General features: G+C 71.3%; 50 protein-coding genes. 13 read left to right on the top strand and 37 right to left on the bottom strand.

Translation table 11 applies throughout. The annotated features are described in order from the left end of the window. Nucleotides 1-152: 152 nt before the first annotated feature. Genes AB0D29_RS35555 through AB0D29_RS35545 form a run of 3 tightly spaced genes read right to left on the bottom strand, consistent with a single transcriptional unit; the run spans nt 153 to nt 2,938 of the window. Nucleotides 153-893 carry an SseB family protein gene (locus AB0D29_RS35555; RefSeq protein ID WP_362859950.1) on the bottom strand — a complete coding sequence of 247 codons (741 nt, stop codon included), beginning with the start codon at nt 891-893 and terminating at the stop codon, nt 153-155. Nucleotides 894-914: 21 nt separating this feature from the next. Beyond that, a complete protein-coding gene (mycP, locus tag AB0D29_RS35550) occupies nt 915-2,138 on the bottom strand; it encodes a type VII secretion-associated serine protease mycosin (protein WP_362859948.1) in 1,224 nt (407 codons plus the stop codon). Further along, a complete protein-coding gene (locus AB0D29_RS35545; protein ID WP_362859946.1) occupies nt 2,135-2,938 on the bottom strand; it encodes a hypothetical protein in 804 nt (267 codons plus the stop codon). The genes mycP and AB0D29_RS35545 overlap by 4 nt, the downstream gene beginning before the upstream one ends. 143 nt (nt 2,939-3,081) lie before the next feature. On the opposite strand from AB0D29_RS35545, the gene AB0D29_RS35540 reads away from it, so the two are divergent. Next, nucleotides 3,082-4,284 (top strand): amino acid deaminase/aldolase, encoded by a 1,203-nt coding sequence (locus AB0D29_RS35540; protein ID WP_362859944.1) that lies wholly within the window; start codon nt 3,082-3,084, stop codon nt 4,282-4,284. Nucleotides 4,285-4,314: 30 nt separating this feature from the next. Here AB0D29_RS35540 and AB0D29_RS35535 read toward each other — a convergent pair whose 3' ends face one another. The 4 genes from AB0D29_RS35535 to AB0D29_RS35520 all read right to left on the bottom strand — a co-directional run bounded on the left by AB0D29_RS35535 (nt 4,315) and on the right by AB0D29_RS35520 (nt 9,286). Next, on the bottom strand, nt 4,315-5,598 hold the full coding sequence (locus AB0D29_RS35535) for a haloacid dehalogenase-like hydrolase (RefSeq protein ID WP_362859942.1): 1,284 nt from the start codon (nt 5,596-5,598) through the stop codon (nt 4,315-4,317). A gap of 100 nt (nt 5,599-5,698) precedes the next feature. After that, the gene (locus AB0D29_RS35530) at nt 5,699-6,493 is read right to left on the bottom strand and encodes a 3-oxoacyl-ACP reductase (protein ID WP_362811616.1); all 795 of its coding nucleotides are present in this window, start codon (nt 6,491-6,493) and stop codon (nt 5,699-5,701) included. Nucleotides 6,494-6,498: 5 nt separating this feature from the next. Next, nucleotides 6,499-7,845: an aldehyde dehydrogenase family protein gene (locus AB0D29_RS35525; RefSeq protein ID WP_362859941.1), complete on the bottom strand. Its 1,347-nt coding sequence runs from the start codon at nt 7,843-7,845 to the stop codon at nt 6,499-6,501. A 76-nt stretch (nt 7,846-7,921) separates the two neighbouring features. Continuing rightward, nucleotides 7,922-9,286, bottom strand: coding sequence for a glutamine synthetase family protein (locus AB0D29_RS35520; RefSeq protein WP_362859939.1), 1,365 nt, complete (start codon nt 9,284-9,286; stop codon nt 7,922-7,924). 77 nt (nt 9,287-9,363) lie between these two features. Here AB0D29_RS35520 and AB0D29_RS35515 point away from each other — a divergent pair, with 77 nt between their 5' ends. The 3 genes from AB0D29_RS35515 to AB0D29_RS35505 all read left to right on the top strand — a co-directional run bounded on the left by AB0D29_RS35515 (nt 9,364) and on the right by AB0D29_RS35505 (nt 12,470). Then, nucleotides 9,364-10,110: an FCD domain-containing protein gene (locus AB0D29_RS35515; protein WP_351302858.1), complete on the top strand. Its 747-nt coding sequence runs from the start codon at nt 9,364-9,366 to the stop codon at nt 10,108-10,110. A 125-nt stretch (nt 10,111-10,235) separates the two neighbouring features. Then, the gene (eat, locus tag AB0D29_RS35510) at nt 10,236-11,717 is read left to right on the top strand and encodes an ethanolamine permease (RefSeq protein WP_362859938.1); all 1,482 of its coding nucleotides are present in this window, start codon (nt 10,236-10,238) and stop codon (nt 11,715-11,717) included. Nucleotides 11,718-11,762: 45 nt separating this feature from the next. Next, the gene (locus AB0D29_RS35505) at nt 11,763-12,470 is read left to right on the top strand and encodes a gamma-glutamyl-gamma-aminobutyrate hydrolase family protein (protein WP_362859936.1); all 708 of its coding nucleotides are present in this window, start codon (nt 11,763-11,765) and stop codon (nt 12,468-12,470) included. A gap of 336 nt (nt 12,471-12,806) precedes the next feature. Here the strand turns inward: AB0D29_RS35505 and AB0D29_RS35500 are convergent, their stop codons facing one another. Further along, nucleotides 12,807-13,730: a LysR family transcriptional regulator gene (locus tag AB0D29_RS35500; protein ID WP_362859935.1), complete on the bottom strand. Its 924-nt coding sequence runs from the start codon at nt 13,728-13,730 to the stop codon at nt 12,807-12,809. A 70-nt stretch (nt 13,731-13,800) separates the two neighbouring features. Between AB0D29_RS35500 and AB0D29_RS35495 the strand changes: the two genes are divergently transcribed. Next, complete coding sequence (locus tag AB0D29_RS35495; protein ID WP_362859933.1) at nt 13,801-14,919, top strand: TDT family transporter; 1,119 nt, start codon at nt 13,801-13,803, stop codon at nt 14,917-14,919. A gap of 4 nt (nt 14,920-14,923) precedes the next feature. Here AB0D29_RS35495 and AB0D29_RS35490 read toward each other — a convergent pair whose 3' ends face one another. The 3 genes from AB0D29_RS35490 to AB0D29_RS35480 are packed head-to-tail and all read right to left on the bottom strand — an operon-like array spanning nt 14,924 to nt 16,855. Further along, nucleotides 14,924-15,562, bottom strand: a complete 639-nt coding sequence (locus AB0D29_RS35490; protein WP_362859931.1) for a signal protein — start codon at nt 15,560-15,562, stop codon at nt 14,924-14,926. A 23-nt stretch (nt 15,563-15,585) separates the two neighbouring features. Beyond that, nucleotides 15,586-16,302 (bottom strand): helical backbone metal receptor, encoded by a 717-nt coding sequence (locus tag AB0D29_RS35485; RefSeq protein WP_362859929.1) that lies wholly within the window; start codon nt 16,300-16,302, stop codon nt 15,586-15,588. A gap of 4 nt (nt 16,303-16,306) precedes the next feature. Continuing rightward, nucleotides 16,307-16,855, bottom strand: coding sequence for an XRE family transcriptional regulator (locus AB0D29_RS35480; RefSeq protein WP_351295765.1), 549 nt, complete (start codon nt 16,853-16,855; stop codon nt 16,307-16,309). A 274-nt stretch (nt 16,856-17,129) separates the two neighbouring features. Between AB0D29_RS35480 and AB0D29_RS35475 the strand changes: the two genes are divergently transcribed. The 4 genes from AB0D29_RS35475 (at nt 17,130) to AB0D29_RS35460 (ending at nt 21,714) form a co-directional block, all read left to right on the top strand. Further along, complete coding sequence (locus AB0D29_RS35475) at nt 17,130-18,035, top strand: 5'-3' exonuclease (RefSeq protein WP_362859955.1); 906 nt, start codon at nt 17,130-17,132, stop codon at nt 18,033-18,035. Between the two features lie 49 nt (nt 18,036-18,084). Further along, on the top strand, nt 18,085-18,924 hold the full coding sequence (locus AB0D29_RS35470) for a siderophore-interacting protein (RefSeq protein ID WP_362859927.1): 840 nt from the start codon (nt 18,085-18,087) through the stop codon (nt 18,922-18,924). Between the two features lie 260 nt (nt 18,925-19,184). Further along, the gene (locus AB0D29_RS35465) at nt 19,185-20,720 is read left to right on the top strand and encodes a serine hydrolase (RefSeq protein ID WP_362859926.1); all 1,536 of its coding nucleotides are present in this window, start codon (nt 19,185-19,187) and stop codon (nt 20,718-20,720) included. A gap of 19 nt (nt 20,721-20,739) precedes the next feature. Next, complete coding sequence (locus tag AB0D29_RS35460) at nt 20,740-21,714, top strand: pseudouridine synthase (protein ID WP_362859924.1); 975 nt, start codon at nt 20,740-20,742, stop codon at nt 21,712-21,714. Here the strand turns inward: AB0D29_RS35460 and AB0D29_RS35455 are convergent. The 13 genes from AB0D29_RS35455 to AB0D29_RS35395 form a co-directional block, all read right to left on the bottom strand. Continuing rightward, nucleotides 21,711-22,370, bottom strand: a complete 660-nt coding sequence (locus AB0D29_RS35455; RefSeq protein WP_362859922.1) for a helix-turn-helix domain-containing protein — start codon at nt 22,368-22,370, stop codon at nt 21,711-21,713. The genes AB0D29_RS35460 and AB0D29_RS35455 overlap by 4 nt on opposite strands. 90 nt (nt 22,371-22,460) lie before the next feature. Then, on the bottom strand, nt 22,461-25,301 hold the full coding sequence (locus AB0D29_RS35450) for a DEAD/DEAH box helicase (protein ID WP_362859921.1): 2,841 nt from the start codon (nt 25,299-25,301) through the stop codon (nt 22,461-22,463). A gap of 46 nt (nt 25,302-25,347) precedes the next feature. Then, a complete protein-coding gene (locus AB0D29_RS35445) occupies nt 25,348-26,235 on the bottom strand; it encodes a diacylglycerol kinase (RefSeq protein WP_362859919.1) in 888 nt (295 codons plus the stop codon). A 17-nt stretch (nt 26,236-26,252) separates the two neighbouring features. After that, nucleotides 26,253-27,209 carry a twin-arginine translocase subunit TatC gene (tatC, locus tag AB0D29_RS35440; protein WP_362859917.1) on the bottom strand — a complete coding sequence of 319 codons (957 nt, stop codon included), beginning with the start codon at nt 27,207-27,209 and terminating at the stop codon, nt 26,253-26,255. Between the two features lie 47 nt (nt 27,210-27,256). Next, a complete protein-coding gene (gene tatA, locus AB0D29_RS35435) occupies nt 27,257-27,550 on the bottom strand; it encodes a Sec-independent protein translocase subunit TatA (protein ID WP_362859915.1) in 294 nt (97 codons plus the stop codon). A 168-nt stretch (nt 27,551-27,718) separates the two neighbouring features. Next, on the bottom strand, nt 27,719-27,919 hold the full coding sequence (locus AB0D29_RS35430; protein WP_327413008.1) for a hypothetical protein: 201 nt from the start codon (nt 27,917-27,919) through the stop codon (nt 27,719-27,721). 26 nt (nt 27,920-27,945) lie between these two features. Beyond that, complete coding sequence (locus AB0D29_RS35425) at nt 27,946-28,173, bottom strand: hypothetical protein (protein ID WP_327413009.1); 228 nt, start codon at nt 28,171-28,173, stop codon at nt 27,946-27,948. Nucleotides 28,174-28,187: 14 nt separating this feature from the next. Next, on the bottom strand, nt 28,188-29,156 hold the full coding sequence (locus tag AB0D29_RS35420; RefSeq protein ID WP_362859913.1) for a WYL domain-containing protein: 969 nt from the start codon (nt 29,154-29,156) through the stop codon (nt 28,188-28,190). 97 nt (nt 29,157-29,253) lie between these two features. Continuing rightward, nucleotides 29,254-30,210, bottom strand: a complete 957-nt coding sequence (locus AB0D29_RS35415; RefSeq protein WP_351295711.1) for a WYL domain-containing protein — start codon at nt 30,208-30,210, stop codon at nt 29,254-29,256. 120 nt (nt 30,211-30,330) lie between these two features. After that, nucleotides 30,331-30,723, bottom strand: coding sequence for an FKBP-type peptidyl-prolyl cis-trans isomerase (locus AB0D29_RS35410; protein ID WP_030722817.1), 393 nt, complete (start codon nt 30,721-30,723; stop codon nt 30,331-30,333). Between the two features lie 28 nt (nt 30,724-30,751). Then, nucleotides 30,752-31,693 (bottom strand): FKBP-type peptidyl-prolyl cis-trans isomerase, encoded by a 942-nt coding sequence (locus AB0D29_RS35405; RefSeq protein WP_362859911.1) that lies wholly within the window; start codon nt 31,691-31,693, stop codon nt 30,752-30,754. A gap of 115 nt (nt 31,694-31,808) precedes the next feature. Beyond that, nucleotides 31,809-33,170: a Pup--protein ligase gene (gene pafA / locus AB0D29_RS35400; protein WP_030016332.1), complete on the bottom strand. Its 1,362-nt coding sequence runs from the start codon at nt 33,168-33,170 to the stop codon at nt 31,809-31,811. Between the two features lie 136 nt (nt 33,171-33,306). Continuing rightward, entirely contained in the window at nt 33,307-34,560 is a 1,254-nt protein-coding gene (locus tag AB0D29_RS35395; protein ID WP_362859909.1) for an MFS transporter, read from the bottom strand. Between the two features lie 146 nt (nt 34,561-34,706). Between AB0D29_RS35395 and AB0D29_RS35390 the strand changes: the two genes are divergently transcribed. Next, nucleotides 34,707-35,705, top strand: coding sequence for a LacI family DNA-binding transcriptional regulator (locus tag AB0D29_RS35390; protein WP_362859907.1), 999 nt, complete (start codon nt 34,707-34,709; stop codon nt 35,703-35,705). A 73-nt stretch (nt 35,706-35,778) separates the two neighbouring features. Here AB0D29_RS35390 and prcA read toward each other — a convergent pair whose 3' ends face one another. From prcA to arc, 6 genes are all read right to left on the bottom strand, one after another. Continuing rightward, complete coding sequence (gene prcA / locus AB0D29_RS35385) at nt 35,779-36,543, bottom strand: proteasome subunit alpha (protein ID WP_362859905.1); 765 nt, start codon at nt 36,541-36,543, stop codon at nt 35,779-35,781. 46 nt (nt 36,544-36,589) lie between these two features. Then, complete coding sequence (prcB, locus tag AB0D29_RS35380) at nt 36,590-37,429, bottom strand: proteasome subunit beta (RefSeq protein ID WP_319730030.1); 840 nt, start codon at nt 37,427-37,429, stop codon at nt 36,590-36,592. After that, nucleotides 37,381-37,980 carry an endonuclease VII domain-containing protein gene (locus AB0D29_RS35375; protein ID WP_362859903.1) on the bottom strand — a complete coding sequence of 200 codons (600 nt, stop codon included), beginning with the start codon at nt 37,978-37,980 and terminating at the stop codon, nt 37,381-37,383. Before AB0D29_RS35375 ends, prcB begins: the two co-directional genes overlap by 49 nt. A 37-nt stretch (nt 37,981-38,017) precedes the next feature. Further along, a complete protein-coding gene (locus tag AB0D29_RS35370) occupies nt 38,018-38,230 on the bottom strand; it encodes a ubiquitin-like protein Pup (RefSeq protein ID WP_030233608.1) in 213 nt (70 codons plus the stop codon). 184 nt (nt 38,231-38,414) lie between these two features. After that, nucleotides 38,415-39,926 (bottom strand): depupylase/deamidase Dop, encoded by a 1,512-nt coding sequence (gene dop, locus AB0D29_RS35365; protein WP_362859901.1) that lies wholly within the window; start codon nt 39,924-39,926, stop codon nt 38,415-38,417. A gap of 262 nt (nt 39,927-40,188) precedes the next feature. Beyond that, on the bottom strand, nt 40,189-41,955 hold the full coding sequence (gene arc, locus AB0D29_RS35360; RefSeq protein ID WP_319730019.1) for a proteasome ATPase: 1,767 nt from the start codon (nt 41,953-41,955) through the stop codon (nt 40,189-40,191). 264 nt (nt 41,956-42,219) lie between these two features. Between arc and AB0D29_RS35355 the strand changes: the two genes are divergently transcribed. Beyond that, nucleotides 42,220-42,540 (top strand): ferredoxin, encoded by a 321-nt coding sequence (locus tag AB0D29_RS35355; RefSeq protein ID WP_030722847.1) that lies wholly within the window; start codon nt 42,220-42,222, stop codon nt 42,538-42,540. 4 nt (nt 42,541-42,544) lie between these two features. On the opposite strand, the gene AB0D29_RS35350 is transcribed toward AB0D29_RS35355, so the two are convergent. From AB0D29_RS35350 to AB0D29_RS35340, 3 genes are all read right to left on the bottom strand, one after another. Beyond that, nucleotides 42,545-43,087: a hypothetical protein gene (locus AB0D29_RS35350; RefSeq protein WP_362859954.1), complete on the bottom strand. Its 543-nt coding sequence runs from the start codon at nt 43,085-43,087 to the stop codon at nt 42,545-42,547. 293 nt (nt 43,088-43,380) lie between these two features. Next, complete coding sequence (locus AB0D29_RS35345; RefSeq protein ID WP_053785960.1) at nt 43,381-44,277, bottom strand: tRNA (adenine-N1)-methyltransferase; 897 nt, start codon at nt 44,275-44,277, stop codon at nt 43,381-43,383. 18 nt (nt 44,278-44,295) lie between these two features. Then, the gene (locus AB0D29_RS35340; protein WP_362859952.1) at nt 44,296-45,429 is read right to left on the bottom strand and encodes a site-2 protease family protein; all 1,134 of its coding nucleotides are present in this window, start codon (nt 45,427-45,429) and stop codon (nt 44,296-44,298) included. Nucleotides 45,430-45,663: 234 nt separating this feature from the next. On the opposite strand from AB0D29_RS35340, the gene AB0D29_RS35335 reads away from it, so the two are divergent. Continuing rightward, nucleotides 45,664-46,557: a PD-(D/E)XK nuclease family protein gene (locus AB0D29_RS35335; protein WP_362859899.1), complete on the top strand. Its 894-nt coding sequence runs from the start codon at nt 45,664-45,666 to the stop codon at nt 46,555-46,557. Between the two features lie 64 nt (nt 46,558-46,621). Next, nucleotides 46,622-47,293, top strand: coding sequence for a response regulator transcription factor (locus AB0D29_RS35330; RefSeq protein ID WP_030722859.1), 672 nt, complete (start codon nt 46,622-46,624; stop codon nt 47,291-47,293). A 74-nt stretch (nt 47,294-47,367) separates the two neighbouring features. On the opposite strand, the gene AB0D29_RS35325 is transcribed toward AB0D29_RS35330, so the two are convergent. The 4 genes from AB0D29_RS35325 to AB0D29_RS35310 form a co-directional block, all read right to left on the bottom strand. Beyond that, entirely contained in the window at nt 47,368-48,951 is a 1,584-nt protein-coding gene (locus tag AB0D29_RS35325; RefSeq protein ID WP_362859898.1) for an ABC transporter substrate-binding protein, read from the bottom strand. Nucleotides 48,952-49,021: 70 nt separating this feature from the next. Continuing rightward, nucleotides 49,022-50,626: an ABC transporter substrate-binding protein gene (locus tag AB0D29_RS35320; protein ID WP_362859896.1), complete on the bottom strand. Its 1,605-nt coding sequence runs from the start codon at nt 50,624-50,626 to the stop codon at nt 49,022-49,024. 571 nt (nt 50,627-51,197) lie between these two features. Further along, a complete protein-coding gene (locus AB0D29_RS35315) occupies nt 51,198-51,899 on the bottom strand; it encodes an HAD family phosphatase (RefSeq protein WP_362859894.1) in 702 nt (233 codons plus the stop codon). 111 nt (nt 51,900-52,010) lie between these two features. After that, on the bottom strand, nt 52,011-53,039 hold a 1,029-nt coding region (locus AB0D29_RS35310; RefSeq protein ID WP_362859892.1), incomplete at its 5' end, for a vitamin B12 dependent-methionine synthase activation domain-containing protein.

Below are 53,039 nucleotides of genomic sequence, written 5' to 3'. Positions count from 1 at the left end.
ACGTGCCGCAGGAGCCGCCGCAGCGTCGGGGAGAGCGAGAGCAGCGCGCACAGCAGGCCGAGCGCTCCGAAGAACGCGCCGAACCCGTCGGGCACGGGGGCTTCCCGTGTGACCCGCCTCTCCTCTTCTCTTCTCTTCGTCCTCTTCTCCGCTCAGCGGGTGAACAGCGCCTCGCCCGGCGGGACCGGCGCGTCCGGCGGCAGCAGCGCCAGGTCCAGCCCCCGCACCAGCCGGGCCCGCAAGGTGGCGTCCGCCGCCAGGGCCTCGGCGACGCGGCGGGCCGCGGCGGGCGCCTGAGCCCCGCCGGCCAGCACGATCGCGAGGGTGCCGTCGGCGTCCGCGCCGCCCGGGCCGAGGTGGGCGCGGAGCACGGCCGGTTCCGCGGACACTGCGGCCCGTACGGCCTCCCGTACGGCGGGATCGGCCAGCGGGCCCGCGTCCGTACGGCCTTCGGCGAGGGCCAGCAGCGCGGGGCCGGTCAGCTGGTAGGTGACGGGCCCGGCCAGGTCCAGGACCACGGTGTCGGCCTTCTCGTGCGCGGCTGCGGCCAGGGCCTGGTGCAGGGGGACCGCCACCGGGCGGGCGGCCGGGTCCCAGAGCGCGAGGGAGGCGGTCGAGGTGAAGGCGGGCAGGGCCCGCCGGTCGCCGGCCCGGAGCGTCGGGACGGCCATGTCGCTGGTCTTCTCGCGCTTCAGGCCCGTCTCCGGGTCGGTCTCCACCTCGCCGAGGACGGCGACGACGGGGACCAGCAGCCGGGCCCCCTTGAGGGCGGCCAGCACCTCGGGCTCCTTGGCCCGGTCCTGGGACCAGGCGGCCAGGGCCGCGGTCAGCCGGGGATCGGCCGAGCCGTCGTCGTCGGAGAAGCCCGGGTCGGGAATGTTCTTGTTCGCCATGTTCGCCACAGTTACCCGACCCTACTGTGCCGGGTGCGGAGGTCCCGTGAGGGGCCCGCGGTCGCGGCCCCGGGTGCCCCGCCGCGGGCGCCGGCCCAGTACGGCGGCCAGGACGAGCAGCACCGCTCCCGCGACCGCCGCCGCGGGGGCGCCGAACCGGGCGCTCCGCTCGGGCGGGCGGACCGGCTCGGGGCCGGGGCCGAAGTACGTGCGCCTGGCTGCGGCGGGTGCGGGCACCGGGGCCTCGGCCTGCATCGACTCGGCGGCCTGGAGGGCGGCGACGGGATCCACCGTCCCGTGGCCGCGGGCGTCGTCGCGGTCGCCGGGCGGGGAGTCGGAGGCGGTGTCCTCCAGCAGCTTCTTGATCTGGGCCGGGGCGAGGTCCGGGTGCTCGGCCTTGATCAGGGCCGCGGCGCCGGAGACGAAGGCCGCGGCGGCGCTGGTGCCCCAGCCCTCGTAGTACGAGCGGTCGGGGTCGGCGATGACCACGTCGACGCCGGGGGCGCTGACGGTGGCGTACCAGTTGCGGGTGGAGAACTTGGCCTTCTTGCCGCGGCGGTCGACGGCGGTGACGGCGATCACCCCGGGGTAGGCGGCCGGGTAGGACACGCGGTCGCCCGTCTCACCGCCGTTGCCCGCGGAGGCGACGACGACCACGCCCTTGGCGAGCGCGTACTGGACGGCCTCGTCCTCGCCCGCCTCGTGGTGGGCGGAGTCGCTGTCGTCGCCGAGGGACAGGTTGATCACGTCGGCGCCGTGGTCGGTGGCCCAGCGGATGCCGTCCGCGAGGGCTCCGCCCTTGCTGTCGCGGGCCTTGCCGCGACCCGGGTCGCCCTCTTCGAGAATCACCCGGACCGGCAGGATCCGCGCCTGCGGGGCGATCCCGAGGACGCCCTGGCCGCGGCTGGGGCCGTGGCCGTGCCCGGCGATGATGCTCGCCATGGCGGTGCCGTGGCGGGCCCACGCCCGGTCGCCGCGGCCGGCGCCCATGCCGATGAGGTCGGTGCCTTCGAGGACCTGACCCGCGAGGTCGGGGTGGGAGTCGTCGACCCCGGTGTCGAGGACGGCGACGGTCACCCCGTCGCCCCGGGTGGTGCCCCAGGCCTCCTCGGCGCGGAGCGCGAGCAGGCCCCACTGACGGTCGCGGATGGTGTCGGCGGCGGCCGGGAAGGCGGTGGCGGCCGTGAGGAGGGCGGCGGCGGTCAGGGCTGCGGCGGCCCGCCCGAGCACCCGTCGCGGGGTCATCGGCCGGCCTTCGGCGCGGGCGTGACGGGCGGCGCGGCGAGCAGCGCCACGCCGTCCCCGATGCGGGCGGCGACGGCCTTGGCCTCGTGTCCGAGGCCCGCCTGGGCGGCGGCTCCGGTGGCGTCCTTCTTCATCAGGTCCTCGGCGGGGCGGGGCGCGTCCAGCGGGCGGCCGTCGGCGAAGGCGGAGACGGCGTAGACCACGACGGGGGCCTCGTCGCGTACGGACGCGGTCCAGGCGGCGCGCTGCCCGTCGGTGAACCCGTACGCGGGCGGGGCGGTGATCCGGCCGGTGAGGGCGCTCATCTCGGGGGCGGCGGCCGGGGTGAAGACCAGGCCGACGGTGATCAGCGAGCTGCGGGTGGCGTCGGTGTAGGTGGCGCGGAGCACGCGGGTGCAGCCGGTGGTGGCCAACAGGCCCTGCCAGTCGGCGGCCAGGGCGGACGCGCAGTCGGCGTCGGGTGCGAGCGCGACGCGGGTCCAGGTCCGGTCGGAGCCGCCGGGGCCGGCCGCGGGGCCGGCCAGGACGGGCGGGAGCAGGGTGTCCACGGGCGCGGCCCGCCACAGCGACTCGGCCTTGCGGTAGGCGGCGTCGGCGGGCAACGGGCGGTTCGCGGCGCGGTGTTCGGCCCAGGTGGTGACGGCGGCTCCGCCGACGAGGCCGCCCCCGAGGAGGAGGCAGAGCGCGGTGGCGAGGACGCGTCCGGGGTGGCGGCGCGGCGGGGCGTGTGCGGCGTGGGGCGGCGGGGACCACGGATCGGGCTCGCCCGGAATCGTGGTCCGCGGTGTCGTCGTGGTCATCCGGCGGCTCCGCCCCCCGTTCCGTACGGCTGCCTGCCCGTACTCTACGGGGTCCCCGGCGGGGCTCTGCGGGGCCGGTGTCCCCGCCTCCGGCGGCCGCCGACCCCTACCCACCGGTAGAGACCTCTGGCAAGCTGCCGCCCATGAACTCCCCCGCCGCCGACCGCGCCCGGTACGACCGGGCGACCGCGCACCTGGACGCGCCGCTGGCCATCGTGGACCTCGACGCCTTCGACGCCAACGCCGACGACCTCGTGCGCCGGGCCGGCGGGAAGCCGGTCCGGGTCGCCAGCAAGTCGGTCCGGTGCCGTGCGCTGCTCGAACGCGTGCTGGCCCGGCCCGGGTTCGCCGGGATCATGTCGTACACCCTGGCCGAGTCGCTGTGGCTGGCCCGGTCCGGGTTCGAGGACGTGCTCCTCGCGTATCCCTCCGCCGACCGGGCCGGCTTCGCCGAGCTGGCGAACGACGCCAAGCTGGCCGGCGCCGTCACGGTGATGGTCGACGATCCCGCGCAGCTGGAGCTGATCGACGGGGCCCGCGACGGGGGCGCGGAGGAGATCCGCGTCTGTCTGGAACTGGACACCGCCCTGCGGCTGTTCGGCGGCCGGGTCCGGGTCGGGGCCCTCCGGTCCCCGCTGCGCGAGCCGGCGCAGCTGGCCGAGCTGGCCCGTACGGTCTCCGCCCGGCCGGGGTTCCGGGTGGTGGGCCTGATGGCGTACGAGGGCCACGTCGCCGGGGTCGGGGACGCGCTGGCCGGCCGGCCGCTGCGCTCCCGGGTCATCCGGGTGATGCAGGGCGCGGCCCGCAGGGAGCTCGCGGCGCGGCGGGCCGAGGTGGTGCGGGCCGTGCGGGCCGTCGTACCGGACCTGGAGTTCGTCAACGGCGGCGGGACCGGCAGTGTGCAGCAGACGGCCGCCGAGGACGCGGTGACGGAGGTGGCGGCCGGGTCCGGGCTGTACGTGCCGCGGCTGTTCGACAACTACACCTCCTTCAGCGGGCGTCCGGCGGCGCTGTTCGCGCAGCCGGTGGTGCGCAGGCCCGGTGTGGGCGTGGTGACGGTCCTCGGGGGCGGCTACCCGGCCTCGGGGGCGGCCGGCGCCGACCGGCTGCCGGTTCCGTACCTGCCGCAGGGGCTGCGCTACGACCCCCAGGAGGGGGCGGGCGAGGTGCAGACCCCGCTGCTGGGCGGCCCGGCCGACGATCTGCTGATCGGCGACCGGGTCTGGTTCCGGCACGCGAAGGCGGGCGAGCTGTGCGAGCGCTTCGACACGCTGCACCTGATAGAGGGTGACCGGGTGACGGCCACCGCCCCGACCTACCGGGGCGAGGGCCGCACCTTCCTCTAGGCCGTGTCCGGGATCTCTTGCGGATCCCGGCTAGCGGGCCGGGTCGTGGAACACCGAGTCCGTCTGGTCGGGGATGACGCTGGTGTCGCCGCGCAGGACCGGTCCCTTGGTGCCGTCGTGGTCGACGTAGCCCGTCGTCGCGCACGGGTAGGGGCCGGTCTTCTGCTGCTTGGGCTCGATGAACATGGGGTTGACGATCCAGCGGCCGTCGCTGTTGTCGTACGCCCGGCACATCAGCTCGTTCTTGTTGCGGTTCACGACGAGCCGCAGGGCGGTGGCGTCGCGCAGGAAGGAGATGTCGGTGTCGGAGTCGCCGGCGGCGAACACCTGGCGGCGGGCGGCGGGCTGGACCTTCTCGGCGGCCGCGCCGCGCACCCCGAAGACCTCCTTGTTGATCCAGCAGCGCTTGCCGTCGATGTAGGTGGTCATCGTGTCGGCGCCGTCCCGGACGGATCCGCAGCCCTGCAGGTGGGAGGTGAGCCTCCCGCCGTGGGTGGTGGTGTTGCGGATGCCGATGACGTGGTCCGCGTCGATGCCGACGCCCTTGGCCCACACCTCGACGACCGGCTGGGGCGAGGCCGAGCTGATCCAGACGTCGAAGCCGGACTTCCGCAGCGCGGCGATCAGGTCCTTCTGCTGCTCGTAGTAGCGCACCCAGCCGGTGGCGGTGCCGCTGCCGACCTGCTGCACGGCGCCGACGGGCGCGGCGAGGTTCTCGGCGCGGGCGGCGGCGGCGAAGCCGCGGATCTCGGGGGCGGTCCAGCCCTGCATGAGCTGGGGCAGCCAGGAGTACGAGGGTTCGGTGGTGCGGCGGTCCCAGCCGGCGAAGGCGGGGGCGCCGGCGCGGGTCGCGGCGGTCCCGTAGACGGCGTTGATCTCGTCCGCGCAGCCGGCTCCGCCGGGGGTCCCGGTGGGCAGCGGGGCGCCGGGGCGGGCGAGGGCGTCGCAGGCGCCGGCGAGGGCGGTGGCGGCGGCCGGGGTGAGGAAGCGGCTGGTGGCGGCCCAGTCGGCGGGGCGGCGGATCTTTCCGTTGCGCAGCAGCCAGAACATGGTGGCGTCGCCGACGTCGTTCTTGACGACGGTGTTGTCCCAGTCGAAGACGGCGACGGGTTTGGCGCGGTCCGGCCGGTACGGGTTGCAGTTTCCGTACTGGTCGATGAGTTCCTGGAGCCGGGCCTGGTTGTCGCCGTACCAGCCGGAGCCGACCGTCGCCCGGCGGCAGTGGCTCTGGTCCGCCTCGGCGGGCGGGGCCAGCAGGAGTCCGGAGCCGGCGGCCGCGATGAGGGCGAGGGTGGCGGTTCTGTTGCTGCGCATGCTGCTCCTCGGGGTTCGGGCACGGATGCGGGCACGGCACGGCCGGGCGCCTCTCGGCGCCCGGCCGGCACGGAAACGGGGTGGGGGCTACGGGTGGGGCCTACAGCGGGGTGACGTACGCGCCGGAGATCCCGCCGTCGACGAGGAAGTCGGTGGCGTTGATGAAGGAGGAGTCGTCGCTGGCGAGGAAGGCCACGGCGGCGGCGATCTCGGTGGGCTCGGCGAAGCGGCCCAGCGGGATGTGCACGAGGCGGCGGGCGGCGCGCTCGGGGTCCTTGGCGAACAGCTCCTGGAGCAGCGGGGTGTTGACCGGCCCCGGGCACAGGGCGTTGACGCGGATGCCCTCGCGGGCGAACTGCACGCCGAGCTCGCGGGACATGGCCAGGACGCCGCCCTTGGAGGCGGTGTAGGAGATCTGGGAGGTCGCGGCGCCCATGATCGCCACGAAGGAGGCGGTGTTGATGATCGAGCCGCGGCCCTGGCGCTGCATGTAGGGCAGGGCGGCCTTGCAGCACAGGTAGACGGAGGTGAGGTTGACGTCCTGGACGCGCCGCCAGGCGTCGAGCTCGGTGGTGAGGATGGAGTCGTCGTCCGGGGGCGAGATGCCCGCGTTGTTGAAGGCGATGTCGACGGAGCCGTAGGTGTCGAAGGCCGTCTTGAACAGGGCGTCGACCTGCTCCTTGTCGGTGACGTCGACCTTCACGTAGGTCCCGCCGACCTCCTCGGCGGCTGCCTTGCCGGCCGTCTCGTCGATGTCGCCGCAGACGATGTTGGCGCCCTCGGACGCGAGGCGCCGGGCGGTGGCGAGGCCGATGCCGCTGCCGGCTCCGGTGATGACGGCGGTACGGCCGACCAGGCGGCGGCAGACGATCTCTTCAGGGGTCTGGCTGGTCATGTTCTTCAGGCCTCCGTGCTGATGAAGACGTTCTTGGTCTCGGTGAAAGCGGTGAGGGCGTCGGGGCCGAGCTCGCGGCCGAGGCCGGACTGCTTGTAGCCGCCGAAGGGGGTCCAGTAGCGGACGCTGCTGTGGGAGTTGACGGACAGGTTGCCGGCGGCGACGGCGCGCGAGACGCGCAGGGCGCGGCCGATGTCGCGGGTCCAGAGGGAGCCGGAGAGTCCGTACTCGGTCGCGTTGGCCAGGCGTACGGCGTCCTCCTCGTCCTCGAAGGGCAGGACGACGGCGACCGGTCCGAAGACCTCCTCGGTGGCCACGGGGGCGGTGGGGGCGACGTCCGTGACGAGGGTCGGCGGGTACCAGAAGCCGGGGCCCTCGGGGGCGGTGCCGCGGATCGCGGTGAGGTCGTCGGTGACGAAGGACCGTACGCGCTCCAGCTGGGTCCGCGAGATCAGCGGGCCCATCTGCGTCTTCTCGTCGAGCGGGTCGCCGACGGCCACCGCGGCGATGCCGGGGGCGACGAGCTCCAGGAAGCGGTCGTAGACGGAGCGCTGTACGAGGATGCGGGTACGGGCGCAGCAGTCCTGGCCGGTGTTGTCGAGGAAGGACATCGGCGCGGCGGCCGCGGCGGCCTCCAGGTCCGCGTCGGCGAAGACGATGTTGGGGCTCTTGCCGCCGAGTTCGAGGGTGACGCGCTTCACCCGGTCGGCGCACTTGGCCATGATCTGCTTGCCGACGCGGGTGGAGCCGGTGAAGACGATCTTCGCGACGCCGGGGTGTTCGACGAGGGCGTCGCCCGCGACCGCCCCGTGGCCGGGGAGCACCTGGAAGAGGTGTTCGGGGATCCCGGCTTCGAGGGCGAGTTCGGCGAGGCGCAGCGCGGTCAGCGGGGTGGTCTCGGCGGGCTTGAGGATGACGGCGTTTCCGGCGGCGAGGGCCGGGGCCAGGCCCCAGGCGGCGATCGGCATGGGGAAGTTCCAGGGGGCGATCACGCCGATGACGCCGAGGGGTTCGAGGAAGGTGACGTCGATGCCGCCGGCGACGGGGATCTGGCGGCCGGAGAGCCGCTCCACTCCCCCGGCGGCGAATTCGAGGAGGTCGCGTACGTTGCCGGCTTCCCAGCGGGCGTTGCCGATGGTGTGGCCGGCTTCGCGGACCTCCAGCTGCGCCAGTTCCTCGATGTGGCCGTCGACGACCGCGGCGAAGCGGCGCAGCAGCCGGGCCCGGTCGGCGGGGGCGGCGGCCGCCCACGCGCGCTGGGCCGCGGCGGCCCGGGCGACGGCGGCATCGACATCGTCCCGTGTGGCGGCCGGGACGATGGCGACGGTTTCCTCGGTGGCCGGATTCAGCACTCGCAGATTGAGTGGGGCCAGCTCATCGGACACGTGTTGCCTCACAGACTTTCGGTGGTTCGGTGGCGTGCGGTGACTACAGGCGTTCGAAGGAGCGGCGCAGCTCCCAGTCGGTGACCGCGGAGTCGTACGCGTCGAGTTCCACGCGGGCCATGTTCCGGTAGTGGGCGACCACTTCGGGGCCGAAGGCGGCCTTGGCGATCTCGCTGTTCTCCCAGAGCTCGGCGGCCTCACGCAGGGTGGCGGGCACGTGCGCGTAGTCGGCGGTGTAGGCGTTGCCGCCGCACGCCTCGGGCAGCTCCAGCTTGTTCTCGATGCCGTAGAGCCCGGCCGCGACGAGGCCGGAGACGGCGAGGTACGGGTTGACGTCGCCACCGGGGAGGCGGTTCTCGAAGCGCATCGAGCGGCCGTGGCCGACCACTCGGAGCGCGCAGGTCCGGTTGTCCACGCCCCAGGCGACGGCGGTCGGCGCGAAGGATCCCGGCCGGAAACGCTTGTACGAGTTGATGTTGGGGGCGTAGAGAAGGGAGAAGTCGCGCAGCGCGGCCAGCTGGCCGGCCAGGAAGTGCCGCATCACCGGTGACATTCCGCCTGGTCCGTCCCCGGCCATCGCGTTGCGTCCGTCGGCATCAGCGAGCGAGAGGTGGATGTGACAGGAGTTGCCCTCGCGCTCGTCGAACTTCGCCATGAAGGTCAGCGAGACGCCTTCCTGGGAAGCGATCTCCTTCGCCCCGGTCTTGTAGACGGAGTGCTGGTCGCAGGTGGTCAGCGCCTCGTCGTAGCGGAAGGCGATCTCGTGCTGGCCGAGGTTGCACTCCCCCTTGGCCGACTCCACGATCAGGCCCGCGGCCTGCATCTCGTTGCGGATGCGGCGCAGCAGGGGTTCGATGCGGCCGGTTCCGAGGACGGAGTAGTCGATGTTGTACTGGTTGGCGGGGGTCAGACCGCGGTAGCCCGTGTTCCAGGCCTGCTCGTAGGTGTCCTGGAAGACCATGAACTCCAGCTCGGTGCCGACCATCGCGGTGAACCCGTGCTCGGCGAGGCGCTCCAGCTGGCGGCGCAGGATCTGCCGGGGCGCGGCGACGACGGGCGAGCCGTCGTTCCAGGCGAGGTCGGCGAGGAGGAAGGCGCTGCCCGGGTTCCAGGGGATGCGGCGCAGGGTGGCGAGGTCGGGGTGCATGGCGAAGTCGCCGTAGCCCCGGTCCCAGGAGGACATCTCGTATCCGTCGACGGTGTTCATGTCCGTGTCGACGGCGAGGAGGTAGTTGCAGCCCTCGGTGCCGTGCTCGAGGACCTCGTCGAGGAAGAACTGTGCGGCGAACCGCTTGCCCTGGAGCCGCCCCTGCATGTCGGGGAAGGCCAGGACCACTGTGTCGATCTCGCCGCTGGCGACGAGGGAGCGGAGCTCCTCGGGCGCGAGCGGCGGCGTGCGGTCTACCACTGGAATCTCTCCTTCGGTGAGCCGAGTGCGCCTAAGGTATTGAATAGAACCATTGCTTGGGAAGGGGCGGAGCCGAGATGACCGATACGGCGAGTGAAGGCGACGCGATCGCGCGGCTGAATCCCGTGCTGCGGCAGGTGCGGGCGGGCAACGGGTTCGAGGAGGCGCTGGAGCAGATCCTCCAGGTGGTCCGGCTGGGCCTGGTGCCGGGCGGCGAACGGCTGCCGCCCGAGCGCGAACTGGCGGAACGGATGGGGATCAGCCGGGTCACCCTGCGCGAGGTGCTGAAGGTACTGCAGGACCAGGGCCTGGTGGAGGCCCGGCGCGGGCGGTACGGCGGAACGTTCGTGCTGCCCCGCCCGGACACCCCGGCGGGCGGCGCCGAGGAGGAGCTGCGCCGGCGCGTCGCGGGGGTGGACATCGAGGACGCGCTGCGCTTCCGCGAGGTGCTGGAGGTGGGGGCGGCCGGGCTGTGCGCTTCCCAGGGGCTGACCGAGGAGGGCGCCGAACGGCTGCTCGCAGCGCTGGCGGCCACGCACGACGCCCCGCTCGCCGACTACCGCCGCCAGGACACGCTCTTCCACCTGACCTTGTGCGAGCTCGCCGGATCCGCCACCCTCACGGCCCAGTACGCGGCCGTCCGGGCCACCGTCAACGACCTGCTGGACTGCATCCCGCTGCTCGTGCGCAACCTGGAGCACTCGCAGCAGCAGCACACCGCACTGGTGGAATCGGTACTGGCGCGGGACGCGGCCGGGGCGCGCGAGACCATGCGCGAGCACTGCTGCGGCACGGCGGCGCTGCTGCGGGGCTTCCTGGCCTGAACTCAAGCGGAACGAGGGGGCCGGGAGGGTTTCGTAACTTCTGTTTAACGCAGAGGTCTTGCGCTCTCCACTCCACAAGAGCAAAGGTACGCCCCACAACCATTGCCCTGAGGCAGGAGCGCACGATGGCCGACGACATCGAGGCACGGCTGGCAGCCGTACCCGCACCCACCAAGACCGCCGAGGGCGGCGACCCAGGCGCGGACGACTACCTGGAGCGCCGCACACTGCGCCGCGGCAGCGCCGGCTGGCTGCTCCTGACCGGGCTCGGCGTCGCCTACGTCGTCTCCGGCGACTTCTCCGGCTGGAACGTCGGGCTCGACAAGGGCGGCTTCGGCGGCCTCGCCATCGCCACCGTCCTCATGGGCGCGATGTACGCCTGCCTGGTCTTCTCCCTCGCGGAGCTGTCCACCATCCTGCCGACCGCGGGCGGCGGCTACGGTTTCGCCCGCCGCGCACTGGGCCCCTGGGGCGGCTTCCTCACCGGAACCGCCATCCTCATCGAGTACATCCTGGCCCCGGCCGCGATCGTCATCTTCATCGGCGACTACGTCGAATCCCTCGGCCTCTTCGGCCTCACCTCCAGCTGGCCGGTCTACCTCGGCTGCTTCGTGGTCTTCATCGGCGTCCACCTCTGGGGCGTGGGCGAGGCGCTCCGCTTCAGCCTCGTCGTGACCGCGATCGCCGTCGCCGCGCTGCTCATCTTCGCCGTGGGCGCCTTCACCGAGTTCAGCGCCGACGGCCTCAACGACATCCCGGTGGACGCGAGCGCCTTCGGCTCGAACTCCTGGCTGCCGCTGGGCGTCCTCGGCATCTGGGCCGCGTTCCCCTTCGGGATGTGGTTCTTCCTCGGTGTGGAAGGCGTACCGCTGGCGGCCGAGGAGGCGAAGGACCCGGTCCGCTCCATGCCGAAGGCGCTCGCCATCTCCATGGGCATCCTCGCCCTGCTCGCGCTGATCACCTTCTTCGCCGCGACCGGCGCCCAGGGCGCCGACGCCGTCAAGGCGGCCGGCAACCCGCTGGTCGTCGCCCTGGAGGGGGACGACGGCCCGACCGCGCTCAGCCGCTTCGTGAACTACGCCGGTCTGGCCGGTCTGGTCGCCTCCTTCTTCTCCCTCATCTACGCGGGCTCGCGCCAGCTCTTCGCGCTCTCGCGGGCCGGCTACCTGCCCCGCTTCCTCTCGCTCACCTCGAAGCGCAAGGCCCCGTACCTCGGCCTCGTCATCCCCGGCGCGATCGGCTTCGCGCTGGCCGCCGCCACCGGGAACGGCGCGCGCATGCTGAACATCGCGGTGTTCGGCGCGACCATCTCCTACGCCCTGATGGCCCTCTCGCACATCGTGCTGCGCCGCCGGGAGCCGGACCTGGAGCGCCCGTACCGCACCCCGGGCGGCATCCTGACCTCCTCGGTGGCCTTCGTACTCGCCCTGTCGGCCCTGGTCGCCACCTTCCTGGTGGACAAGGACGCGGCATTCATCGCCCTGGCCGTGTACGCCGTCGCCCTCGCCTACTTCGCCTTCTACAGTCGGCACCACCTCGTGGCCTCGGCCCCCGAGGAGGAGTTCGCGGCTCTGGCGGAAGCCGAGGCGGAACTGAGCCGTGACTGAAACCCTGTTCCTGCCCTGCCCTACCGCCTGCTGGAGGTAACGAACGTGCCCAGGCCGCTCATCGGCATCACCACCTACGTCGAGGAATCCACCCGCTACGGGGTGTGGGACCTCCCGACGTCCCTCGTACCGACCGGGTACTACGAACTCGTCCAGGCGGCGGGCGGCGCGGCCGTGCTGCTCCCGCCGGACGAACCCGGGTCGGCGGCGGAGGTGCTGAGCCGGGTGGACGGTCTGGTGGTCGCGGGCGGCCCGGACGTGGACCCGGTCCACTACGGCGCCGCGCGCGACCCCCGTACGGGTGCCCCGGCGACGGTCCGCGACCAGTGGGAACTGGCCCTGATCGCCGCCGCGCTCGACTCCGGCACGCCCCTGCTCGGCATCTGCCGGGGCATGCAGGCGCTGAACGTGGCCCTGGGCGGCACGCTGATCCAGCACATCGGCGGCCACGTCGACGCACCCGGCGGCACGTCCTGGCACCCGGTCCGCCCGGTCCCGGGCACCCGGTACGCGGCGCTGGTCCCCGAGGAGGCGCAGGTCCCGACCTACCACCACCAGGCCGTGGACCGCCTCGGCCGCGGCCTGGTCGTCTCGGCCCACGCGCTGGACGGCACGGTGGAGGCGATCGAGGCCCCCGACGCCGACCGCTGGATCCTGGGCGTCCAGTGGCACCCGGAACGGGACAAGGACACCAGGGTGATGTCGTCCCTGATCGAAGCAGCCACGTCCCGCGTGGCGGTCCCGGTGGGGTAACCAACTTGAGGCGCGGGGCCCGGGTCAGGGCCCCGACCTTTCAGCCCCGCCGACCTTTGAGCTTCAGCCCCGCGGCGTTTGCTCTTTCAGCCCCGCCGGCGATTGATCTTTCAGCCTCGCCGGCGTTTGAGGCGCGGGGCCCGGGGCGGAGCCCCGATCTTCAGCCCCGCCGGCGTTTGAGGCGCGGGGCCTGGGGCGGAGCCCCGATCTTCAGCCCCGCCGGCGTTTGAGGCGCGGGGCCTGGGGCGGAGCCCCGGACCCTTGAGCCCCGCCGGCGATTGAGGCGCGGGGCCCGGGTCAGGGCCCCGGCAGCGGCGCCGCACCCGGCGGGCCCGGCTAGGGCAGGCGGCGGGTCAGCGACAGCAAGTCGCGCGCCGGGCCCGCCGGCCGGGAGCCGGCGGGCCAAACCGCCCGCAGGGCCCGCCCCAGCCCCGCACCCGACACCGGCACCTCCACCAGCCTCCGCGCCGCCAGCTCGTCCCCCACCGCCAGCTCCGACAGGACGCACGGCCCCGCACCGCTCAGCGCCGCCGCCTTCACCGCGGTGGTCGAGGCCAGTTCCAGCAGCGGCACCGCCAGCCCCCCGCACCCGGCCAGCGCCGCGTCCAGTACCTGCCGCGTCCCCGACCCCCGCTCCCGCAGGATCAGCGGCATCGCGGCCAGTTCCGCCGCCTCGACCCCCCGCGTGCGCCGCGCCCACGCGTGCCCCGGCGCCACCGCCACCACCAGCCGGTCCTGCGCGATCACCGCCGAGTCCAGTCCCTCCGGCACCGTCAGCCCCTCCACGAAACCGAGGTCGGCCTCGTGCGTGAGGACCCGTTCGGCGACGACCGCCGAGTTCCCGGCGTGCAGGGACACCGCCGTGTCGGGCCGTTCCCCGCGCAGCGCGATCAGCCACCCCGGCAGCAGGTACTCCGCGATCGTCATGCTGGCGGCCACCCGCAGCCGCGAGTCCCGCCGCCCCCGCAGCGCCTGCGCCCCCGCGTCGAAGGCCTCCGCCGCCTCCACCACCCGCCGGGCCCAGTCCGTGACGAGCGCGCCCTCGGCCGTCAGCGTCGACCCCCGCGGCGAACGGTCCACCAGGGCCACGCCGAGCCGCGTCTCCATCGCCCGGATCCGGCTGCTCGCCGCGGGCTGGGTGATGCCCAGCCGCCGGGCGGCGGCGCTCAGGCTGCCGACCCGCGCGACCGCGAGCAGCAGTTCCAGCGCGCCCAGGTCCGGCACCCGGTGCGCCAGCGGAACCCACTCCTCATTACCCATAACATCAGTTTATGACCTCATAGAGGGATGGCCTCTGCCACCCTCCCCGCCCCGGCGCGAGGCTGGACCCATGGCCACCACCCTCGTGCGACCCCGCACCCACATCACCCCCGCAGTCCGGGCCCACAAGGCCCCCGCGCTGCGGCACCTCGGCCCCAACTGGTACGCCTCCGTCATGGGCACGGCGATCATCGCCAACGCCGGCGCGACGCTCCCGTACCAGCTGCCCGGCCAGCGCGTGGCCTGCCAGCTCGTCTGGGCGCTGTCCGCCGCCGTCCTCGCCGTCCTGCTCACCGCCCGCGCCGGCCACTGGATCCACCACCGCGACCAGGCCCGCGCCCACCTCCTCGACCCGGCCGTCGCCCCCTTCTACGGCTGTCTGTCGATGGCGCTGCTGGCCGTCGGCGGCGGCACCCTCATCGTCGGCAAGGACCTCATCGGGACCGGCGCGGCCGTGGCCGTGGACGCCGTCCTCTTCACCGCCGGCACCGCGATCGGCCTGGTCATGGCCGTGGTCGTGCCCTACCTGATGGTGGTGCGCCACAAGGTCGAGCCCCGCCAGGCCACCCCCGTCTGGCTGCTCCCCCTGGTCGCCCCGATGGTCTCCGCGGCCCTCGGCCCCCTGCTGGTCCCCCACCTGCCCGCCGGCCAGCCCCGCGAGGCCCTGCTGCTCGCCTGCTACGCCATGTTCGGCATCAGTCTGCTCGCCACCCTGCTGATGCTCCCCCTGATCTTCGGCCGGCTGATCGTCGGCGGGCCCCTCCCCCTGGCCCTGACGCCCACGCTCTTCCTGGTCCTCGGCCCCCTCGGCCAGTCCACCACCGCCGTGAACCAGCTCGCCGACGTCGCCCACCAGTCGATCGGCGCCCCCTACGCCGGAGCACTGAGCGCCTTCGCGGTCGTCTACGGGGTCCCCGTGATGGGATTCGCGCTGCTGTGGCTGGCCCTCGCCGCGGCCATGCTCGTCCGCGCCGCCCGGGACGGCATGGGCTTCGCCATGACCTGGTGGGCCCTGACCTTCCCCATCGGCACCTGCGTCACCGGCGCCACCGGCCTGGCCCACCACACGGGCCTGACCGCCTTCGCCTGGCTCGCCACCGCGCTCTTCCTCGCCCTGGTGACCGCCTGGCTGGCGGCTTCCGCCCACACCCTGCGCGGCTTGTTCACCGGCCGCCTCCTCGCCGGCTAGCCGGCTAGCCGACCTGGAGGTCGTACCCCACGGAGAGCGCGAACGAGCCGGAGGAGCCCTCGATCCGCAGGGTGTGGGGACCGGGCGACAGCGGGTCGATCTGTACCCACAGGCCGCAGGCCAGTCCGCCTGAGGTGCCCGCCCCGCCCGTCACCGGATTCCCCTCCACGCCCGTCAGCCGGATCGCGGAGCCCTCGTACCGCTCCGCCGTCAGCGGCCTGCCGTCCAGCACCGCGGCGCCCTTCGCCCCCTTCATCCAGCTCGCGCAGCCGGATGCGTCGCCGACCAGGTTGACCAGGGGAAAGGCCACCGGCCGCCCCGCGGGCACCGAGCAGGTGCGCTGCAGCTCCTCGCCGAAGCTCCCGGCAAGGAACCAGACGTCGCCGGGCTGGTTCGCGGCGCAGAACGTACCGTCCCGGTCCTGCACGGGATTGGAGCGCTCGGGGCTGGAGGCGGCCCAGTTCCACCACCGGCCCTGGAGTTCGGCGCCACCGAGCCGCCCGGCCGCCACCGGGGCGGACGGGGCCGCAGACGACGGCTCGGCCGCGGACGGGGCGGCCGACGGGGACGACGCGGGGGCGGTGCAGGCGGCCGCGAGCAGGGCCGCTCCGGCGGCCAGGACAAACGATCTTCCGGTACGCATCCCGGCAGGATACGAAGGCCCCGTCAGCGCGCCGCGCGCAGGGCTTCGGCCAGGACCGCCGGGGCCTCGGCCAGCGAGGGTCCGTACCAGGTCAGGTGCCGGCCGTCGACGAGGGCGGCCGGCAGTCCGGGGAAGGCCTCCGGGCCGTCCTCGGCGGTGAAGCGGTACGGCTCGTCCGGGAGCACCACCAGATCGCAGCCGGCCGCCGCCAGCTCCTCCACCGGAACCCGCGGATACCGCTCCGGGTTCCCGGCGTACACGTTGCGGACGCCCAGCCGCGCCAGCAGGTCCCCCGCGAAGGTGTCCCGGCCCAGCACCATCCACGGCCGCCGCCAGATCGGCACGAACGCGGTGAGCTCTCCGAGCGGCTCCGCCCGGGCCCACGCACGCTCCGCGTCCGCCAGCCACCCCGGTCTCGTCAGCCCCAGCGCCCCCACCAGCACCCGGTCCAGCTCCCGCACCGCCTGCGGGAGGTCCCGTACCTCGGTGACCAGCACCTCCAGCCCGGCCGCCCGCAGGGCCGCGAGGTCCGGGGCCCGGTTCTCCTCCTCGTTGGCGATGACCAGGTCGGGGCGCAGCTCCGCGATCCTCCGGACGTCGGGGTTCTTCGTCCCCCCGATCCGCACCGCGTCACCGAGGTCGGCGGGGTGCGTGCACCAGTCCGTGACCCCGGCCAGCAGACCGGGCGCGCTCACCGCCACCGCCTCCGTCAGCGAGGGCACCAGCGAGACGACGCGCACCGGCTCAGTGCTCCGGCGAGGGCGGCTCGGAGGTGGCGTGGATGTGCTCGCCCACCGCGACCACCAGGAGCCGGGTGTCCTCGGTGACGGCCCGCCAGCGGTGGCGCACGCCGCCCGACAGGAACAGCGCGTCCCCGCTCTCCAGCCGGTACGCCCGCCCCTCCGCCTCCACCTGGCAGGCGCCCTCGACCACGTACATCAGTTCGTCGTTGCGGTGCTGGTACTCGCGGCCGGCGTCCTGGTCCCCGGTGAACTCCAGCGCGTGCAGCTGGTGGTGCCCGCGCACGAGGGGCCGTACGCCCTGCACCGGGCCCAGCCCGGACTCGTCGCCGGCCCGTACGAGGTCGACCGTGCGCGCGGTGTCGGAGGCGGCCAGCAGTTCGACGGCCGTGGTCTCCAGCGCGTCCGCGACCCGCTCCAGGGACCGCATGCTGGGCCGGGCCCGCTCGTTCTCTATCTGGCTCAGGAAGGGCACCGACAGGCCGCTGCGCGCCGACACGGCGGCCAGCGTGAGGTGCAGCGCGCGGCGCCGCTTGCGCACGGCGACTCCCACCCGCAGCGGCTCCTTGCCGTCCTTGTCCTTGCTCTTCTCGTCCCTGTCGGTCAGCTTGTCGCTCAGTCCGTCCGTACCGTCCGTACCGTCGGTGCCGTCCCTGTCGTTCATGTCGGGGCTGCCCTCCCCATGTCCGTCGCACATCGGTGTGCTGTAAGCACCTTACGCAGCAACCGCCCCCGGTTTCGCGTGCACGGCTCTTCCCGTACCCGACCGCTCACGGTCCGTGCCGAGGCGTTGCGGCATCATCGTGTCCGTGACGACACGACGCCTGATGCTCCTGGACACCGCCTCCCTCTACTACCGCGCCTACTTCGGCGTGCCGGACTCCGTGAAGGCCCCCGACGGCACCCCGGTCAACGCGGTGCGCGGGCTGCTCGACTTCATCGGCCGGCTCGTGCAGGACCACCGGCCGGACGATCTGGTGGCGTGCATGGACGCCGACTGGCGGCCGCACTGGCGGGTGGAGCTGATCCCCTCCTACAAGGCCCACCGGGTCGCCGAGGAGACCGAGAGCGGACCGGACGTCGAGGAGACCCCGGACACCCTCGCCCCCCAGGTCCCGATCATCGAGGCGGCGCTGGACGCCTTCGGCATCGCCCGGGTGGGCGTGGCCGGATACGAGGCGGACGACGTGATCGGCACGCTGACGGCCCGCGCCGGCGGCCCGGTGGACATCGTCACCGGCGACCGCGACCTCTACCAGCTGGTGGACGACGCCCGCCAGCGCCGGGTCCTCTACCCCCTCAAGGGCGTCGGCACCCTCCAGGTGACCGACGAGGCCTGGCTGCGCGAGAAGTACGGGGTCGACGGCCCCGGCTACGCCGACCTGGCACTGCTGCGCGGGGACCCGAGCGACGGCCTGCCCGGCGTCCCCGGCATCGGCGAGAAGACGGCCGCCAAGCTCCTCGACGCGTACGGCAGCCTGGCCGGGATCATCGCGGCGGTCGACGACCCGAAGTCGAAGCTGACCCCCACTCAGCGCAAGCGGCTCGACGAGTCCCGACCGTATCTGGCGGTGGCCCCGAAGGTGGTGCAGGTGGCCTCGGACGTGCCGCTGCCGCAGTTCGATCCGGCCCTTCCGACGACCCCAGCGCAGCCCGAACTGGTCGACGCGCTAGCCCATCGGTGGGGTCTCGGTGGAGCAGTCTCCCGCCTGAGCAGCGCACTGCTCCGCTGAGGTGCTAACTTAGGTAAGGCTAAGTTTCAGGGGAGTCAGGGGAGACACCGTGGCAGAAGGACGCGCCCGCACCGTCGGCACCGCCGTCGTCGTACGCACCGAGCGGCTCTCGCCGCACATGGTGCGGCTCGTGCTGGGCGGTGAGGGCCTGGCCGAATTCGGCGCGGGCGAGCACACCGACCACTACATCAAGATCCTGTTTCCCCCGACAGGCGTCGTCTATCCCGATCCCTGGGACCTGGAGGAGATCCGCGCGCACTTCCCGCGGGCGCAGTGGCCGCGCCAGCGCGCGTACACCGTACGGAACTGGGACCCGGCGCACCTGGAGCTGACCCTCGACTTCGTCGTCCACGGCGACGAGGGCGTGGCCGGTCCCTGGGCGGCGCGGGTGCAGCCGGGCGAGCGCGTGCGCTTCCTCGGCCCCGGCGGCGCCTACGCCCCGGACCCGACGGCCTCCTGGCACCTCCTGGTCGGCGACGAGAGCGCGCTGCCGGCCATCGCCGCGGCGATGGAGCGGATGCCGGTGGGCGCCCGGGTCCACGCCCTCGTGGAGATCGAGGGCCCGGAGGACGAGCTGAAGGTCGCCACCCCGGACGGCGTCGTCCCGGTCTGGCTCCACCGCGCCGGCCGCCCGATCGGCGAGGCCCTGGTGGAGGCGGTCACCGCCCTGGAGTTCCCCTCCACGGACGTCCACGCCTTCGTCCACGGCGAGGCCGGCTTCGTCAAGGACCTCCGCCGCCACCTCCGCCTCGAACGCGGCATCCCCCGCGAACGCCTCTCGATCTCGGGCTACTGGCGCCTGGGCGAAACGGACGAGGGCTGGCGCGCCATCAAGCGCGACTGGAACGCCACGATCGAAGCCGAACAGGACCACGCCGCAGCGGCGTAACCTTCCTGCCGCAGCTCCGCCCCACGGTTCCAGCCCCGCCGCACCATTCCAGCCCCGCCGGCGTTTGAGGCGCGGGGTCCGGGGCGGAGCCCCGGCAGCGGCGCCGCACCGCTCCAGCCCCGCCGCACCCATTCCAGCCCTGCCGGCGTTTGAGGCGCGGGGCCTGGGGCGGAGCCCCAGCAGCGGCGCCGCACCCGCCCCAGGCGGGAGCCAATCGGCCACCCCGCGCGCACGCACCCGTCCGGCAGGACAATGGCCCCATGCGCACGCTCGCCGCACTAGGGGCAGCCGCCGCCGCAACCCTCCTCACCGCCGCGGCAGCAACCACCGCGCCCAGCCCCCCGCCCCCACCCCGCCCCCTGATCAGCGACGACGCGGTCGACAAGGCCGTCGCCCGCCTCGACCAGACCGTCGCGGACATGATGCGCCGCACCGGCGTCCCCGGCGTCTCCGTGGTCGTCGTCCACGACGACAAGGTCGTCCACATCAAGGGCTACGGGCTCCGCAGGACGGGCGAGAGCGCCAAGGTCGGCCCCGACACCGTCTTCCAGCTCGCCTCGGTGTCCAAGCCCGTCTCCTCCACGATCGTGGCCGGCGCCCTCACCGACCCCGCCGAGTGGGACCGCCGCACCACCCTCCCCGGCTTCTCCCTCAAGGACCCCTGGGTCACCGACCACGTCACCGCCGCCGACCTGTTCTCCCACCGCAGCGGCCTCCCCGACCACGCCGGCGACCTCCTCGAAGACCTCGGCTACGACCAGGCGTACATCCTCGACCACCTGCGCCTCGAACCCCTCTCCCCGTTCCGCGCGAGCTACGCCTACACCAACTTCGGGCTCACCGCGGCCGCCGAGGCCGTCGCCCGCGCCAAGGGCAGCAGCTGGCAGAAGCTGAGCGCCGACACTCTCTTCAAGCCCGCCGGCATGACCCGTACGAGCACCGAGTTCTCCGACTTCATCAACGCCCCCGACCACGCCTCCACCCACGTCAAGAACGCCGACGGCACCTGGAGCCCCCGCTTCGTCCGCGATCCCGACGCCCAGTCCCCGGCCGGCGGGATCAGCTCCACCGCCACCGACATGGCCCGCTGGCTGCGGCTGCAACTGGCCGGCGGCACCCTCGACGGAAAGCGGATCATCCCCGCCGACACCCTCGCCCGGACCCACCTGCCCGAGATCGTGTCCCAGCCGACCAACGCCGTCGGCACCACCGGCTTCTACGGGCTCGGCTGGAACGTCAGCTACGACAGCGCCGGCCGCCTGCGCCTGAGCCACTCCGGCGGCTTCGAACTCGGAGCCAACACCAACGTCACCATGCTCCCGCTGGAGAAGCTCGGCATCGTCGTCCTGACCAACGGCGCCCCGGTCGGCCTGCCCGATGCCATCGCCCTGGACTTCTTCGACTACGCCGAGCACGGCAAGGTCTCCACCGACTGGCTCCCGCTGGCGGCCTCCGCCTACGCCGCGGCCCTCGCGCCCCCGGGCGCGCCGACCACCGACTACGCCCACCCGCCCACCGGTGCGAAGCCCGCCCGGGACAGCGCCGCGTACACCGGCACCTACGACAACCCCTACTACGGCAAGGCCACGGTGACCGCCGACGACAACGGCGCGCTCACCCTCGCCCTCGGCCCCAAGCCCCTGCGCTTCCCGCTCACCCACTACGACGGCGACACCTTCAGCTTCGTGACCGCGGGCGAGAACGCGGTCGGCCGCACCGGGGTGTTCTTCGCCGACGGCACGCTCCGCGTCGAGTACCTCGACGCCGAGCACCTGGGCACCTTCACGCAGCAGTAGCCGCATAGCCTGTCCCCCGATGAGACGCAGAGCCCAGGCACCCCCCTCGCCCCTCCCCCAGCGGGCCGGCATCGACCCGGTCCGGCTGCGGCTGCCGCCCGACCCGGACGGGAACTGGCCGGACCTCGGCGGCTACCTCACCGACCGCTACGCCGGGACCCGCGGCGCCGATTCCATCGCGCGCCTGCTGTCCGCCGGCCGGGTGCTCGGCCCCGGCGGGCGGGTCCTGCACGCCCGGGACCCGTACGAGCCGGGCGGGTACCTGTGGTTCCACCGGGACATGGAGCCCGAGCCCGCGGTGCCCTTCGCGGTCCGCGTCGTCCACCGGGACCCGCACCTGCTGGTCGTGGACAAGCCGCACTTCCTGGCGACCACCCCGCGCGGCAGCCACATCACCGAGACCGCCCTGGCCCGGCTCCGCGAGGAGCTGGACCTGCCCGCGCTCAGCCCGGCGCACCGTCTGGACCGGCTGACGGCCGGCCTGGTGATGTTCAGCGTCCGGCCCGAGGACCGCGGTGCGTACCAGCTCCTCTTCCAGCGGCGCGAGGTCCACAAGGAGTACGAGGCCCTGGCGGTCCACGACCCGGCGCTCGCCCTGCCGCGCACGGTCCGCAGCCGGATCGAGAAGGCCCGCGGGGTGATCGCGGCGACCGAGGTGCCGGGCGCCGAGCCCAATGCCGAGAGCCTGATCGAACTGACCGGCACCCGGGGGGAGCTGGGCCGCTACCGGCTGACCCCGCGCACCGGACGCACCCATCAGCTGCGCGTGCACATGAACGGCCTGGGCCTGCCCATCCTGGGGGATCCGGTGTACCCGGAGGTGACCGATCCGGCCCCGGACGACTACCGCCGGCCCCTGCAGCTGCTGGCCCGGGTCCTGGAGTTCACCGATCCGGTCACCGGGGCCGACCACCGCTTCGAGAGCGGCCGCACCCTCCAGGCCTGGGACGACCGTGCGGCCTGGGAGGCCGGCTCCCGGGAGGAGACCCCCTAGACCTCGGGAAGGCGGACCCCCGCGATCCGCAGCGCCGCGTCGGCGGTGGCCTCCGCGAAGGCCGTCACCGGCCGCGCCGGATCGGCCCGGTGGATCAGCATGACGCCCTCGATGAGGCCGAAGACCAGGTCGTTGCGGAGCGTCAGCCCCGCCCCGTCCCCGGCCAGTTCGGCGCCGGCGCAGGTCCCGCCGAGCAACAACCGGTAGGCGTCCTTGAGTTCCGCGCGCATCCGGCGGAACTGCGCGAAGCGCGCGCCGCCCACCTCGGGCAGCAGGTAGAGCGCTCCCAGGTTGTACGGGCCCCCGCACAGCAGGAGGACGTCGGAGCGGCACAGCTCCCACAGCCGGCGCGCGGCGGGCCGGCCGGCTTCGGCGAGCAGCCTACGGGCCAGGACCAGGGAGGGCGCGACGGTGGACTCCAGCAGTTCGGCGAGGAGTTCCTCCTTGCCGCCGAAGTAGTGGTACATCGTGGCCTGGCGCATTCCGGCGCGCCCGGCGACCGCCCGCGTGGTGGTCGCCGCGTACCCCTGGACGGTGAACAACTCGGCCGCCGCGCAGAGGAGTTCCTCGCGCGGCGGCCGGCCGCTCTCCGGTCTCAGCCGGTCGGCGCGTGGCCGACCGACCCGTCTCGGGCCCTCGTCTGCTCCCCCACTCATGGATCGATCGTCGCACAGGGCACCACGAAACGATCATGGCAAGAGATCAGATCAGGCCGCCCCCGCTCTCGGAGGAAGCCCCAAATCCGCCTAGCCGACCGAGCTGTAGGCCACTACTCCTCGCAGCAGCGCGTCCACGGCCTTGCGGGCGTTGCGCGCCACCGTGCTCCCGCTCTCGCCGGAGGCCGAGGGGGCCGCCGCCGCGATCTGTCCGAGCACGTCGATGACCTGCTTGCACCAGCGCACGAAGTCACCGGCGGGCATCTCCGCCTCGCGCAGCACCTCGTCCAGGCTCTTGTCGGAGGCCCACTGGTACGCCGCCCACGCGAAGCCGAGGTCCGGCTCGCGCTGGCCCACGCCCTCCGCCTGGTTGATGCGGTGCTCCTCCTCCAGCGCGTCGAGCCGGCCCCAGATGCGGACCATCTCGCCCAGCGCCTCCTTCGCCGCGCCGCCCGGCACCTTCGGCGCGACCGCGTCGTCGGACTGCCGCGCCTCGAAGACCAGCGCCGAGACGCAGGCCGCCAGTTCGGCCGGGCTCAGGCCCTCCCACACCTTGGCCCGCAGGCACTCGGAGGCCAGCAGGTCGAGCTCCCCGTACAGCCGGGCGAGCCGCTTGCCGTGCACGGTGACCTCGTCCTCGCGCAGGTAGTCCAGCTCGGTCAGCAGCGCGTGGATGCGGTCGAAGGTGCGGGCGATGGTGTTCGTCCGGCCCTCGATCCGCCGCTCCAGCTGCTGGGTGTCCCGCTTGAGCCGGTGGTAGCGCTCCGCCCAGCGGGCGTGGTCCTCGCGCTCGTCGCAGCCGTGGCAGGGGTGCGCCCGCAGCTCGGACCGCAGCCGGGCGATCTCGCGGTCGTCGGCCGCGGCGGCCCGGCCGCGCGCACGCCGCTCCGGCGTGATGTGCCCGGCCTTGCTCCGCAGCTGCGAGGCCAGGTCCCGGCGGGACTGCGGCGAACGCGCGTTGAAGGTCTTGGGGATCCGCATCCGGTCGAGGGCCTCCACCGGGACCGGGAAGTCGATCGCGGCGAGCCGCTTGACCTGCCGTTCGGCGGTGAGCACCAGCGGGCGCGGGCCCTCGGCGTACTCGTACCCGCGGTGCCCGTGGACCCGCCCGGCCGGCACGCCCGGGTCCAGGACCAGCGCGAGCCCGGCGAACTTGCCCGTCGGCACGTGGATGATGTCGCCCGGCTTGAGCTTCTCCAGCGAACTGGCCGCCTGCACCCGGCGCTGAGCGGCGCCCTGCTTGGCCAGCTCCGTCTCACGGTCCTTCAGGTCGCGGCGCAGCTGCGCGTACTCCTCGAAGTTCCCCAGGTGGCAGGTCATGCCCTCCTGGTAGCCCTCCAGGCCCTCCTCGTTGCGCTGCACCTGCCGGGAGATCCCGACGACCGAGCGGTCGGCCTGGAACTGCGCGAAGGAGGTCTCCAGCAGCTCGCGCGAGCGGTGCCGCCCGAACTGGCTGACCAGGTTCACGGCCATGTTGTACGAGGGCTTGAAGCTGGAACGCAGCGGATACGTACGGGTACCCGCGAGGCCGGCGAGGCCCGCCGGGTCCATGCCGCGCTGCCACAGCACCACCGCGTGGCCCTCGACGTCGATGCCGCGCCGCCCGGCCCGGCCGGTCAGCTGCGTGTACTCGCCGGGGGTGATGTCGGCGTGCTGCTCGCCGTTCCACTTGACCAGCTTCTCCAGGATCACCGTGCGCGCGGGCATGTTGATGCCCAGCGCCAGGGTCTCGGTGGCGAAGACGGCCTTGACCAGGCCGCGTACGAACAGCTCCTCCACGACCTCCTTGAAGGTGGGCAGCATGCCCGCGTGGTGCGCGGCGATGCCCCGCTCCAGGCCTTCGAGCCACTCGTAGTACCCGAGGACGTGGAGGTCCTCGGTGGGGATGGAGGCGGTGCGCGCCTCGACGATCTCGCGGACCCTGAGCCGCGCGGACTCGTCGTTGAGCCGCAGGCCCGCGTACAGGCACTGCTGGACCGCGGCCTCGCATCCGGCCCGGCTGAAGATGAAGTTGATGGCGGGCAGCAGCCCGTCGCCGTCGAGCCGGGCGATGACCTCGGGGCGGGAGGGGGTCCAGATCCGGCCGCGGGAGCGCCGTTCGCGCTCGCGGTCGGCCTCGCGGACCATCTTGCCGCGCCGCCGGTCCTTCGGGTTGTAGGTGCGGCTGTTCTCCTCGCGCGCCATGCGCAGCAGGTCGGGGTTGACCTCCCGGCGCGCGGAGCCGCGGCCGCCGTGGTCGGACTCCTCCTCGAAGAGGTCGTAGATCTTGCGGCCGGCCATGACGTGCTGCCACAGCGGGACGGGCCGCTCCTCGGAGACGATCACCTCGGTGTCCCCGCGGACGGTGTCCAGCCAGTCGCCGAACTCCTCGGCGTTCGACACGGTGGCCGACAGGGACACCAGGGTCACCGACTCGGGGAGGTGGATGATCACTTCCTCCCAGACGGCCCCGCGGAACCGGTCGGAGAGGTAGTGGACCTCGTCCATCACGACGTAGCCGAGACCGCGCAGCGACTGGGAGCCCGCGTACAGCATGTTGCGGAGCACCTCGGTGGTCATCACGACCACCGGCGCCTCGGAGTTGACGCTGTTGTCGCCCGTCAGCAGGCCCACCTTGTCGGCGCCGTAGCGCTTGACGAGGTCGGCGTACTTCTGGTTCGACAGCGCCTTGATCGGCGTCGTGTAGAAGCACTTGCGGCCCTGCTGGAGGGCCAGGTGCACGGCGAACTCGCCGACGATGGTCTTGCCCGAGCCTGTCGGGGCGGCGACGAGGACGCCCTTGCCCGCCTCCAGGGCCTTGCAGGCCTCGATCTGGTACGGATCCAGATCGAAGTCGTACATCTCGCGGAAGGGGGCCAGGGCAGAGGCCTCTTCGGCGGCGCGGATCCGGGCAGCGGCGTACCGCTCGGCGGGGGAGAGTTCTTCGGTCATCTTGCTGTCGAGCCTACCCGCCACCTCTGACAACAGTCGCGATCATTTAAGTGAGCAGGCGGACCGCTCCGGGGACGCACTCCGCGGTCACCGGCAGCGCCCCGAGCGGCTCGCCGTCCGCGTACGCGGTCAGGCCCGGCGCCTCCAGGGTGATCTTCCGTGCGCGGTGGACGCTCACCTTCGGGTGGCTCAGGTGCCTGCCCTTGTAGACCTGGGGAAAGACCGTGAGCAGCGTGGCCCGGCCGCAGTCGCCGACCACCGTCACGTCGAAGAGCCCGTCGTCGGGGACGGCGTCCGCGCAGATCCGCATGCCGCCGCCGTAGGAGGAGCCGTTGCCGACGGCCACCAGCGTCGCCTCGGTCTCGATCACCGGGCCGTCGTCGAGGGTGATCCGGTACGGGAACGGCCGGAAGGCGGCCAGCTCCGCGATCATCGCCAGGTCGTACTTGAAGCGGCCGACCGGCAGCCGCATCCGGTTGCCCCGGTCGTTGACCCGCGAGTCGAAACCGGAGCACAGCACGGTCCCGAACCAGCCGGCGCCCACCCGCCCCAGGTCGATCTCGCGGATCCGGCTCTCCTTGAGCGCCTCGGCGGCCGTCCGCCCCGCCCGCGCGGGCTCCCGTACGGGCAGTCCCATGGCCCGCGCGAAGTCGTTCCCGGTGCCCGCCGCGACCACCCCGAGCGGCACCCGGGTCCCCGCCAGCGCCTGCAGCGCCAGGGAGACCATTCCGTCGCCGCCCACCGCGATCACCGCACCGGTTCCCTCGCGGACGGCGGCGGTCAGCCGGGCCAGCGCGTCCTCGGCGTCGGTGCCCACCACCGTCCGTACGGAGAAGCCGGCCGCCCGCAACGCGGAAGCGGCCGGCTGCGCGGCGTGCGCGCCCCGGCCGCGGCCCGCGGTGGGATTGACGAAGAGGGTGATCTCAGAGCTCACCCGTCGGAATGTACCTGTCAGGTGGCGTCGTCGTAACCGTTGATCCGCTGGCGTCCGCCGTCGGCCTGGCCGGGCAGCGCGGCGGGGGCGGGCACCGACTCCAGCTCGCCGATGGGCGCCGGGGTCAGGTCCAGCTCGGAGGCCTCGTCGTCGCTCAGACCCGCGTCGGGGTCGTTGCGCCGGCGCCTGCGGTCGTTGAGGAGACAGACCCCGAGGGCCAGGAAGTACAGGGCCACGATGGGCAGGGCCAGCGCGAGCATGGTCGGCGGGTCACCCGTGGGGGTGGCGAAGGCGGCGAAGATCGTGATGCCGAGGACCATGCCCCGCCACCAGCCGCCGAGCCGCTTGCCGGTGAGCACACCGGTGAAGTTCAGGAGGATCAGCAGGAGCGGCAGCTCGAAGGCCAGACCGAACACGATCACCATGCGGGCGACCAGGTCGAGGTAGTCGTCGACCGGCAGCAGGTTGCGCGCGTGGTCGGGCGTGAACTCCAGCATGATCGTCGCGGTCTGCGGGAGGATCTTGTACGCGAGCACCGCGCCGGTCATGAAGAGGGGCGCTCCGACGGCGACGAAGCTCCGCGCGTACTTCTTCTCGTGGCTGTGCAGGCCCGGCGCGGCGAACGCCCACAGCTGGTACAGCCACACCGGCGCGGACAGCACCACACCGGCCATGAGCGAGACCTTCAGGGCGATCGAGAACGCCGAGATGAGACCGTTCACGGTCATGTCGGCGCAGGGGTGGCCGTTGCGCTGGGTCACCACGCCGTTCTTGCAGCCGACGGAATCCAGCATCGGCTTCAACAGGAAGTTGATGATGTCCCTGTAGAAGAACGCCGCGATAACGGTGATCACCAGGATCGCGATGACCGACTTCAGCAGCCGGTTTCGCAGCTCACGCAGGTGCTCGACAAGAGGCATCCGCCCTTCGGCGTCCTTGTCCGCTTTCCCCTGCTTGCGGGCAGACTTGAGCAACCCACGTCCCTTGTCTCGTTGCAGATGACTGGCGCTTACGGCGTGCGTCAGCCCTGGGCGGCGCGGTTCGTCTCGCTGACCGGGCGGGAGCTGGTGACGTCACCGGGCGCGGCCTGGATGGTGCGCGGGGCGACGGGCTGCTGCGCGGACTGGTCCGCGGCGGTGGTCGCGGTGGCCGCGTCCTCGGCCTCGCCCTCCTTCTTCATGGCCTTGGCCTCGCTCTTGAGGATGCGGGCCGACTTGCCGAGGGAGCGAGCCATGTCAGGAAGCTTCTTGGCGCCGAACAGCAGGATGATCACGCCAACGATGACGAGGATTTCCCAACCCCTGAGGTTGCCCATAGAAATCTTCCTTTTCTCCGAGGTTCACAGCGCACCGGTACGGGCGCCTGGGACTTTCTCTACCGAGGATCGTAACCCCAGGGGGTTAACGCCCGGCAATCCCCCGGCGTACCCCGTCTTGCGTCCTGGCCGGATGTCAATCCCCCGGTCACACGCCCGTCTCATTCGCTACGGTCGCACGTCCCGGCCCGCCCTGGCCAGGTCCGCGGCCGCCCGCTCCAGATCGCCCGAGGCATCGGTGATCCGGCGGCTGGCCTGCGCGACCTGCACGGAGAGCCTGCGCACCTCCGCGTAGACCCGCACCGCCAGCACGGCGAGCACGGCGACTCCGAGGAAGCCCAGGGCAATTGCGAACATCGGCCACAGCATGGGCCGAGCCTAGGCCACCGCCCGCCTCAGATGCTGCGCAGGGTGCTCACGCCGCCGCCCGTCAACAGCTCCACGATGCGCTCACCGGCAGGTTTGCGCACGGAGGCACCGCATTCGGGACACGTGAAGGAGTAGAAGGTGGCCCGCCGGCTGCCCCCGATGGCCAGCCGCAGGGCTCCCGCGTCCAGCTCGAAGCGGGCCCGGCAGTCGGGGCAGGAGGCCTTGAAGGCGACGGGCCCGGACGTTGGCGACATCGGCCGCGCTCCCCTCAGAGCTGTTCCCCGTACCCCGCGAGTGCTTCTCGAGCGGCGCTCCGCGCGCTCTCCGCCAGCTCTGCGGGGGCGACGATCCGCCCCTCGCGCCCGAGCCGCAGCGCGAGCCGGCGCAGCGAAGCCGGATCCGGACTGCGCAGCGTGATCCGCAGGCCTCCGTCGGCCAGCTCCTCCGCGCTGTCGTGCGGGTAGTACTCGGCGACCCAGCGCCCGCCCGGACCCACCTCGACGACGACCTCCGGGTCCTCGGCGGCCGGCTGGACCAGGCCCTCGGACAGATCGCGCGGCTCGATCGCCGGCGGCTCGGCCCGCTCGTCCAGCAGCCGGATCTCCGCGACCCGGTCGAGGCGGAAGGTGCGCCGGGCCTCGGAGAGGTGGCACCACCCCTCCATGTACGTGTGCCCCACCGCGAACAGCCGGATCGGGTCGACCTTGCGCTCGGTGAGCTCGTCCCGCGCGGGCGAGTAGTAGCGCAGCCACAGCCGGCGGCGCTCCGCGATGGCCCGGTCGACGTCCGCGAAGACCCCGCCCTCCGATTCGAAGGTCACCGACAGCCGGGAGCTGGCCCCGGCCGCCTCGCCCGCGGCCGCCTCCAGCTTGGCGGTGGCCCGCAGCAGGGCCTCCCGGTCGCTCTCCCGCAGCCCGGGCAGGGTCGCCACCGCGCGCGCGGCGACCAGCAGCGCGGTCGCCTCGTCGGCGGCCAGCCGCAGCGGCTCGGCGGTGGACTCCCCCGAGGCGTCGGGGTTGCGCCACCAGATGCGCTCCCCGTCGGTGTCGATGTCGAGCAGGTCCCCGCCGCGGAAGCTGGTCCCGCACATGGGCAGCACGTCGAGGTCCGAGATCAGCTCGTCCTCGGTGATCCCGAAGGCGCGGGCGACGTCGGCGACGTGCGCCCCCGGGCGCTCGCGCAGGTACGTCACCAGGGACAGCATCCGGCGGGTCTGGTCGATGGCGTTGGCAGCCATGCTGGTACGTCTCCCCCTCAGGGCACGTCTTCGAATGGGGCGGTCGCGAATGCGGCGGTCTCGAAGGTGGCGGTCTCTCGAATGCGGCGGAACCGGTTCAGGCCTTGGCTACGGCCCTCAGCCGGTCCACCACGTCGGCCCGCAGGTCGGCGGGCCCGACCACGACGACGTCGGGCCCGAACTCCACCAGCCAGGCGTCCAGCCCGTGCCCGTACGGGATCTCCAGCTCGTCCCAGCCGTCCGCGCCCTCGCGCACCGCGGTGGCCTTGGCCCGCAGCGGATAGCCCGCCCCGGCGCGCAGCCGGATCAGCGCGGAGCGGTCCGCGCTCTCCCCGGCCCAGCTCGCCACGGTCTCCCGTACGGTGACCACGTCCGGGACCTCGGCGGTGTACTTGGCCGCCCGGGACTTGACCTTGCCGGTGATCCGGGACAGCCGGAACACGCGCTCCGCCCCGCGGTCGCGGTCGTAGCCGGCCAGGTACCAGTGGCCGCGCCAGCACTCCAGCGCCCACGGCTCCACCTGCCGGGTCTCGGGGCGGGCGGCGGTGGACTTGCGGTAGTCGAAGACCACCGGCCGGCGGTCCCGGCAGGCCAGCATCAGCGGCTCGAAGGCCGCCTCGTGGACCGGGATGCGCGGCTCGATGGCACTGTGCTGGCCCTCGTATGGGTCGCCCGCCTCGGGCATCCCGCCCGCGCGCAGCTTCTGCAGGGCCCCGCTGGCGGCTCCCGCCAGGCGGGCCTGCTGCCAGACCTTGGCCGCCAGCCCCAGGGCGGCGGCCTCCTCGGCGTCCAGCGAGACGGGAGGCAGCCTGTTGCTGTCCCGGCGGGCCAGATAGCCGGTTTCACCGTCCAGGTTCTCCACCGTCTCGATGACCAGACCGAGTTCGCGCAGATCGTCCTTGTCCCGCTCGAACATGCGGTTGAAGGACTCGTCGTTGCCGGCCTCCATGTAGGCCTCGATGGAGCCGCGCAACTCGCGCTTGCTCAGCGGCCGGCGGGTCCCCAGCAGACACAGCGCCAGATTCATCAGCCGCTCGGCCTTGGCAATCGCCATCGACGCCCTTCCCCCGTTCTCGACACACTCGTGACCGTTGACCGTACCGCCCCGGCGGTCCCGGACAAAAGCGAGGGCCCCCGCCTCACGGCGGGGGCCCTCGGAGCGGCTGCCGGTGGATCAGGCGGCCATCAGGTCACACACGAAGATCAGCGTCTCGCCCGGGGCGATCGCACCGCCCGCGCCACGGTCACCGTAGGCGAGGTGCGCCGGGATCGTCAGCTTGCGACGGCCGCCGACCTTCATGCCCGCGATGCCCTGGTCCCAGCCCGCGATGACGCGGCCGGCACCGAGCGGGAACTGCAGCGCGGAACCGCGGTTCCACGAAGCGTCGAACTCCTCGCCGGTGGAGAAGGCCACACCCACGTAGTGGACGGAGACCATGGCACCGGCCTTGGCCTCGGCGCCGTCGCCCTCCCAGATGTCCTCGATCACGAGGTCCTTCGGGGCTTCGCCCTCGGGGAAGTCGATCTCGGGCTTCTCGAGCTTCTGGCTCACGGAACTGCTCCTCATACGTACGAAACGGTCAACCGGAACAGTCTTACATCACGGTGAGGATGTCGAGGCTGAAGACCAGCGTCGACTTGGCCGGGATGGTGCCCTGCTCCTTGTCACCGAAGGCCTGGTCCGGCGGGATGACCAGCAGGATGCGGCTGCCGACCTTCTTGCCGATCAGGCCGTCCTTCAGACCCGCGACCGAAAGCTCCTTCAGCGGCCACGTGACCGTCTGACCGGAGGTGTACGTGCTTTCGAAGGTCTTGTCGTCCTTCCACGTCTTGCCGTTGAACTTCACCACGACGGAGTCGGTGTCCTTGACCACCGGGCCGTCGCCCTCCAGGACGTAGTTCGAGACCAGCTTGGTCGGCTCGGCGGTGTCCTTCGGGACCGACACGGAGACCTCCTGGCCGTCCGTGTTCGTGCCGACCTTGGGCAGGTCCTTGTTGTCCTGGGCCACCTCCTTGCCCGTGGCCGAGGCCGGGACGGTGGCGCCCTTGACGATGTCCACGACGAAGACCAGCGTGGCGTTCGGCTTGATCTTCGGCTCCGAGCCCTGCGCCCCGTAACCGAGGTCCGGCGGGATCACGAGCTCGACACGGCTGCCGACCTTCTGGCCCTCCAGGCCCTGGTCCCAGCCCTTGATGACGCCGCCGGCGCCGATGGTCAGGTCGAACGGCGCGGGCCGGCCGAAGCTCTGGTCGAACGGCTCCTTGCCGTCCCACACCTGGCCGAGGTAGTTGACCTGCGCGATGTCGTTCTTCTTCAGCACCTGCCCGGTGCCCTCGCTGATGGTCACCACCTTCAGCTCCTTGGGCGGCTCGCCCTTCCCCTTCGACAGGGTGGGCGTCTCCCCGAACTTGGCACCCTTGGTGATCGCGGGCGCCCCGTTCTTCATCTGGGCGGAGTCGGAGCCGCTGTCGTCGCCACACGCTGCGGTCGTCAGCAGCAGAAGGGGTACGACAAGCAGGCCGGCAAGTCGGCGCACGGGTTCCTCAGATCTCAGACGGCAAGGCGGTCGCCCGCCACTCTAAGCCGTGCACAGGGCCCCGTACGAGAGACGTACGGGGCCCCGGTAAGGAGTGCGATGTCACATTGCGGTCCTACATGCCGGCGATCAGCTTCTCCACCCGGTCGTCCACCGACCGGAACGGGTCCTTGCACAGCACCGTCCGCTGCGCCTGATCATTGAGCTTCAGGTGCACCCAGTCGACCGTGAAGTCCCGCCGCTGCTCCTGCGCCCGCCGGATGAAGTCCCCGCGCAGCCGCGCCCTCGTCGTCTGCGGGGGCACCGACTTGCCCTCGAAGATCTTGAGGTCGTTGCAGATCCGCGCCGCCTGCCCCTTGCGCTCCAGCAGGTAGTACAGCCCGCGCCGACGGTGGATGTCGTGATACGCGAGGTCTATCTGAGCCACCCGCGGATTCGACATCGTCATGTTGTGCTTCGCCCGGTACCGCTCGATCAGCTGGTACTTCATGACCCAGTCGATCTCGGTCCCGATCCGGTCCAGGTCCTCCGCGTCGATCGCGTCCAGCGTGCGACCCCACAGCTCCAGCACCTGGTCCACCACACCGGTACGAATGCCCCGGCGCTCGGCGAAGTCCACCGCCTTGTCGTAGTACTCCCGCTGGATCTCCAGCGCCGAGGCCTCACGGCCACTCGCCAGGCGCACCTTGCGCTGACCCGTGATGTCGTGACTCACCTCGCGGATCGCCCGGATCGGGTTCTCCAGCGTCAGGTCCCGCATCACCGTGCCCGCCTCGATCATGCGCAGCACCAGGTCGGTGGCCCCGACCTTGAGCAGCATGGTCGTCTCGGACATGTTCGAGTCACCCACGATGACGTGCAGCCGGCGGTAGCGCTCGGCATCCGCGTGCGGCTCGTCCCGGGTGTTGATGATCGGCCGCGACCGGGTCGTGGCGGAACTGACGCCCTCCCAGATGTGCTCGGCCCGCTGGCTCACGCAGTAGACCGCGCCCCTGGGCGTCTGCAGCACCTTGCCCGCGCCGCAGATCAGCTGCCGCGTGACAAGGAACGGAATGAGAATGTCCGCCAGGCGGGAGAATTCCCCGTGCCGGGCCACCAGGTAGTTCTCGTGGCAGCCGTACGAGTTGCCCGCCGAGTCGGTGTTGTTCTTGAAGAGATAGACGTCGCCCGCGATTCCCTCCTCGTGCAGGCGGCGTTCGGCGTCGACGAGCAGTCCTTCGAGAATGCGCTCGCCTGCTTTGTCGTGGGTGACCAGTTCGGTCACGTTGTCGCATTCGGGAGTTGCATATTCCGGATGCGAACCCACATCGAGGTACAGGCGGGCGCCGTTCCGCAGGAAGACATTGCTGCTGCGGCCCCATGACACAACACGGCGGAAGAGGTAGCGCGCCACTTCGTCAGGAGACAGTCGGCGCTGTCCCCTGAACGTGCACGTGACGCCGTACTCGTTCTCCAGCCCGAAAATGCGGCGGTCCATGACTGAACATTACGCCTTCTGCCCTCTTCTGAAACCGGGTTCGGGAGCGCCGTTTCGATCAGTTCCCCCGAGCGAGCCCGCCGACCCGCCGCCGAACAGGCCCCCCGACCGGCGTGGCGCCCCCGGATCACCCCGCCTACGAGGCCCCCGACGCCACCTCACGCGCACCCTCCGACACACCGTCAGACGAACCCGCCACCGCCCGGCCCGGCCCGGCAGTTGCCAGCACCCGCTGAGTGACCATCAGTACCAGCAGCGCCGCGACCCCCGCCACGCCCGCCACACCGAAGCTCGCCGCCGTACCGCCCAGCTCCACCGCCGGCCCCGCCGCCGCCGTACCGATCGCCGCACCCACACCGAAGAACGTCACCAGCCACGAGAACGCCTCCGTCACCGTGCCCGCCGGAGCATGCCGGTCCACCACGATGAACGCACACGCCAGCGCCGGCGCCAGGAACACCCCCGACAACGCCGCCAGACCCGTCATCGCCACCGGCCCCGGAGTCAGCATCAGCGGCAGATAGCCCAGCGCCAGCAACGCCACCAGCATCCGCAGCCGCCGCTCCGGCGCACCCGCCCACTGCCGCGCCCCGTACGTCACCCCACCGATCAGCGCACCCAGCCCGAGCGCCGCCATCAGCCACCCGTACACCGCCTGGTCCCCGTGATCGTCCGCGTACGCCACACCCGCCACCGTGATCGAACCCAGCGCCATCCCCACGAAGAAGAAGGCACCCAGCAGCGCCAGCAGCCCCCGCGAACGCAACGCGCCCAGCCAATGGGCCTCCCGCGGCGCCGAACGCCACGTGCGCGAAGGCTCGCTCACCACCACCGACAGCGCACCCAGCACCCCGATCGCATTGAGCGCCAGCAACGCCCCGGCCGGCGACCACAGCGCCACGAACAGCGTCACCAGCAGCGGACCGACCGTGAACATGACCTCCTGGGCCACCGCGTCCATCGCGTACGCCGCGTGCACCTTCTCCTCACGGCCCCCCAGCACGCTCGGCCACAACGCCCGCAGCCCGCCCTCCAGGGGCGGCGTGAAGAGCCCCGCGACGACCACCGCGGCATACGCGGCCACCGCCGACCCCGTGCCCGCCAGCGCCAGCCACACCACGCCCAGCGCCGAGACCACGGCCGCCGGCAGCTGCACCCGCGGCTGCCCGAACAGGTCCACCGCCCGGCCCAGCAACGGCTGGCCCACCGCGTTCGCCACCCCGTACGCGGCCGCGAGGGCCCCCGCGAGGCTGTAGCTGCCGCCCTCCGCGCGCGTGAACAGCACGATCGCGATCGGCGCGGTCGCGTTCGGCAGCCGCCCCACGAGCGTGCCCACCAGCAGCCTCGTGGCGTGCCGGGTCCGCAACAGCTCCGCGTATCCCGCGGCCATGTCCGCCCCCTTCTGCCCGGATCCTGCCGGGGTAATACGTATAACGTGACGAGTCATACGTACCATGGCCGCAGTCCACGGGTCCACCCCACAGACCCCGCCACCACCCCCGCACCACCCCCGACCTCGCACTTCAGGAGCCACCTGTGACGAGACCCACCAGCCGCGACGTGGCCACCGCCGCCGGGGTCTCCCAGGCCACCGTCTCCCTCGTCCTCGCCGACAAATGGCCCGGCCGCGTCTCCGAACGCACCGCCACCCTCGTCCGCGAAACCGCCACCCGCCTCGGCTACCGCCCCAACCTCGCCGCCCGCAACCTCCGCCTCGGCTCCACCCGCACCGCCCTCCTCGTCGTCCCCGCCCTCACCAACGAATTCTTCGCCCGCGTCTACACCGGCGCCGCCCGCATCGCCGCCGAACACGGCTTCGGCGTCGTCCTCTACCCCTCCCCCGACGGCACCGGCCCCGCCCGCGACCCCTTCGCCTCCGCCCGCGCCGCCCTCGACGGAGTCATCGCCTCCTCCATGGCCGCCGACGCCCTCGACGCCATCGGCGGCAACACCCTCCCCCTCGTCATGCTCGACAGCGACCCCACCGCCGGCACCGCCGCCGCCCACGTCAACCTCGCCATGGCCGACGGCATGCGCCAGATCACCGCACACCTCCTCGCCCTCGGCCACCGCCGCTACCTCCACCTCGCCTCCGCCGTCGACTCCTGGACCTTCGACACCCGCGCCGAAGCCCTGGCCGCCCTCCTCGGCCCCGACAACGAACTGCGCACCGTACGGTCCCCCCTCACCGTCGACGGCGCCCGTACGGCCATGGAAGCCGCCCTCGCCACCCCCCAGGGCAGGCCCACCGCCATCGTCTGCGACGACGACATCCTCGCCGCCGGCGCCTGCAAAGCCGCCCGCCGCCTCGGCCTGCGCATCCCCGAGGACCTCTCCGTCACCGGCTTCGACGACCTCGCCCTCGCCACCGCCGTCGAACCCGAACTCACCACCGTCCACCTCCCCGCCGAACGCGTCGGCGAACAAGGCATGACCGCACTCCTCGCCGTCCTCGAAGGCACCCCCTGGACCGCCCCCGACATCCCCGTCCGCCTCGTCGTCCGCGACTCCACCGGCCCCGCCCCCACCCCCTGACCGGCCCCGCACCGGACACGACGAAGCCCCGGCCCGCCGAAAACGGCGAACCGGGGCCCCGGTCGTCAAGGTCCTACTCGGCGTCGTCCTCCGCCGCCTCGTCGTTCGACACGGCATCCGCCTGCGCGGCCGCCGGCACATCCGCCTCCAGCAACCGCGACAGCTGCCGGCCCCGGATCCGCTTGAACTTGCGCTGCTGAGCCCGCGTACGGTCCAGCACCGCCACCTCCAGCCGCTCCGCCGGAATCGCCTTGTCCGCACCGTTCGCCTGGCTGGACAGCGCCTGCACCGCCAGCTTCAACGCCTCGGACAACGTCATCCCGTCCTGGTGACGCTGGTCCAGGAACGTACTGATCTGCTCGGCATTGCCACCGACCGCGACCGAACCGTGCTCGTCCACGATCGACCCGTCGTGCGGCAGCCGGTAGATCTGGTCCCCCGCCGCCGTCGCACCGACCTCGGCGACGACCAGCTCCACCTCGTACGGCTTCTCACCCGCACTGGAGAAGATCGTGCCGAGCGTCTGCGCGTACACGTTCGCCAGCCCACGGGCCGTCACATCGTCACGGTCATAGGTGTATCCGCGCAGATCCGCGTACCGCACACCACCGATCCGCAGGTTCTCGTACTCGTTGTACTTGCCGGCGGCCGCGAAGCCGATCCGGTCGTAGATCTCGCTGAACTTGTGCAGCGCACGGGACGGGTTCTCGCCGACGAACACGATGCCGTCGGCGTACTGCAGCACGACAAGGCTGCGACCGCGGGCGATGCCCTTCCGGGCGTATTCCGCCCGGTCGGCCATGGCCTGCTGGGGTGACACATAGAACGGAGTCGACACCGGCTTTCCGTCCCTTTCTTCTGGGCTCCTACAGGGCGACGAACGGTCAGAGCAGGGCGGCGCGCGGGCCGTCGGGCTGCTCCAGACGACGGTTGGTGACCGTACGGGCGAGTTCCTGCGACTCTGCGTCCGTCAGCCTGCGGAATCCCTCGTCGGTGATGACGGTGACGATCGGATAGATGTGGCGGTACAGGTCCGGCCCACCGGTCGCCGAGTCGTCGTCGGCGGCGTCGTACAGCGCCTGCACGACCAGCGTGGTGGCCTGCTCCTCCGTCAGATCGGGGCGGAAGAGCTTCTTCATCGAACCCCGGGCGAAGATCGAACCCGACCCGGTGGCGGCGAAGCCGTGCTCCTCGGAGCGGCCGCCCGTCACGTCGTAGGAGAAGATCCGGCCCTTCTCCTTGGCCTCGTCGTACCCCGCGAACAGCGGCACGACGGCCAGCCCCTGCATCGCCATGCCCAGATTGCTCCGGATCATGGTGGACAGCCGGTTGGCCTTGCCCTCCAGGGAGAGGGTCGTCCCCTCCACCTTCTCGAAGTGCTCCAGCTCCAGCTGGAACAGCTTCACCATCTCCACGGCCAGGCCGGCCGTACCGGCGATGCCGACGGCGGAGTACTCGTCCGCCGGGAACACCTTCTCGATGTCCCGCTGCGCGATCATGTTCCCCATGGTCGCCCGCCGGTCACCGGCGAGGACCACCCCGCCGGGGAAGGTGGCGGCCACGATGGTCGTCCCGTGCGGCGCCTCGACCACGCCCTCCGGCAGCCTGCGGTTGCCGGGCAGCATCTCGGGCGAGTGCGCGCCCAGGAAGTCCATGAAGGACGACGACCCCGGCGTCAGGAAGGCTGCCGGTAGACGCCCTGTGCTACGAGTGTTGGGTTCCACAGGTTTCCTTCCACGTAAGCGGCTGCACGCCTCATGACGTCCGGCCGATCCTTGAACTGCCCCAGGGCTGCGTTACAGCTGAAGCACAGTACGCCTCGGACCTTACCCGTCTGATGATCGTGATCAACGTGCTCTGCCGGAGCCATCCGACAGATCGCGCAGACCCCGCCTTGAGCGGCGATCATCTCGTCGCGCTCAGCCTCGGTGATGCCGTACGAACGCTTCAAGTGCCCAGCCCGGCCCTGAATGGCCTTGCACGCCTTGCACCGAGTGGCTAAGCCGTCAGACGCCGACGCGTTCTTGTGCCACTCGGTGTGCGGCTTGACCTCACCGCACAGCCGGCAGAGCTTGTGGCCGGACGGGACATCCACCTTCTCCTTGACGACCTTGCCTCTAGCCGCCTGGCGGCGCCGGTAGTGCGCGGCACCGTACTCCGCCACGCACTCACGACACCTCGGCTGAAGGCCGTCGCCACGATTTCGGTCTAGGGCGAACCCGCTCAGCGGCACGTCGCGACTGCAGCCGCGACACCACTTCGTTCCATTGGACATGGAGCCAATGCTGGCGAGTTCACCTTAGATTCGAAGGCTATTCGCCACCTTTTTGTACGAAACTCCGAACGAAATCCTCGGCGTTCTCTTCAAGTACATCGTCAATCTCGTCAAGTACGGAGTCGACGTCGTCGGAGAGCTTTTCCTGGCGCTCCTTGAGGTCGGTCGATTCTTCGACCGCAGCCTCCTCGACCTCCTCGGTCGAGCGCGTCGCCTTCTGCTGTCCGCCGCCGGTGTCCTTGGTCGCCATGTCTACCTCACCCCGCTCGGTTCGCACGCTCACGTCGAGAGACCCCGGGATTCGGGATCTCTCAAGATCAGACCTTATGTCGGACCTTACTAGGAGGGTCCGACATTCGTCCCCGCACTTTCACAACGTCCGGTTCTCCACATGATTCCCGGACCGGGGCCCTTTCAGGCCCCCATGGCACCGCTCACTGCCCCGAAAGCACCCGCACCAGGTCCTCCGCCGTGCGGCAGCGGTCCAGGAGCTCCTTGACGTGGTTCCGGGTCCCCCGCAGGGGTTCCAGCGTCGGGACCCGCTGGAGCGAGTCCCGGCCGGGAAGGTCGAAGATCACCGAGTCCCAGGAGGCCGCGGCCACGTCGTCCGCGTACTGCTCCAGGCAGCGGCCGCGGAAGTAGGCCCGGGTGTCCTCCGGGGGCTTGCTCTGGGCCCGCTCCACGGCGGGCTCCTCCACCAGCCGCTTCATCTTGCCCCGGGCCACCAGACGGTTGTAGAGGCCCTTCTCGGGCCGTACGTCCGAGTACTGGAGGTCCACCAGGTGCAGCCGCGCCGCGTCCCAGCCCAGCCCGTCCCGGCGCCGGTAGCCCTCCAGGATCTCCCGCTTGGCGATCCAGTCCAGCTCCCCCGACAGGCTCATCGGGTCGCTCTCCAGCCGGCCCAGCACGTCCTCCCAGCGGACCAGCACGTCCCTGGTCTGCTCGTCCGCGTCGGAACCGAAACGCTCCTCCACGTACTTGCGGGCCAGCTCGAAGTACTCCATCTGCAGTTGCACCGCGGTGAGTGTCCGGCCGCTGCGCAGCGTGATGAGGTGCTTGAGGTCGGGGTCGTGGGAGACCTGGTGGAGGGTGCGTACGGGCTGGTCGACGGCGAGGTCGACGTTGATGAACCCGTCTTCGATCATGGACAGGACAAGTGCGGTCGTGCCGAGCTTGAGGTACGTGGAGATCTCGGAGAGGTTCGCGTCTCCGATGATCACGTGGAGCCGGCGGTACTTCTCGGCGTCGGAGTGCGGCTCGTCCCGGGTGTTGATGATGGGCCGCTTGAGGGTGGTCTCCAGGCCTACCTCGACCTCGAAGTAGTCCGCCCGCTGGCTGATCTGGAAGCCGTGCTCGCGGCCGTCCTGGCCGATGCCGACGCGGCCGGCGCCGGTCACGACCTGCCGGGAGACGAAGAAGGGGGTCAGGTGGCGCACGATCTCCGAGAAGGGGGTCTCCCGCTTCATCAGGTAGTTCTCGTGCGTGCCGTAGGAGGCGCCCTTGTTGTCGGTGTTGTTCTTGTAGAGGTGGATCGGCTGGGCGCCGGGCAGCTGGGCCGCCCGTACGGCGGCCTCGGCCATGATCCGCTCACCGGCCTTGTCCCAGAGGACGGCGTCGAGCGGGTTGGTGATCTCCGGGGAGCTGTATTCGGGGTGCGCGTGGTCGACGTAGAGCCGTGCGCCGTTGGTGAGGATGACGTTGGCGAGGCCGATGTCCTCGTCGGTCAGCTGGCTGTTGTCGGCGGCCTCGCGGGCGAGGTCGAAGCCGCGGGCGTCCCGCAGCGGATTCTCCTCCTCGAAGTCCCAGCGGGCGCGTCGCGCCCGGTGCATCGCCGCCGCGTAGGCGTTGACGATCTGGGACGAGGTGAGCATGGCATTGGCGTTCGGGTGCCCCGGGACGGAGATCCCGTACTCCGTCTCGATCCCCATTACTCGCCGTACGGTCATGCGGCCCTCCTTGCCCGGCGGCGCTCCCCTTCGGGAGCGGCGCTCAAGTACCGCTGGTGCTCCGGTGCGTGTGCCTGTGCGGTGCCCGTCCCCGCACTGCGCGTCCGGCGGTACGGAAGAGCCTAGAACCACTGCGCGCTCGTGGGGAGATCATTTCCGTCATTGAATCCGCCCTTTCACCGGCTGAAAAGCGGCCGGTAAAGCGGTCGGGTAAAGCAGTCGGCTGCGGATGCCCGGGGAGGGCATCCGCAGCCGCTCCGCTTCAGAGGTACTGACCGGTGTTCGCCACCGTGTCGATGGAGCGTCCGGTGTCCGCGCCTTGCTTTCCGGTGACGAGGGTGCGGATGAATACGATCCGCTCTCCCTTCTTTCCGGAGATTCGGGCCCAGTCGTCCGGGTTGGTGGTGTTGGGCAGGTCCTCGTTCTCCTTGAACTCGTCCACGCACGCCTGGAGGAGGTGGGAGACCCGGAGGCCCTTCTGGTTGTGCTCGAGGAAGGCCTTGATCGCCATCTTCTTCGCACGGTCCACGATGTTCTGGATCATGGCGCCCGAGTTGAAGTCCTTGAAGTAGAGGACTTCCTTGTCGCCGTTGGCGTACGTGACCTCGAGGAAGCGGTTCTCCTCGGTTTCGGCGTACATCTGCTCGACGACGGTCTGGATCATGCTGTGGACGGTGCCGTCCTTGGAGCCCTGGTGTTCGGACAGGTCGTCCGTGTGCAGGGGCAGCGAGGCCTTGAGGTACTTCGCGAAGATGTCCTTCGCGGCCTCGGCGTCCGGGCGCTCGATCTTGATCTTCACGTCGAGGCGGCCGGGGCGCAGGATGGCCGGGTCGATCATGTCCTCGCGGTTGGAGGCGCCGATGACGATGACGTTCTCCAGGCCTTCCACGCCGTCGATCTCGGCGAGCAGCTGGGGGACGATGGTGTTCTCCACGTCCGAGCTGACTCCGGATCCGCGGGTGCGGAAGAGGGATTCCATCTCGTCGAAGAAGACGATGACGGGGGTGCCCTCGCTCGCCTTCTCCCGGGCACGCTGGAAGACGAGGCGGATGTGCCGCTCGGTCTCGCCGACGTACTTGTTGAGGAGTTCGGGGCCCTTGATGTTCAGGAAGTAGGACTTCCCGGCGGGCTGGCCGGTCACCTCGGCGACCTTCTTGGCAAGGGAGTTGGCGACGGCCTTGGCGATGAGCGTCTTGCCGCAGCCGGGCGGGCCGTAGAGCAGGATGCCCTTCGGGGGCCGCAGTTCGTGTTCCTTGAAGAGGTCCGGGTAGAGGTACGGGAGCTCGACCGCGTCGCGGATCAGCTCGATCTGGTCGCCCAGGCCGCCGATCTTGTCGTAGTCGATGTCGGGGACCTCTTCGAGGACGAGTTCTTCGACCTCGCTCTTGGGGACGACCTCGTAGACGTAGCCGGAGCGGGGTTCGAGCAGGAGGGCGTCGCCGGGGCGGATGGTGATGTCCAGGAGCGGCTCGGCGAGCCTCACCACCCTTTCCTCGTCGGTGTGCCCGACGACCAGGGCGCGCTCGCCGTCCTCGAGGATCTCCTTGAGGGTGACGATGTCCCCGGCCCGCTCGAATTCCATGGCCTCGACCACGTTGAGGGCCTCGTTGAGCATGACCTCCTGGCCGCGCCGGAGGTCTTCCGGGTCGACGCTGGGGCTGACGTTCACGCGGAGCTTTCGGCCTCCGGTGAAGATGTCGACGGTGCCGTCCTCGTTGGCCTGCAGGAAGACACCGAAACCGGCCGGCGGCTGGGCGAGCCGGTCGACTTCTTCCTTGAGGGCCACGATCTGGTCCCGGGCCTCACGGAGGGTATTCGCGAGTCGTTCGTTCTGTGCGGATACGCCGGCAAGATTTGTCTGCAGCTCGACGATCCGCTCTTCGAGAATCCTCGTGTGTCGCGGAGAGTCGGCGAGCTTACGTCGCAGGACGGCGATTTCCTGCTCGAGATAGGCAACCTGGCCGGCGGGGTCCTCAGACCCTCGCCCGGGCCGGATGCCGCGGTTGATGTCGTCGTCGTGGGCTGCCACGGTCCTCACCTCCTCCAAGGGGAGCTGGACGCTTCCTGACCCTACCTGGGCTGGTGGTGATTGAAACCCCTAGATCACAAAGACGGTAGAGGTGTGTCCGATCTTCACCCTTGCGTACTCCCTCACGCCAAGGAAATACCCACCCATCAAACTCGGGAAGCGGCCGGTTGTAAGGTCGAACTGTTCAACACCCGTCAGGGCTCGCGCGACTTGCTGCGGGTTGTGACCGGGATGGATCACTCAGCGCAGGGAACGGCAGGAGATATGACCGTGCAGCACGAGGCTCCGACGGGCGCGGCCGGTGAGGCCGGCGAGCCGCTTGAGGTCTGGATCGACCAGGACCTCTGCACCGGGGACGGCATCTGTGCGCAGTACGCCCCCGAGGTGTTCGAGCTGGACATTGATGGTCTGGCGTACGTGAAGAGCCCTGAGGACGAGCTGCTGCAGGACGCGGGGGCGACCACTCCGGTTCCGCTCACGCTGCTCCAGGACGTGGTCGACTCGGCGAAGGAATGCCCGGGGGACTGTATTCACGTAAGGCGCGTTTCGGACAGGGTGGAAGTCTTCGGTCCTGACGCCGAGTGACGCTTCAAACACTTCTGGCGGCTGAGTCCGTCAGCTCCTGGCGGAATTTTCCGTCGCTCCAGCGCCACTTGGCGAGCTGCTTGGTGTCGGGGCAGCAGCGCGGGACGCCGGGTGCGGAGTAGCCGAGGAGGCTCGCGGTGACGACGCGGTCGCGCACGGTCAGTTCCGTGACGGTCTGTCGTTTTCCGGCTTCGAGGAGGGTGGCGACGACGCGGGGGCGGGCGCCTTCGGTGCGGTCCTGGGTGAGGACGTAGATCGCGTGGGGCGGGGTGCCGGAGCCGGCTTCGCAGCGGACGGCGGCGACGGTCTCGGGGCGGGCGTCGCCGTCGAGGTCGCCCTGGGCGGTGGCCGTGACGGTCTGCGGGGCGCCGTTGCAGTCGAGTGGGTAGGTGGCGGCTGCGGCGTCGGGAGCGGTGGCCTGGGGGCCGTTCGCGGTGGGGTCCGGCGTGGCGGCGGGGGTGCCGGTGGCCGGCTGTACGAGTCCCGCTGTGGCTATGACGGCGGCCATGGCGGTGGCCGTGGCGAGCCAGTGGAGGGGCCTGGCCATGCTGTGCGCCAGGGTGTCCGGGGTCGGCGTCAGCTCGGCGGGGCTGTGCAGCACGCGGGGTGTCTCCTGTGCGAAGGGTGACGGGGAGCCAGCATCGTGCCATACCTCACACGGAGGTGGAACGGCCGGGTCCGGTCCGGTTGGGTCCGGGGCGGGGTGACCGTGTGCGGGCCGGGCGGGACGGGGTCGGCACGGGGACAACGAAAAGGCGCTGTGGCGCAGTTCCCGGTCGGTCCGGGGAACTGCGCCACAGCGCCTTCGTGTTGGGTCGGCGGTGCGGTTGCGCGGGGCGGTTACGCGGAGCGGTCGCTGCCGGGGCCGTCGTAGTCCTCGCCGTAGGCGCCCTTGGCGGGGCGGCGGCGGCGCATGGGGGGCTCGACGCCGTCCGCGAGGCGGCGGGCGGTGACGAGGAAGCCGGTGTGGCCGATCATGCGGTGGTCCGGGCGGACGGCCAGGCCTTCGACGTGCCAGTTGCGGATCATCGATTCCCAGGGCTGCGGTTCGGCGAAGCAGCCGATCTCGCGGATGGACTCGACGGTCTTGGACAGCTGGGTGGTGGTGGCCACGTAGCAGCAGAGGATGCCGCCGGGGACGAGTGCCTTCTTGACCGCGTCCAGGCATTCCCAGGGGGCGAGCATGTCGAGGATCACGCGGTCGACGTCGGTCTCGTCCAGGTTGTCCTGGAGGTCGCCGACGGTCAGCTTCCACGCGGGGTGGGGGCCGCCGAAGTAGCGTTCCACGTTGGCGGTGGCGATCTCGGCGAAGTCCGCGCGGCGCTCGTAGCTGTGGAGCATGCCCTGGTCGCCGATGGCGCGCAGCAGGAAGCTGCTCAGGGAGCCGGAGCCGACACCTGCTTCCACGACGCGGGCGCCGGGGAAGATGTCGGCGAAGGCCAGGATCTGGCCGGCGTCCTTGGGGTAGACCACGGCGGCGCCGCGGGGCATGGACAGGACATAGTCGGGGAGCAGGGGACGCAGCGCGAGGTAGGCGACGTTGCCCGTGGTACGGACAACACTGCCCTCGGGGGCACCGATCAGCTCGTCGTGGGGGAAGGAACCCTTGTGGGTGTGGAAATTCTTCCCGGCTTCGAGCGTGAACGTGTAGTGGCGGCCCTTGGGGTCGGTGAGCTGAACCTGGTCCCCGACCTCGAAGGGCCCGCGTCGGCGGGCGGCACCGGTCGGTTCGGACATGTGACCAGTGTATTGGCTTCAGGACTGGGGCCGTGCCATGGCCTTCACGAAGGCCTTTTCTACGTCGAGGGTGGACAGGACGCCGTAGATGGCGCCGCCGGGTTCGAGGACGAGGTACTCGGTGGCGGGGGTGGCGCGGAGGCGCTCGAGGAGTTCTTCGCCGGTGAGTTCCGCGGAAACCTTCATGCCGTCGGTGAGGTCCTGGGCGAGGGTGCTGACGGCGACCCAGGGGCGGCGGTGTTCGGGGACGGAGGCGATGGCGCTCTCGCGGACGATGGCGGTGGGGTCGCCGTGGCCGTCGACGACGACGAGGGCGCGGGCGCCGGCTTCGTTGGCGCGGCGGAGGGCTTCGGAGAGGGGGGTGGCGTTCTCGACGGGGATGGCGCGGCGGGTGAGGGTGCGGGCGCGTAGTTCGGGGAGGTGTGCGCGCAGGCGGGCCATGCGCAGGCTGTTGCCGGCTCCGGTCCAGATGATGGCGGCGAGGATGGCGGCGAGCAGGGCGTCCATGACGGTGTTCATGCCGCCGATGTCCTGGGTGCGGTTGCCGAGGATTCCGGTGTGGGTGAGCAGGGGCAGGCCGAGGAGGACGGCGATGGCGAGGCCGCGGCCGACCCAGGCGGCGGCGATGGTGCCGGCCATGGGTTTGCCGGTGATGCCCCAGATGACGGCGCGGAGCATGCGGCCGCCGTCGAGGGGGAGGCCGGGGAGCAGGTTGAAGGCGGCGACGAGGAGGTTGGAGATCATCAGGCCGGCGAGGAGGACGCCGGGGACGCTGGCGGGTTCGACGGCTTTCATGCCGAGGTGGAAGGCGCCGGCGAGGATGAGGGAGAGGAGGGGGCCGACGAAGGCGAGGACGAATTCGCGGCCGGGGGTCTCGGATTCCTTTTCGATCTCGGAGACTCCGCCGAAGAACTGGAGCTGGATGCGGCGCACGGGGAGTTTGAAGCGGAGGGCGGCGACGGTGTGCGCGAGTTCGTGGACGAGGACGGAGGCGTAGAAGGCGACGGCGAAGAAGAGGGAGACGAGGTAGCGGACGGGTCCGAGGTCGGGCAGGATGCGGTCGAGCTGGTCGCCGAAGACCCAGGTGATGAGGGCGGCGACGAGGAACCAGCTGGGCGAGACGTAGACGGGCACGCCGAAGGGGCGGCCCATGAGGAGTCCGCCGCCCGGTCCTGAGCGCCGGCCCGCGCGCTCGCCGGTTTCGTCGGTGTCTGCCACGGCTGTCCTTCGTTCCTCGGGGTCCCCCGGACGGAGTCCCGGGGATCGGTGTTTCCAGTGTGGTCCGCAGTGTGTAAGCGGGCTGTGATGCTCCGATCATGCAGTGCGAGGGGGTCCGGCGTCGATGGTATGCGCGTGCTGTCGGTGGCGGGTCGTAGGGTTTTGTCCATGACGACGAGCCCCGGTGCTGTGCCTGGCGCAGCCGATGCCGCGACGCCGAGCGCTGTGGCGCCCGCTTCGCTCTCCCCTTCGCGGGCGAGCGATTTCATGCAGTGCCCCCTGCTGTACCGGTTTCGGGTGATCGACAAGTTGCCGGAGAAGCCCAGTGCTGCGGCTACCCGCGGGACGCTGGTGCATGCGGTGCTGGAGCGACTGTTTGATCATCCGGCGTCGGAGCGGACGGCTCCGCGGGCGAAGGCGCTGGTTCCGGGGCAGTGGGACCGCTTGCTGGAGTCGAAGCCGGAGCTGACGGAGCTGTTCCCGGAGGGTGATGAGGGGGCGGGGCTGGCGCGGTGGCTGACGGAGGCGGAGGCGCTGGTCGAGCGCTGGTTCACGTTGGAGGACCCGACGCGGCTGGAGCCGGTGGAGCGGGAGTTCTTCGTGGAGACGTCGCTGGAGTCGGGGCTTCGGCTGCGGGGGATCATCGACCGGGTGGACGTGGCGCCGACGGGTGAGGTGCGGATCGTCGACTACAAGACGGGCAAGGCGCCTCGGCCGGAGTACGCCGAGGGTGCGCTGTTCCAGATGAAGTTCTACGCGCTGGTGGTGTGGCGGCTGAAGCAGGTGGTGCCGCGGCGGCTGCAGCTGGTGTATCTGGGCAGTGGGGACGTGTTGACGTACGACCCGGTGGTGGCGGACCTGGAGCGGGTGGAGCGGAAGCTGCTGGCGCTGTGGGAGGCGATCCGGGAGGCGACGGAGTCGGGTGAGTGGCGGCCGCGGCCGACGAAGCTGTGCGGCTGGTGTGATCATCAGGCGGTGTGTCCGGAGTTCGGGGGGACTCCCCCGCCGTATCCGCTGGTGGTCGTGCCCCGCCCGGGGTCGGAGCGCCCGGCGGAATCATGATCGTCGCATCAGGGCAGAATGGACGGGCCCGCCGTAGCCGTCCGACGAATACGAGGTAGACCCCGTGGCCATCCGCGTCCTGCTGGTCGACGACCAGCCCCTTCTGCGCACCGGCTTCCGGATGATCCTGGAGGCCGAGGAGGACCTGGCGGTGGTCGGTGAGGCCGGGGACGGTCTGCAGGCGCTGGACCAGGTGCGGGCGTTGCAGCCCGATGTGGTGCTGATGGACATCCGGATGCCGCGGATGGACGGGGTGGAGGCGACCCGGCAGATCACCGGTCCGGGCCGGGACGGTCCGGCGAAGGTGCTGGTGCTGACCACGTTCGATCTGGACGAGTACGTGGTGGAGGCGTTGCGGGCGGGGGCGAGCGGGTTCCTGCTGAAGGACGCGCCGGCGGCGGAGCTGGTGCAGGCGATCCGGGTGGTGGCGGGTGGTGAGGCGATGCTCGCGCCGAGCATCACGCGGCGGCTGCTGGACAAGTACGCGGGGCATCTGCCGTCGGGTGAGGAGAGCGTCCCGGACACGCTGGGGACGCTGACCGAGCGCGAGGTCGAGGTGCTGAAGCTGGTGGCCCGGGGGCTGTCGAACGCGGAGATCGCGGCGGACCTGTTCGTGAGCGAGACGACGGTCAAGACGCATGTGGGGCACGTGCTGACGAAGCTGGGGCTGCGCGACCGGGTGCAGGCGGCGGTGTACGCGTACGAGAGCGGTCTGGTGCGTCCCGGCGCCCAGTAGGGGCGCGCGGAAGCGGAACGGGCCGGCAGCCGCGTGGTGCGGCTGCCGGCCCGTTGTGCGTGGCCCGGTGTGGGTCAGCCCTTGCTGATCTCCCAGAAGCGGAAGACGGTCGAGGCGTCGAGGGACCACTGGAGGCCGTTCACGTTCTGGCGGGTGACGGCGTACTGCTTGCCCTGCCAGAGCGGGAGGATCGGGAGCTCGTCGGCGACGATGTCCTGGAGCCGGTTGTAGTCGGTGTTGGCCGCGGTGCGGTCGGACTTCGCGGAGGTCGACGGGATGATCGTCCCGGTGATCTCCTTGTTGTCGTAGTTGTTGTGCAGGACGTTGTCCGGGCCGAAGAACGGCTGCGTGAAGTTGTCGGCGTCCGGGTAGTCGGGGACCCAGCCCTTCACGTAGATGCCGTACTTGCCGTCCTGGATGTCCTTCTCGTACTGCTCGAACTCGACGGACTTGACGTCGGCGTCGAACAGGCCGCTCTCGTTGAGCTGCTTGGCGATGACCTCGAACTGCTGGTCCGTGGAGGGGCCGTAGCGGGACGGGGTGGAGTACAGGGTCAGCTTGACCTTGCCGTTGATGCCTGCGGCCTTGAGGACGGCCTTGGCCTTCTCGGGCTGCGGGGTGCCGCCGTAGCGGTCGAAGAACGGGGTGGTGTGTCCGGCGATGCCGGTGGGGACGATGGAGTAGAGCGCGGTGGCGGTGCCCGCGTACACGTCCCGGACGAGGGCTTCGCGGTCCACGAGGTAGGCGATGGCCTTGCGGACGGGCAGCTTGCCGACGACGGGGTCGTTGACGTTGAAGACCATGTGCTCGACCTCGGCGCCGGTGCCCTGGACGACGTCGACCTTGTTGTCGCCGGTCTTGGTCGAGGCGAGGGCGGCGATGTCCTTCGCGGCGAGGCCGCGGAACGCGAAGTCCACGTCGCCGCTCTCGAGGACCTTCTTGAGGCCGGTCTGGTCGCCGTTGAAGAACTTCAGCGTGACGCCGGTGTTCTTGGCCTTGGCCTTGCCGGTGTAGGACTCGTTGACGGAGAAGGTGGCGCTCTTCTCGCTGAACGAGTCGAGCTTGTAGACGCCGGAGCCGATCGCCTTGTTGTCCGTACGCAGCTTGTCCGCCGGGTACTCGCTGTGGTCGACGATGGAGCCCGCACCGGAGGCGATCTTGCTCGGGAAGGTCGCGTCGGAGGTCTTGAGGCGGAAGACGACGGTCTTGTCGTCGGGGGCGTCGATGCCGGCGATCGACGCGAGCATCACGGCGGGGCCGTTCTCGTCGTTGATCTTCAGCGTGCGCTCGAAGGAGAACTTGACGTCCTTCGAGGTGAGGCTGTGGCCGTTGCTGAACTTCAGGCCGTCCCGCAGGGTGCACTTGTAGAGCTTGCTGTCGCCGCCCTCGAAGGCGCAGGACTGCGCGGCGTCGGGCTCGGGGGTGGTGCCGCCCTTGGGGAAGCTCAGCAGCGACTGGAAGACGTTGTTGAAGAGCAGCCAGGAGCCCGGGTCGTAGCCGGAGGCCGGGTCGGTGGACTTCACCTTGTCGGATATGCCCATGACCACGCCCTTGCCGCTGCCGGCATTGGAGCCATCGGTCGAACCGCAACCGCTGAGCAGCGCGGCGGCGGTGGCTGCGCCGAGCGGGGCCGCCAGCCACTGGTTACGTCGATTCACGCGAACGTCCTTCACAGTCGAACTGTTTCGTTGCCCGGCTCGCGACACCCGCTGCCGGTCGTTGCCTTGCTCAGCCGCTTACGCCGCGGCCGAGCTCCCACAGCTGGAGGTCGGAGATGGCGTTGACCGACCACTCCACTCCGGTGATCCCGTCGCGTGCGGCGACGTACTGCTTGCCCTGCCACAGGGGCAGGACGGGCACGTCCTCGGCGACGATGTCCTGTATCTCCGTGATCGCGGGGACGGCGACGCCTCGGTCGGCCGCGCGCCGCGATTCGGGGATGAGCCTGGTGCGCACCGCGTTGTTGGCGTACGGCGTGCCCAGGAAGTTGTCCTGCTCCAGGAACGGGGCGAGGAAGTTGTCGGCGTCCGCGTAGTCGGGGAACCAGCCGAGCCCGTAGGCGGCGTGGTCGCCCTTCTTCTGCGCGGGGCGGAAGTCGGCCCACTCGCTGCCCTGGACGGTGATGTCGAAGAGCTGGGTGGAGTTGAGCTGGGCCTTGAGGGCCTCGAACTCGGCGGCCGTGCCGTCGCCGTAGTGGTCGTTGGTGTAGTGCAGGGTCAGCTTGACCGGGGTCTTGATCCCGGCTTCCTTCAGCAGGGTTGCGGCCTTGGCCGTGTTGGCCTCGCCGTACTTGTTGTAGAAGGAGTTGACGTGGCCGGTCACGGTGGTGGGGACCAGCGAGTAGAGCGGCTGCGCGGACTTGCCGTAGACCTTGGAGATCAGGGCGCCGCGGTCGACGGCGGCGGCGAGCGCCTGGCGTACGGCCTTGTCCTTGACGACGGGCGCATCGGTGTTGAAGCCGATGTAGCGGATCTCCAGGCCGGGCATCGGGACGAGCTTGACGCCCTTGGGCGGCTGCGCGGAGAACTCGGTGATCTGGGCGGGCGACAGGGTGCGGGAGACCATGTGGATCTTCCCGTCGGTGAGCGCCTTGCCCATGGCCGGGGAGTCGGAGAAAGTGCGCAGTTCGACCTTGTCGTTCTGCAGCTTGAGGTCGCCCTTGTAGTGCGGGTTCTTGGTGAAGACGGCGCGGACCAGCTGGTTGCCCTTGACCTCGGCCTTCATCGTGTACGGGCCGGAGCCGTCCACGGCGAAGCCCTCGCGGAGCTTCTTGGCGTCGTAGTTCTTCTCGCTGACGATGCCGGCGGCGGGGGTGGAGAGCTTGAACGGGAAGGTCGCGTCCGGGGTCTTCAGGTGGAAGACGACGGTGTCGGCGCCCTTGACCTCGACGTTGTCGAGGGTGGAGAGCAGCGAGGACGGGCCGTTCTCGTCCTTGATGGCGAGGACGCGGTCGATGGAGAACTTGACGTCCTTGGCGGTGAGCGGCTCGCCGTCGGCGAACTTCAGCCCGGGGCGCAGGGTGCAGCGGTAGCTCTCGTTGCCGGTGTCGGTGAAGCGGCAGGCGGAGGCTGCTTCGGGGACGGGCTGGCCGCCGCCGCGCGGGGTGTGCATCAGCGTCTGGACGGTCTGGCGCAGGACGTTCCAGGCGCCGGCGTCGTAGGCGTAGGCCGGGTCGAAGGGGGCGGGAGCGAAGTCTGCGGCCTCGAACCGGTCGGTGGTCCCGACGACGATCGCTCCGGATCCTGCTCCTCCGCCGCTCGCGCTGCCGCATGCGGCGAGCACGGGGGTGAGCAGTCCGGCCGCGGCCGTCAGCACCAAGGTCTTGCGGTTCATGCTGGAAGTACTCCCTGTAACCGGCACTTGCTCAAAGCGGCGTAAAGGGCACTTCGCGGCGGTCGCCCGTTCAGGGCGGAACGATCGGGCCGGTGTAGTGACGATCGGTCCACGCGGTCCCGGCACAGGGGTGTGCGTCCGGGACGGCAGAGGTGCGGCGTAGTGCCCGCGCTGACACTAGTGGCCCGGGACGGGATGGCTGGAACTGGCCGGACTTGGGACGTAATCGCACCGTGATGGGAGCGAACTGCCTGTTCATGCGCAGGGGTGCGCAGATTCGGTCAGGGACTGATCAATCCGGACACAAGGGAAGGCACAGGGGCCCTCGGACAGGTCCGTAAGGGGTGTGGCGGGTGACCAAGCTCACTCTGAGCAACCGCCCGGGACAGGATGGAATTTCAGCCTCCGGGGTCCGTGACGGAAGATCCTTCCGCTGGACCTCGACCTCACGGGCGTTCCGTTCGGTACGGAGCGTGCTCAGGGCGTGCCGGTCCGTATCGACACGCGGCCGTGCGTGCCGAGGTTGCCGTGGGTAACCGGGGGGGGGAGGCGGGCCGTGGCGGGTGCCGGCTCAGTTCATCGGGGCGATGAGGGAGCGCAGGAACGCCAGGTCCACGTCCTCCAGTGAGCGCACGACCGTACGGCCGGGAGCGGGTTCGATCACGCCCACCGAGGGGATCGCCACGACCCGGCAGCCAGCGGCCTCGGCAGCCGCCACTCCGGTGCGGGTGTCCTCGATGACCGCGCAGCGCGAGGGGTGGGCGCCCAGCGTCCGCGCCGCGAACAGGTACGGGTCGGGGTGCGGCTTGGTACGGGCGACCTCGTCCCCGGCGACCGTCATCGTGAAGCGGTCGCGGCCCAGGGTGAGCAGGACCTGGTCGATGACCCGGCGGTGCGAGGCGGAGACGAGGGCGGTGGGCACGTTGTGCCGGGCCAGCTCGGAGAGCAGCCGCTCGGCGCCGGGCATCAGCGGCACCCGGTCGGCGATGCGGGCCTCGAAGCGCTCGTTGAGCAGGACGCTCAGCTCGGCGAGGCCGATCGCGGCGCCGGTCGACTCGATCAGGAAGCTCGCGCTGCGGCTCATCGGGCCGCCCACGACCACGTCGCGCCAGGCGTCCTCCAGCCGGTGGCCCAGCTCCTGGAAGATCTCCGCCTCGATCTCCCACCAGAAGCCCTCGGTGTCGACCAGGGTGCCGTCCATGTCGAGCAGCACCGCCTGCAGGGCCGAGCCGTCGGCCGTACGGGCGACGGGGGCGGGAATGGTGCTCGTCATGCGCGTACCTCTCGGAAGGGACGAGAAGGCCGGTCACCTCTTCCCGCGGGGCATTCCCCTGGGAACAGGCGACCGGCCTGGATGGGACCGACAAGTGTACGTCGGTTGACCTCAGCGTGCGTTGAAATACTTCGCTTCGGGGTGATGAATCACGATCGCGTCGGTGGACTGCTCCGGGTGGAGCTGGAACTCCTCCGACAGGTGGACGCCGATCCGCTCCGGCTGCAGGAGGTCGGCGATCTTCGCGCGGTCCTCCAGGTCGGGGCAGGCGCCGTAACCGAGCGAGAAGCGGGCACCGCGGTACTTGAGGTCGAACATGTCCTCGACCTGGGCCGGGTCCTCGCCGCCGAATCCGAGCTCGGCGCGGACGCGGGCGTGCCAGTACTCGGCCATGGCCTCCGCCAGCTGGACGGAGAGGCCGTGCAGCTCCAGGTACTCGCGGTAGGAGTCGGACTCGAAGAGCTTGGCCGTGGCCTCGCCGATCTTCGAGCCGACGGTGACGACCTGGAGGCCGACCACGTCGGTCTCGCCGGACTCCTCGGGACGGAAGAAGTCCGCGAGGCACAGGCGGCGGCCGCGGCGCTGGCGCGGGAAGGTGAAGCGGGTCCGCTCGTTGCCGTCGTCGTCGAGGATGATCAGGTCCTCGCCCTTGGACACGCAGGGGAAGTACCCGTAGACGACCGCGGCCTCGAGGAGGTTCTCGGTGTGCAGCTTGTCCAGGAGACCGCGCAGCCGCGGACGGCCCTCGCTCTCGACGAGCTCCTCGTACGTGGCCCCGCCCGCGCGGGCCTGCTTGAGGCCCCACTGGCCCTTGAAGAGGGCGCCCTCGTCGAGCCAGGAGGCGTAGTCCTTGAGCGGGATGCCCTTGACGACGCGGGTGCCCCAGAACGGCGGGGTGGGGACCGGGTTGTCGACGGACACGTCGGAGCGGCCGCCCGGCTCCTCGGGTTCCTCCACCTGGAGGGCGGGCGTGTCGCGCTTGGCGACGCGGCGCTGCTTGAGCTCGGGGAGGGAGGCACCCGGGACGCCGCGCTTGACCGCGATGAGGGCGTCCATGAGGCGCAGGCCTTCGAAGGCGTCGCGGGCGTAGCGGACTTCGCCTTCGTAGATTTCGTGGAGGTCTTGTTCGACGTAGGCGCG

Origin of the sequence: Streptomyces sp. NPDC048424, assembly GCF_040651555.1 — a bacterium.
Classification (GTDB): Bacteria; Actinomycetota; Actinomycetes; order Streptomycetales; family Streptomycetaceae; genus Streptomyces.
The sequence above is the reverse complement of the archived record's forward strand: the minus strand, read 5'-3'. Positions and strand labels throughout refer to the sequence as shown.

Bases quoted from the DNA above. Each gene is read 5' to 3' on its own strand.
- AB0D29_RS35425 (WP_327413009.1), bottom strand. From the start codon at position 28,173: ATGTCGCCAACGTCCGGGCCCGTCGCCTTCAAGGCCTCCTGCCCCGAC.
- AB0D29_RS35555 (WP_362859950.1), bottom strand. From the start codon at position 893: ATGGCGAACAAGAACATTCCCGACCCGGGCTTCTCCGACGACGACGGC.
- dop (WP_362859901.1), bottom strand. From the start codon at position 39,926: ATGACCGTACGGCGAGTAATGGGGATCGAGACGGAGTACGGGATCTCC.
- AB0D29_RS35370 (WP_030233608.1), bottom strand. From the start codon at position 38,230: ATGGCGACCAAGGACACCGGCGGCGGACAGCAGAAGGCGACGCGCTCG.
- mycP (WP_362859948.1), bottom strand. From the start codon at position 2,138: ATGACCCCGCGACGGGTGCTCGGGCGGGCCGCCGCAGCCCTGACCGCC.
- AB0D29_RS35410 (WP_030722817.1), bottom strand. From the start codon at position 30,723: ATGAGGAGCAGTTCCGTGAGCCAGAAGCTCGAGAAGCCCGAGATCGAC.
- AB0D29_RS35345 (WP_053785960.1), bottom strand. From the start codon at position 44,277: ATGTCCGAACCGACCGGTGCCGCCCGCCGACGCGGGCCCTTCGAGGTC.
- AB0D29_RS35475 (WP_362859955.1), top strand. From the start codon at position 17,130: ATGCTCCTGGACACCGCCTCCCTCTACTACCGCGCCTACTTCGGCGTG.
- AB0D29_RS35355 (WP_030722847.1), top strand. From the start codon at position 42,220: ATGACCGTGCAGCACGAGGCTCCGACGGGCGCGGCCGGTGAGGCCGGC.
- AB0D29_RS35430 (WP_327413008.1), bottom strand. From the start codon at position 27,919: ATGCTGTGGCCGATGTTCGCAATTGCCCTGGGCTTCCTCGGAGTCGCC.
- tatA (WP_362859915.1), bottom strand. From the start codon at position 27,550: ATGGGCAACCTCAGGGGTTGGGAAATCCTCGTCATCGTTGGCGTGATC.
- AB0D29_RS35420 (WP_362859913.1), bottom strand. From the start codon at position 29,156: ATGGCTGCCAACGCCATCGACCAGACCCGCCGGATGCTGTCCCTGGTG.
- AB0D29_RS35515 (WP_351302858.1), top strand. From the start codon at position 9,364: ATGACCGATACGGCGAGTGAAGGCGACGCGATCGCGCGGCTGAATCCC.
- AB0D29_RS35540 (WP_362859944.1), top strand. From the start codon at position 3,082: ATGAACTCCCCCGCCGCCGACCGCGCCCGGTACGACCGGGCGACCGCG.
- AB0D29_RS35395 (WP_362859909.1), bottom strand. From the start codon at position 34,560: ATGGCCGCGGGATACGCGGAGCTGTTGCGGACCCGGCACGCCACGAGG.
- AB0D29_RS35455 (WP_362859922.1), bottom strand. From the start codon at position 22,370: ATGAGTGGGGGAGCAGACGAGGGCCCGAGACGGGTCGGTCGGCCACGC.
- AB0D29_RS35350 (WP_362859954.1), bottom strand. From the start codon at position 43,087: ATGGCCAGGCCCCTCCACTGGCTCGCCACGGCCACCGCCATGGCCGCC.
- AB0D29_RS35495 (WP_362859933.1), top strand. From the start codon at position 13,801: ATGGCCACCACCCTCGTGCGACCCCGCACCCACATCACCCCCGCAGTC.
- AB0D29_RS35450 (WP_362859921.1), bottom strand. From the start codon at position 25,301: ATGACCGAAGAACTCTCCCCCGCCGAGCGGTACGCCGCTGCCCGGATC.
- AB0D29_RS35500 (WP_362859935.1), bottom strand. From the start codon at position 13,730: ATGGGTAATGAGGAGTGGGTTCCGCTGGCGCACCGGGTGCCGGACCTG.
- AB0D29_RS35315 (WP_362859894.1), bottom strand. From the start codon at position 51,899: ATGACGAGCACCATTCCCGCCCCCGTCGCCCGTACGGCCGACGGCTCG.
- AB0D29_RS35460 (WP_362859924.1), top strand. From the start codon at position 20,740: ATGAGACGCAGAGCCCAGGCACCCCCCTCGCCCCTCCCCCAGCGGGCC.
- AB0D29_RS35320 (WP_362859896.1), bottom strand. From the start codon at position 50,626: ATGAACCGCAAGACCTTGGTGCTGACGGCCGCGGCCGGACTGCTCACC.
- eat (WP_362859938.1), top strand. From the start codon at position 10,236: ATGGCCGACGACATCGAGGCACGGCTGGCAGCCGTACCCGCACCCACC.
- AB0D29_RS35535 (WP_362859942.1), bottom strand. From the start codon at position 5,598: ATGCGCAGCAACAGAACCGCCACCCTCGCCCTCATCGCGGCCGCCGGC.
- AB0D29_RS35375 (WP_362859903.1), bottom strand. From the start codon at position 37,980: ATGTCCAATGGAACGAAGTGGTGTCGCGGCTGCAGTCGCGACGTGCCG.
- AB0D29_RS35340 (WP_362859952.1), bottom strand. From the start codon at position 45,429: ATGGGCCGCCCCTTCGGCGTGCCCGTCTACGTCTCGCCCAGCTGGTTC.
- AB0D29_RS35415 (WP_351295711.1), bottom strand. From the start codon at position 30,210: ATGGCGATTGCCAAGGCCGAGCGGCTGATGAATCTGGCGCTGTGTCTG.
- AB0D29_RS35530 (WP_362811616.1), bottom strand. From the start codon at position 6,493: ATGACCAGCCAGACCCCTGAAGAGATCGTCTGCCGCCGCCTGGTCGGC.
- AB0D29_RS35545 (WP_362859946.1), bottom strand. From the start codon at position 2,938: ATGACCACGACGACACCGCGGACCACGATTCCGGGCGAGCCCGATCCG.
- AB0D29_RS35465 (WP_362859926.1), top strand. From the start codon at position 19,185: ATGCGCACGCTCGCCGCACTAGGGGCAGCCGCCGCCGCAACCCTCCTC.
- pafA (WP_030016332.1), bottom strand. From the start codon at position 33,170: ATGGACCGCCGCATTTTCGGGCTGGAGAACGAGTACGGCGTCACGTGC.
- AB0D29_RS35490 (WP_362859931.1), bottom strand. From the start codon at position 15,562: ATGCGTACCGGAAGATCGTTTGTCCTGGCCGCCGGAGCGGCCCTGCTC.
- AB0D29_RS35335 (WP_362859899.1), top strand. From the start codon at position 45,664: ATGACGACGAGCCCCGGTGCTGTGCCTGGCGCAGCCGATGCCGCGACG.